The 52758-nt window shown below is 71.7% G+C and carries 51 protein-coding genes; 28 read left to right on the top strand and 23 right to left on the bottom strand.

Translation table 11 applies throughout. The features are described 5' to 3' along the window. A partial coding sequence (locus tag LZ198_RS38875) for a zinc-ribbon domain-containing protein (protein ID WP_253977216.1) occupies positions 1 to 300 on the bottom strand: 300 nt, incomplete at its 3' end. Positions 301 to 495: 195 nt separating this feature from the next. Here LZ198_RS38875 and LZ198_RS38870 point away from each other — a divergent pair. The 3 genes from LZ198_RS38870 (at position 496) to LZ198_RS38860 (ending at position 3575) form a co-directional block, all read left to right on the top strand. Beyond that, positions 496 to 1809 carry a protoporphyrinogen/coproporphyrinogen oxidase gene (locus LZ198_RS38870; protein ID WP_253977215.1) on the top strand — a complete coding sequence of 438 codons (1314 nt, stop codon included), beginning with the start codon at positions 496 to 498 and terminating at the stop codon, positions 1807 to 1809. Positions 1810 to 1906: 97 nt separating this feature from the next. Further along, a complete protein-coding gene (locus tag LZ198_RS38865) occupies positions 1907 to 2617 on the top strand; it encodes a glycosyltransferase family 2 protein (RefSeq protein ID WP_253977214.1) in 711 nt (236 codons plus the stop codon). A 19-nt stretch (positions 2618 to 2636) separates the two neighbouring features. Beyond that, complete coding sequence (locus LZ198_RS38860) at positions 2637 to 3575, top strand: polysaccharide deacetylase family protein (RefSeq protein WP_253977213.1); 939 nt, start codon at positions 2637 to 2639, stop codon at positions 3573 to 3575. Between the two features lie 168 nt (positions 3576 to 3743). On the opposite strand, the gene LZ198_RS38855 is transcribed toward LZ198_RS38860, so the two are convergent. Both LZ198_RS38855 and LZ198_RS38850 read right to left on the bottom strand, forming a co-directional pair. Then, the gene (locus tag LZ198_RS38855) at positions 3744 to 4403 is read right to left on the bottom strand and encodes an esterase/lipase family protein (RefSeq protein ID WP_253977212.1); all 660 of its coding nucleotides are present in this window, start codon (positions 4401 to 4403) and stop codon (positions 3744 to 3746) included. A gap of 135 nt (positions 4404 to 4538) precedes the next feature. Continuing rightward, positions 4539 to 5855 (bottom strand): DUF2252 family protein, encoded by a 1317-nt coding sequence (locus tag LZ198_RS38850; RefSeq protein WP_253977211.1) that lies wholly within the window; start codon positions 5853 to 5855, stop codon positions 4539 to 4541. 73 nt (positions 5856 to 5928) lie between these two features. On the opposite strand from LZ198_RS38850, the gene LZ198_RS38845 reads away from it, so the two are divergent. After that, complete coding sequence (locus tag LZ198_RS38845) at positions 5929 to 6783, top strand: lysophospholipid acyltransferase family protein (RefSeq protein WP_253977210.1); 855 nt, start codon at positions 5929 to 5931, stop codon at positions 6781 to 6783. 34 nt (positions 6784 to 6817) lie between these two features. After that, on the top strand, positions 6818 to 7741 hold the full coding sequence (locus LZ198_RS38840) for an SDR family oxidoreductase (RefSeq protein ID WP_253977209.1): 924 nt from the start codon (positions 6818 to 6820) through the stop codon (positions 7739 to 7741). A 406-nt stretch (positions 7742 to 8147) separates the two neighbouring features. On the opposite strand, the gene LZ198_RS38835 is transcribed toward LZ198_RS38840, so the two are convergent. Next, positions 8148 to 8492 (bottom strand): hypothetical protein, encoded by a 345-nt coding sequence (locus tag LZ198_RS38835; RefSeq protein ID WP_253977208.1) that lies wholly within the window; start codon positions 8490 to 8492, stop codon positions 8148 to 8150. A 164-nt stretch (positions 8493 to 8656) separates the two neighbouring features. Between LZ198_RS38835 and LZ198_RS38830 the strand changes: the two genes are divergently transcribed. After that, the gene (locus tag LZ198_RS38830) at positions 8657 to 12370 is read left to right on the top strand and encodes a tetratricopeptide repeat protein (RefSeq protein ID WP_253977207.1); all 3714 of its coding nucleotides are present in this window, start codon (positions 8657 to 8659) and stop codon (positions 12368 to 12370) included. 41 nt (positions 12371 to 12411) lie between these two features. Further along, positions 12412 to 12744: a hypothetical protein gene (locus LZ198_RS38825; protein ID WP_253977220.1), complete on the top strand. Its 333-nt coding sequence runs from the start codon at positions 12412 to 12414 to the stop codon at positions 12742 to 12744. Positions 12745 to 12762: 18 nt separating this feature from the next. On the opposite strand, the gene LZ198_RS38820 is transcribed toward LZ198_RS38825, so the two are convergent. From LZ198_RS38820 to LZ198_RS38805, 4 genes are all read right to left on the bottom strand, one after another. Continuing rightward, positions 12763 to 14853, bottom strand: a complete 2091-nt coding sequence (locus tag LZ198_RS38820; RefSeq protein WP_253977206.1) for a RecQ family ATP-dependent DNA helicase — start codon at positions 14851 to 14853, stop codon at positions 12763 to 12765. Between the two features lie 40 nt (positions 14854 to 14893). Beyond that, complete coding sequence (locus LZ198_RS38815) at positions 14894 to 15148, bottom strand: DUF3006 domain-containing protein (RefSeq protein WP_253977219.1); 255 nt, start codon at positions 15146 to 15148, stop codon at positions 14894 to 14896. Between the two features lie 2 nt (positions 15149 to 15150). Continuing rightward, entirely contained in the window at positions 15151 to 15921 is a 771-nt protein-coding gene (gene radC, locus LZ198_RS38810; RefSeq protein WP_253977205.1) for a RadC family protein, read from the bottom strand. Positions 15922 to 16086: 165 nt separating this feature from the next. Next, positions 16087 to 16545, bottom strand: coding sequence for a Crp/Fnr family transcriptional regulator (locus tag LZ198_RS38805; RefSeq protein ID WP_253977204.1), 459 nt, complete (start codon positions 16543 to 16545; stop codon positions 16087 to 16089). A gap of 75 nt (positions 16546 to 16620) precedes the next feature. Between LZ198_RS38805 and trxB the strand changes: the two genes are divergently transcribed. The 4 genes from trxB to LZ198_RS38785 all read left to right on the top strand — a co-directional run bounded on the left by trxB (position 16621) and on the right by LZ198_RS38785 (position 19795). After that, positions 16621 to 17583, top strand: coding sequence for a thioredoxin-disulfide reductase (gene trxB, locus LZ198_RS38800; protein ID WP_253977203.1), 963 nt, complete (start codon positions 16621 to 16623; stop codon positions 17581 to 17583). 111 nt (positions 17584 to 17694) lie between these two features. Next, complete coding sequence (locus LZ198_RS38795; RefSeq protein WP_253977202.1) at positions 17695 to 18882, top strand: trans-sulfuration enzyme family protein; 1188 nt, start codon at positions 17695 to 17697, stop codon at positions 18880 to 18882. After that, positions 18879 to 19325: a cyclic pyranopterin monophosphate synthase MoaC gene (gene moaC / locus LZ198_RS38790; protein WP_253977201.1), complete on the top strand. Its 447-nt coding sequence runs from the start codon at positions 18879 to 18881 to the stop codon at positions 19323 to 19325. Before LZ198_RS38795 ends, moaC begins: the two co-directional genes overlap by 4 nt. Before the next feature lie 209 nt (positions 19326 to 19534). Continuing rightward, the gene (locus tag LZ198_RS38785) at positions 19535 to 19795 is read left to right on the top strand and encodes a hypothetical protein (protein WP_253977200.1); all 261 of its coding nucleotides are present in this window, start codon (positions 19535 to 19537) and stop codon (positions 19793 to 19795) included. 21 nt (positions 19796 to 19816) lie between these two features. Here the strand turns inward: LZ198_RS38785 and LZ198_RS38780 are convergent, their stop codons facing one another. From LZ198_RS38780 to LZ198_RS38765, 4 genes are all read right to left on the bottom strand, one after another. Further along, positions 19817 to 20374 (bottom strand): NUDIX hydrolase, encoded by a 558-nt coding sequence (locus LZ198_RS38780; RefSeq protein ID WP_253977199.1) that lies wholly within the window; start codon positions 20372 to 20374, stop codon positions 19817 to 19819. Positions 20375 to 20424: 50 nt separating this feature from the next. Beyond that, positions 20425 to 21249 carry a SirB1 family protein gene (locus LZ198_RS38775; RefSeq protein WP_253977218.1) on the bottom strand — a complete coding sequence of 275 codons (825 nt, stop codon included), beginning with the start codon at positions 21247 to 21249 and terminating at the stop codon, positions 20425 to 20427. 84 nt (positions 21250 to 21333) lie between these two features. Next, positions 21334 to 21609, bottom strand: coding sequence for a hypothetical protein (locus LZ198_RS38770; protein ID WP_253977198.1), 276 nt, complete (start codon positions 21607 to 21609; stop codon positions 21334 to 21336). Between the two features lie 8 nt (positions 21610 to 21617). After that, the gene (locus LZ198_RS38765; RefSeq protein ID WP_253977197.1) at positions 21618 to 23192 is read right to left on the bottom strand and encodes a YiiX/YebB-like N1pC/P60 family cysteine hydrolase; all 1575 of its coding nucleotides are present in this window, start codon (positions 23190 to 23192) and stop codon (positions 21618 to 21620) included. 197 nt (positions 23193 to 23389) lie between these two features. Here LZ198_RS38765 and LZ198_RS38760 point away from each other — a divergent pair, with 197 nt between their 5' ends. The 4 genes from LZ198_RS38760 (at position 23390) to LZ198_RS38745 (ending at position 25773) form a co-directional block, all read left to right on the top strand. Then, positions 23390 to 23707: a DUF2795 domain-containing protein gene (locus LZ198_RS38760; protein WP_253977196.1), complete on the top strand. Its 318-nt coding sequence runs from the start codon at positions 23390 to 23392 to the stop codon at positions 23705 to 23707. Positions 23708 to 23804: 97 nt separating this feature from the next. Then, positions 23805 to 24692: a hypothetical protein gene (locus tag LZ198_RS38755; protein WP_253977195.1), complete on the top strand. Its 888-nt coding sequence runs from the start codon at positions 23805 to 23807 to the stop codon at positions 24690 to 24692. Further along, complete coding sequence (locus tag LZ198_RS38750; protein ID WP_253977194.1) at positions 24689 to 25132, top strand: CoA-binding protein; 444 nt, start codon at positions 24689 to 24691, stop codon at positions 25130 to 25132. The genes LZ198_RS38755 and LZ198_RS38750 overlap by 4 nt, the downstream gene beginning before the upstream one ends. A 50-nt stretch (positions 25133 to 25182) precedes the next feature. Further along, entirely contained in the window at positions 25183 to 25773 is a 591-nt protein-coding gene (locus tag LZ198_RS38745) for a hypothetical protein (protein WP_253977193.1), read from the top strand. A gap of 9 nt (positions 25774 to 25782) precedes the next feature. Here the strand turns inward: LZ198_RS38745 and LZ198_RS38740 are convergent, their stop codons facing one another. After that, positions 25783 to 26670: a patatin-like phospholipase family protein gene (locus tag LZ198_RS38740; RefSeq protein ID WP_407667500.1), complete on the bottom strand. Its 888-nt coding sequence runs from the start codon at positions 26668 to 26670 to the stop codon at positions 25783 to 25785. Positions 26671 to 26755: 85 nt separating this feature from the next. Here LZ198_RS38740 and LZ198_RS38735 point away from each other — a divergent pair, with 85 nt between their 5' ends. Together LZ198_RS38735 and metH are read left to right on the top strand one after the other, a co-directional pair. Further along, on the top strand, positions 26756 to 27652 hold the full coding sequence (locus tag LZ198_RS38735; protein ID WP_253977191.1) for an ArsR/SmtB family transcription factor: 897 nt from the start codon (positions 26756 to 26758) through the stop codon (positions 27650 to 27652). Next, a complete protein-coding gene (gene metH / locus LZ198_RS38730) occupies positions 27649 to 31164 on the top strand; it encodes a methionine synthase (protein ID WP_253977190.1) in 3516 nt (1171 codons plus the stop codon). The genes LZ198_RS38735 and metH overlap by 4 nt, the downstream gene beginning before the upstream one ends. A gap of 22 nt (positions 31165 to 31186) precedes the next feature. Here metH and LZ198_RS38725 read toward each other — a convergent pair whose 3' ends face one another. Beyond that, a complete protein-coding gene (locus LZ198_RS38725) occupies positions 31187 to 31783 on the bottom strand; it encodes a hypothetical protein (RefSeq protein WP_253977189.1) in 597 nt (198 codons plus the stop codon). A gap of 132 nt (positions 31784 to 31915) precedes the next feature. Between LZ198_RS38725 and LZ198_RS38720 the strand changes: the two genes are divergently transcribed. Continuing rightward, positions 31916 to 33007 carry a uroporphyrinogen decarboxylase/cobalamine-independent methonine synthase family protein gene (locus tag LZ198_RS38720; protein WP_253977188.1) on the top strand — a complete coding sequence of 364 codons (1092 nt, stop codon included), beginning with the start codon at positions 31916 to 31918 and terminating at the stop codon, positions 33005 to 33007. Between the two features lie 6 nt (positions 33008 to 33013). Here the strand turns inward: LZ198_RS38720 and LZ198_RS38715 are convergent, their stop codons facing one another. The 3 genes from LZ198_RS38715 to LZ198_RS38705 form a co-directional block, all read right to left on the bottom strand. Further along, positions 33014 to 33238 (bottom strand): DUF2934 domain-containing protein, encoded by a 225-nt coding sequence (locus LZ198_RS38715; RefSeq protein WP_253977187.1) that lies wholly within the window; start codon positions 33236 to 33238, stop codon positions 33014 to 33016. A 155-nt stretch (positions 33239 to 33393) separates the two neighbouring features. Further along, complete coding sequence (mutY, locus tag LZ198_RS43555; protein ID WP_407667501.1) at positions 33394 to 34587, bottom strand: A/G-specific adenine glycosylase; 1194 nt, start codon at positions 34585 to 34587, stop codon at positions 33394 to 33396. Between the two features lie 944 nt (positions 34588 to 35531). Continuing rightward, positions 35532 to 36341, bottom strand: coding sequence for an SDR family oxidoreductase (locus tag LZ198_RS38705; RefSeq protein ID WP_253977185.1), 810 nt, complete (start codon positions 36339 to 36341; stop codon positions 35532 to 35534). 123 nt (positions 36342 to 36464) lie between these two features. On the opposite strand from LZ198_RS38705, the gene LZ198_RS38700 reads away from it, so the two are divergent. After that, a complete protein-coding gene (locus LZ198_RS38700) occupies positions 36465 to 37457 on the top strand; it encodes a PD-(D/E)XK nuclease family protein (RefSeq protein ID WP_253977184.1) in 993 nt (330 codons plus the stop codon). A 12-nt stretch (positions 37458 to 37469) separates the two neighbouring features. On the opposite strand, the gene LZ198_RS38695 is transcribed toward LZ198_RS38700, so the two are convergent. Continuing rightward, complete coding sequence (locus tag LZ198_RS38695) at positions 37470 to 38363, bottom strand: tRNA threonylcarbamoyladenosine dehydratase (protein WP_253977183.1); 894 nt, start codon at positions 38361 to 38363, stop codon at positions 37470 to 37472. Between the two features lie 27 nt (positions 38364 to 38390). Beyond that, positions 38391 to 39188, bottom strand: a complete 798-nt coding sequence (locus LZ198_RS38690; protein ID WP_253977182.1) for a TatD family hydrolase — start codon at positions 39186 to 39188, stop codon at positions 38391 to 38393. Between the two features lie 122 nt (positions 39189 to 39310). Here LZ198_RS38690 and LZ198_RS38685 point away from each other — a divergent pair, with 122 nt between their 5' ends. Then, entirely contained in the window at positions 39311 to 40825 is a 1515-nt protein-coding gene (locus tag LZ198_RS38685) for a TolB family protein (protein WP_253977181.1), read from the top strand. A 324-nt stretch (positions 40826 to 41149) separates the two neighbouring features. Here the strand turns inward: LZ198_RS38685 and LZ198_RS38680 are convergent, their stop codons facing one another. Next, the gene (locus LZ198_RS38680; protein WP_253977180.1) at positions 41150 to 41395 is read right to left on the bottom strand and encodes a hypothetical protein; all 246 of its coding nucleotides are present in this window, start codon (positions 41393 to 41395) and stop codon (positions 41150 to 41152) included. Positions 41396 to 41805: 410 nt separating this feature from the next. Between LZ198_RS38680 and LZ198_RS38675 the strand changes: the two genes are divergently transcribed. Both LZ198_RS38675 and LZ198_RS38670 read left to right on the top strand, forming a co-directional pair. Beyond that, on the top strand, positions 41806 to 42882 hold the full coding sequence (locus LZ198_RS38675) for a zinc ribbon domain-containing protein (RefSeq protein ID WP_253977179.1): 1077 nt from the start codon (positions 41806 to 41808) through the stop codon (positions 42880 to 42882). A 12-nt stretch (positions 42883 to 42894) separates the two neighbouring features. Then, positions 42895 to 43857, top strand: coding sequence for a DHH family phosphoesterase (locus LZ198_RS38670; RefSeq protein WP_253977178.1), 963 nt, complete (start codon positions 42895 to 42897; stop codon positions 43855 to 43857). Positions 43858 to 43876: 19 nt separating this feature from the next. On the opposite strand, the gene LZ198_RS38665 is transcribed toward LZ198_RS38670, so the two are convergent. Then, positions 43877 to 44461 (bottom strand): Maf family protein, encoded by a 585-nt coding sequence (locus LZ198_RS38665; protein WP_253977177.1) that lies wholly within the window; start codon positions 44459 to 44461, stop codon positions 43877 to 43879. A gap of 107 nt (positions 44462 to 44568) precedes the next feature. Here LZ198_RS38665 and LZ198_RS38660 point away from each other — a divergent pair, with 107 nt between their 5' ends. Further along, positions 44569 to 45807 (top strand): metallopeptidase family protein, encoded by a 1239-nt coding sequence (locus LZ198_RS38660; RefSeq protein WP_253977176.1) that lies wholly within the window; start codon positions 44569 to 44571, stop codon positions 45805 to 45807. A gap of 7 nt (positions 45808 to 45814) precedes the next feature. Continuing rightward, the gene (locus LZ198_RS38655; protein WP_253977175.1) at positions 45815 to 47002 is read left to right on the top strand and encodes a class I SAM-dependent rRNA methyltransferase; all 1188 of its coding nucleotides are present in this window, start codon (positions 45815 to 45817) and stop codon (positions 47000 to 47002) included. 24 nt (positions 47003 to 47026) lie between these two features. On the opposite strand, the gene LZ198_RS38650 is transcribed toward LZ198_RS38655, so the two are convergent. After that, complete coding sequence (locus tag LZ198_RS38650; RefSeq protein WP_253977174.1) at positions 47027 to 47524, bottom strand: caib/baif family protein; 498 nt, start codon at positions 47522 to 47524, stop codon at positions 47027 to 47029. A 32-nt stretch (positions 47525 to 47556) separates the two neighbouring features. Continuing rightward, positions 47557 to 48027 carry a hypothetical protein gene (locus LZ198_RS38645; protein ID WP_253977217.1) on the bottom strand — a complete coding sequence of 157 codons (471 nt, stop codon included), beginning with the start codon at positions 48025 to 48027 and terminating at the stop codon, positions 47557 to 47559. 127 nt (positions 48028 to 48154) lie between these two features. Here LZ198_RS38645 and LZ198_RS38640 point away from each other — a divergent pair, with 127 nt between their 5' ends. The 4 genes from LZ198_RS38640 to LZ198_RS38625 form a co-directional block, all read left to right on the top strand. Next, positions 48155 to 50242, top strand: coding sequence for an ATP-dependent helicase (locus LZ198_RS38640; protein WP_253977173.1), 2088 nt, complete (start codon positions 48155 to 48157; stop codon positions 50240 to 50242). Positions 50243 to 50455: 213 nt separating this feature from the next. Next, a complete protein-coding gene (rplM, locus tag LZ198_RS38635; protein ID WP_253977172.1) occupies positions 50456 to 50902 on the top strand; it encodes a 50S ribosomal protein L13 in 447 nt (148 codons plus the stop codon). A gap of 14 nt (positions 50903 to 50916) precedes the next feature. Beyond that, on the top strand, positions 50917 to 51318 hold the full coding sequence (rpsI, locus tag LZ198_RS38630) for a 30S ribosomal protein S9 (protein ID WP_253977171.1): 402 nt from the start codon (positions 50917 to 50919) through the stop codon (positions 51316 to 51318). A gap of 137 nt (positions 51319 to 51455) precedes the next feature. Further along, positions 51456 to 52758, top strand: a 1303-nt coding sequence (locus LZ198_RS38625) for a type IV pilus twitching motility protein PilT (RefSeq protein ID WP_253977170.1), incomplete at its 3' end; no start/stop codon positions are given.

The following is a 52758-nucleotide window of genomic DNA, read 5'->3' as shown; positions in this document are numbered from 1 at the left end:
GGGCAGGGGGATGGCCGCGGCGTACGGCGCGGCGCTACCGGGCAGGGGGATGGCCTGGGCCTGTGGCGCGGCGGCGCCGGGCAGGGGGATGGCCGCGGCGGGAGCCTGCGGCGCGGCGGTGCCGGGCAGGGGGATTGCGGGGGCGGGCGGCGGCGCGGCGGGGGCTGGCGCGCTCACTGCCTCGGCTTTGATGGGAAAGGTGGTCTGGCACCGGGCGCACTTGAGCTTCGCGCCTCCCGGGGGGATCCGCTTGTCATCGATGTTGTAGTTCGTCTGGCAAGACGGGCAGGAGACTTTCATGGGGTTCCTTCGACAGGACCGGCGCGCGCAGGCTAGCAGAGGCGTTTCCAGCCCGGAAAGAACGCGACGGTCCGCGCTGAAACCGTCCCGCCCTTTCCTCGCCGGCCGGCCGGCCGAGGGCTCCGGACACCCCCCGCACTGGAACCCTGCGTTCGTTCCCCCCTCACCCGGAGGAGGTGGTAGGACCGACCCGGCATGGATCCCATCCTCATCCTGGGGGCGGGCCTCGCGGGCCTGTCCACCGCCCACTTCCTCCGCAAGCCCTGGCGTCTCATCGAAAAGTCGGACCGGGTCGGCGGGCTCATCAAGACCGAAGTCATCGATGGGTGTTATTTCGACCCCACCGGACACTGGCTGCACCTGCGCGACCCCGAAATCACGGAGCTGGTGAACACGCGCTGGCTGCCGGGACAGATGGTCCGCATCCAACGCAAGGCGGGCATCTTCACGCGGGGCGTGTTCACGCGCTTCCCGTATCAGGTGAACACGCACGGGCTTCCGCCGGAGGTCGTGGCGGAGAACCTCATCGGCTACGTGGAGGCGGTCTACGGCGAGAAGGGCCGCGCGCTGCGCGAGCGCGACCCGCGCGACTTCGAGGAGTTCATCCTCCGCTACATGGGCGAGGGCTTCGCGAAGAACTTCATGGTGCCCTACAACCAGAAGCTCTGGACGGTGCACCCGCGGGAGATGTCGGCCGCGTGGGTGGGCCGCTTCGTGCCCCGCCCCAGCCTCAAGGAGGTGGTGGAGGGCGCGCTCGGCGCCGGCAGCGACGCGGTGGGGTACAACGCGTCGTTCCTCTACCCTCGCGAGGGCGGCATCGAGAGCCTGGCGCGCGCGATGCTCCGTGACCTCGAGGGGGGCGAGCTGAACGTGCACACCGAGCCCACCTCCATCGACTGGAAGGCCCGCAAGGTGGCGCTGTCCGATGGTCGCGTGCTGGACTACTCCGGGCTCGTCTCCACCGTGTCCTTGCCGGGCCTGGTGCGGCTCTTGGAGAAGGGCGCGTCGGGGGCTCCCGAGGCCGTCGTCGCCGCGGCGAAGCGGCTGCGCGCCACCACCGTCACCTACGTGGCCGTCGCCGCGAAGGGGGCCAACCGCCAGCCCTGGCATTGGATCTACCTGCCGGAGCCGGAGTTCCACACGTACCGCATCGGCTCGCCGTCCGCCGTCTACCCGGCCCTGGCGCCCCCGGAGACGGCCACGTTCTACGTGGAGTACAGCCACCACGGGGAGCTGTCGCCCGCGGCCGCGGAGAAGTACGCGGTGGAGGACCTGGTCCGCTCGCAGATGATCCACTCCGCGGACGACGTCCTGTTCGCCCAGGCGCGGGAGATTCCCCACGCGTACGTGCTCTATGACGAGGCGTATGGGCCGGCCAAGGAGGAGATCCTCCGCTTCCTGGAGCACGCTGGAATCCACACGGCCGGGCGTTACGGGCAGTGGGAGTACTCCTCCATGGAGGACGCCATCCTCGCTGGCCGGGCATGCGCCCGGGCGCTGAACGGCTGACAGAGACCTGCCCGCCCGTCGCATCTTGTCGACGGGTGGCGCGGGGCATGCTAGGCGAGCCGGGCCGTCGTCCTCTCCCGGCGGCACCTTGGCTTCCATGGCACCGCACCTGTCCGTCGTCATCCCGGTCTACAACGAGGAGTCCATCATCACCTCGGCGGCGGACGAGCTTCGCCAGGGGCTGGATGCACGTGGGCTCGACTACGAGATCATCTTCGCGGAGAACGGCTCACGCGACGCGACCCCGCGCATCCTCGACGAGATGTGCGCGAAGCATCCGCGGCTGCGCTGGTTCCACTCGGAGCGTCCCAACTACGGCAGCGCGCTCAAGGCCGGCATCCTCATGGCCCGGGGCACCTACGTCGTGTGCGATGAGATCGACCTGTGCGACCTCACCTTCTACGACACGGCGCTGCCGCGGCTGGAGGCTCGCGAGGCGGACATGGTGGTGGGCTCGAAGGCGGCCAAGGGCGCCAGCGACCAGCGGCCGCTCATCCGCCGCGCGGCCACCCGCATCCACAACAAGCTCCTGAAGGTGTCGCTGGGCTTCCAGGGCACGGACACGCACGGGTTGAAGGCGTTCCGCCGCGAGGCGCTGCTGCCCGTCATCCAGAAGTGCGTGGTGGACATGGACGTGTTCGCCAGCGAGTTCGTCATCCGCGCCTGGCGCGAGGGGTTGAACGTGGTGGAGATTCCCATCCAGCTCCACGAGAAGCGCCAGCCGTCCATCCACCTCTTCAAGCGCGTGCCGAACGTGCTGAAGAACGTGGGCAAGCTGTTCTACGTCATTCGCGTGCGCGGGACGTGAGCGGGAAGGGGCGCGCACCGTGAGGCTGGCGTCCATCTCCGTCGACCTCGACTCGCTGCCGCACTACTGCCGTATCCACGGCCTGCCGGAGTCGCTGCTCGACGCGCGCGCCCGCACGCTGGTGCACGCCGTCGCGGTGCCCCGTTTCCGTGAGCTGTTCGACGCGCTGGGCATCCCCGGCACCTTCTTCGCCATCGGCGAGGACCTGGAGGAGGACGCGGGCGCCCGTGAGGGCATGCGCGCCGCGCACCAGGCCGGCATCGAGGTGGCCAGCCACAGCCATGCGCACGACTACGCGCTGACGCGGCGGGGCGCGGGTCCCATCCTGGAGGACCTGCGGCGCGCGGACGCCGTCATCCTCGCCGCCACGGGCCAGCGCCCCGAGGGCTTCCGGGCACCGGGCTACACGCTGAACGCGGACCTCTACGCGGCGACGGTGGCAATGGGCTACCGGTACGGGTCGTCCGCCTTCCCCGCGACCCCGTACTACGCGGCCAAGGCCTCGGTGATGGGCGCGCTGGCGCTCCTGGGGCGCCCCTCCCGCTCCGTGCTGGACACGCCGCGGGTGCTCCTCGCGCCCCGCGTGCCCTATCGGCCGGACCCCGTGAGTCCGTACCGCCGTGGCGACGGGGCGGTGATGGAGCTCCCCATGGCGGTGACGCCCGGCGTGGGGTTTCCGTTCATCGGGACGTTCGCGACGACGCTGCCGCTGCCCGTCCTCCGCGCCGCGTGGCGCGCGTGCCGTCGCGACACCTTCTTCAACTTCGAGCTCCACGGGGTGGACGTCCTGGACGCGTCCGACGGCATCCCGCCCGAACTGGTTCGTCAGCAGCGCGACCTGCGCGTCAGCGCGGCCCGGAAGCTCGAGCGGTTGCGAGAGGTCTTCGGTTGGCTCAAGGCCGAGTGCGACGTCGTCACCCTCCGCGATGCCGCGGGGCGGCTGTCCGCTTCGGTCTGATGTGCGTGCCGTTCCTCGCGCTGTCCGGTCGCCGAGTGTGAGAGTGGCCATCGGGCCATGCCTCCGCGTCATCTGCTTCACCGACTCGGCCTGAGGTTCGTGCGCCCACCCTCCGCTCGTTGCTGAGTGTGCGAGGGTCTACCGGGCCACGTCGCCGTGCCATCCTCTTCACGGCCTGACGGCGGGGGCTCCGAGGACGTCCACCACCGCGTCGAGCACTCGCGAGTCCGTGAGCATCCACGGGTGGAGCAGCACCGGGAAGGTGCGCTCGTCGACGGCGCCCACGAGTCGGGAGCTGGAGGCGGGGAGGATGGTCAAATCCCACGGCGTCCAGAAGCTGTGGACCTCCGTGTCGCCCCAGGGGGCCGGGTCCTGTTGGAGCGCGCGCAACAGGCGGCTGCCAGGACGCATCTGCGCCACGCCGCGCCCGCGCCCCAGCGCCGCGAGCCACGTCCCCGCATGTGGCCCGGAGATGGAGACGAAGCGCCGCGCCAGCCGCCGTCCGTCCAGCATCTGAATCCAGTAGCGCGTCACGAGCGCGCCCATGCTGAAGCCCACCACGTCCACGCGCGTGGCGCCGGTGCGGGTTCGCATGGCCTCCGCCTCCGTGGCCACCTGGCGCGCCAGGCGGGACAGGTCCCCGGTGCCGTCGTTCGGCGTGAGCGTCACGGCGTGGACCTGGCGCCAGCCCTCCCGTTCCAGCCGCGCGCGGAGGGCACCGAAGGCGCTCGCGTCGTCGCCGATGCCGTGGACGAGGAGCACGGGGAGCCGCTCCACCCCGGGAGCGGGCCTCTCGACCGACGTCTCGTGGGGCGCGACGGTGCTCATCGCGCAGCCCGTCGACAGCCACACGACCCACCACAAGCCAACGAACACCGGACGCATGCGCGACGGGACATGGCGTCTCTCCTCGCTCTCGGCATCCCCCGCCGCGCCGGACCGTCCACTGCTGGCGCCAGCGACTCAGGCAGCGTCGCGCAGTGCACGCCAGTCGGCCTGGACCTGGTCCGCGTAGCCCTTCGCGAATGCCTCCAACCGGACGGTGGCCGCGTCCGCGTCGCTGCCCACCCAGGCCGCCAGCTTCCGCGCGCTCTGGGGCGTGGCGCCATGCGCGCGGGCCAGCACCTCGCCGGCCTGGGCGAACACCGAGCGCAGGTCCTTGCGGCCCGTCAGCGCCTTGTCGCCCAGCTTCGCCTTCTCCGGCTCCATCTCGCGCACCAGGAAGGCCCGACCTCCCATCCGCGTGGCGCCGGTCAGCGGGTTCAGGTCACCCACCGCCGCGCGCTGCGCCTCCACCACCGCCGTCCCGTCCGCGGGGGAGGGCGGCGACGTCAGGCTGTTGGCGAGCAGCTCCTTGAGCTCCACCAGGACCGGCGGCGCCTTGGGGTCGGACGCCTTCGCCAGCACATAGAAGCGCTCCAGCCCGTAGCTGCTGCCTCCCGCGTCCAGGCGCTGGGCCACGTCGAGCACGCGCAGGGGCAGGGCCACCTGCTGGGGGGCCTTCAGCGTGGAGACGTGTGCGTTCAGCGCGGCGGTGACCTCCCGCTGCTTCGAGGCCGACACCGGGCGCACCGTGTCGGTGGTCCGCAAGCGCGCCGCGTCCGGGCCATCCACCTTCGCGTACTCCTTCACCCACTTCGCGCGCGAGGCGTCCTGGGCCTCGGCGATGAGGTCATCCACCTTCCCGGTGGCCTCCTTCTTGGTGAGGAATGCGCCGGGGTTCGCGCCGCCCTTGGCGAGCTTCGCGACAGTGGAGAAGTACGCGTCCGCGAAGGCTCGGACGACCTCCGCCTGCTCCTTGGCCGACAGCCCCGACTCGCGCGCGGTGAGCGCCGCGCTGGCCGCCATGCGCGTCAGGTCCACCTCCGGCGAACCCCGGCCGGCGAGGTCGAAGTCATTCAACCCCCAGACGGGCTCGCCCTCCGGACCCCGGAACGTCCCCAGGTTGCCCACGTGCGCGTCACCCACCACCGGGACGCGCGGGGCGGGGCGCTCCAGGAGCCGGGCCCCGGCGGCATGGGGGCCCCGCAGGTCCGCGTGGAACAGGGCGGGCATCATCCGGAAGAGCGAGGAGGGCCGCTCGCGCATGAGGGCCTGCTTCTCCGCCAGGCGCGCGCCCGGCAGGTCCAGCCGCGCGTGGAAGTCCTCGATGAACGAGACCGCCTTCTCGGGGGCGCGCTCCAGGTCCTTCCGGGCCCGCGCGGCGCCGGCCGCGGGAGCCGCGAGCGGCGCGACGCCGGGGGGGACGACGGGGGCGGGCGGACGTGGAGCGATTCGCATGGTGGGCACTCTCGCACGGAATCGGCACGTCCTCTCCCAGGGGAGGGTGACACTGGTGTAAAGAATCGCGGATATGCTGGAGCGTCTGGGCGACCGAGTGAAGAAGGGCCTGCGGGAGTGGACCGACCGACTGGCCAATGACGAGCAGAAGGAGCGCCTCCATGCCCTGGCGCGTCCGCAGAACGAATACGGGGTGGACCCGTTCGGCTACAACCTCGACTTCAGCCTGTCGGCGGTCGCGCCCTTCCTCTGGCTGTACCGCAACTACTTCCGCGTGGAGACCTTCGGCATCGAGAAGGTCCCCGCCGGCCGGGTGCTCCTGGTGTCCAACCACTCGGGCCAGTTGCCCCTGGACGGCGCCATGATTGGCGTCTCCATGATGCTGGAGGCCAGCCCGCCCCGCGCCATCCGCAGCATGGTGGAGAAGTGGGTGCCCTCGCTGCCGTACGTCTCCACCTTCATGGCCCGCATGGGGCAGATCGTCGGCACGCCGGAGAACTGCCGGCGGCTGCTGGAGTCCGACGAGGCCATCCTCGTGTTCCCCGAGGGCCAGCGCGGCATCAGCAAGCTGTGGCCCCAGCGCTACCAGCTCCAGGAGTTCGGCCTGGGCTTCATGCGCCTGGCGCTGGAGACGCGCACCCCCATCGTCCCGGTGGCCGTCGTCGGCGCCGAGGAGCAGGCCCCCGCGCTCATGGACCTCAAGCCCGTGGCGAAGCTCCTGGGCTTCCCGGCCTTCCCGGTCACCCCCACGGGCCTGCCCATTCCGCTGCCCACCAAGTACCGCATCTACTTCGGCGACCCGATGCACTTCACCGGCCGGCCCGACGACGAGGACAGCGAGCTGGACAAGAAGGTCCGCACGGTGAAGGCCTCCATCCAGTCCATGCTCCACCAGGGCCTCAAGGAGCGCCGGGGCGTGTTCTGGTGAGCGCCCGCCCTGGCGGTGCTAAGAGGCACTCACCATGAGACCGGCCGTCGTCGTCACGGGCATCAGCGGCAACCTCGGCCGCACCCTCGCGAAGCTCCTCCACAAGCACGAGCGCATCATCGGCATCGACCGGCGCCCCTTCCTGGGCCGGCCGAAAGACGTGGAGATGTACGAGCTGGACCTGCGCAAGAAGAAGGCGGAGGACGTCTTCCGCAAGAACGAGGTCCGCGCCGTCATCCACATGGGCATCATGCATGACCCGCGGATGAGCGAGGAGGAGCACCACTCGTTCAACGTCGTGGGCACCACGCGCCTCCTGGAGTACTGCGCGAAGTACGGCGTGAAGAAGGTGGTCGTCCTCTCCTCCGCCAACGTCTACGGCCCCAGCCCGGACAACTCCAACTTCCTCACCGAGGACGCGCCGCTCATGGCGGCCAGCCGCTTCTCCGGCGTGCGGGACCTCATCGAAGTGGACATGCTCGCGCATGGCTTCTTCTGGAAGCACCCGCACATCGAGACGGTCATCCTGCGGCCGGTCCACATCGTGGGCCCCACCATCAAGAACGCGCCGTCCAACTACCTGCGCCTGCGCCACCCGTGGATGCTGGCCGGCTTCGACCCCATGGTGCAGCTCATCCACGTCGAGGACGTGGCCCGGGCCATGGTGGAGGCGCTGCGGCCGGAGCCCAAGGGCGTCTACAACGTCGTCGGCCCCGGCGAGGTGCCCCTGTCCGCGGTGATGCGCGAGCTGGGCAACACCCCCATCCCCGTCCCACACCCCGTCGCCCGACCCCTGCTGGGCATGCTCTTCAAGTACCGGCTCGCCAACTTCCCGCCGCCGGAGCTGGACCACATCCAGTTCCTGTGCGCCGTGGACGGCAACCGCTGGGTGAAGGACGTGGACTGGAAGCCCCGCCACTCCATGCGGGAGACCATCCGCTCCATCCAGGGAGACTAGGCGGAAAGTCGAAGGAGCCTGACACGGTTGTCGTGCCTGGCACGACGCCGCGGGCTGTCCCCCATGACATGGGTGTCAGCGACCCGACGGGCGGCGAGGCATACCCTCCGCCGCTCGACGTCCCAACCCCCTGGAATCACGGCGGTGGAGCCGCGGGTGGACCCGGGCGCGGGTCCTGGCATCGCCATTGCTCTTGGGTCCGCACGTCACCGCGCGGCGACGCGGGCCTGAATCACGGTGTCGCCCCGCTCACATGTCAGGGTGCTCCATTGGGGAGCTCCCGACGCCCATCGTCTCGGCCGGCCCCGGGACGATGGGCGGATTCTTGTAGGGCGCTCCATTGGGGAGCTCCCGACGCCCACCGCCTCGGCCGGCCCCGAGTCGGTGGGCGGTTTCTTTTCGGGGGTCAGGGCAGCTCGTCGGCGAAGGGGCCCTCCACCTGGCGCTCCAGGAGCCACCTGCCGCCCTGGAAGACGAACTCCGAGGTGACGACGTCGCTCTGCTCGGAGGCCGACGGCAGGCGCATCCACTGGATGCGGCTGTGCACCGTGGCGCGCAGGCCATCCTCGGAAAACTCCACCTCCTCGATTTCGTAGTCCGTGATGGACAGGTCCCGGTCGTCGTGGAGCTCCGTCCGGGCCTTGGAGAAGGCGGCGCGCTTCTCCGGGACGATGAGGGCCCCCGCGGACCGGAAGTCCTTCCAGCGGATGAGCTGGTGGAAGCGCTCCACGGTGGGCTGGAGTGTTTCCACGTTGGATTTCTTGGATGCGGTTGCGCACGCGCCCAGGCAGAGCGCGAGGAGGAGGGCTGGCAGGCGATTCACGACCGGGGACGGTAGCACCCGGTGGCAGCCCGCGACGAGGTCGCGGTGCTATGGTCCGGCTCCCCGCCCGAGTACCGGAGTCGCGAGCACACATGGCCAAGTCGATGGTGGAGCGATACGAGCAGCTCCTCCGGCAGGACCCCACCTCATCCGTCTTCGTCGAGCTGGCCAAGGCCCTGTTGGAGAAGGGGGACGCGGCGCGCACCATCGAGGTGTGTGAGCAGGGGATTGCCCACCACCCGTCCTCGACGGTGGGGCGGGTGTTGTGGGGCAAGGCCCTCATCCAGTTGGGGCGTCCCGCGGAGGCGATGGAGCAGTTCGACAGGGCCATCGCCATCGAGAAGGACAACCCCTACGCCTACAACCTGATTGGCGAGGTGTTGCTGCAGCGGGGCCTGTACCGCTCCGCGCTGCCGATCCTCCGCAAGGCGGTGGCGCTGCAGCCCAACGACGGCCGCGTGAAGGTGTGGCTGGAGCAGGCGCAGCAGGCCCTGGCCGGTGGTCCCGCGCCGGTGTTCGCGAACCTGATGGGGCTGGAGAGTCCCGCGGAGCCGGAGGCGGACGTCGGCGCGAAGCCCGACGATGACGCCACGGCGGTCCACCCCACGGTGGCGCCCAGGGCCGCGGCGCGGCTGCGCGCGGCGGCGCTCGGGGACGTGGAGAAGGCCGCCAACACCCCCGCGGCCGGCACCCGCGTGCCCACGGCCCGCGCCGCCGCCGACCTGGCGAGCGCGGCGGGGCAGGGCAGTGTCACGCCCCCGGTGGCTCCCCAGGAGGAGCCCTCCGCGCAGCCCGTCGTCCGGGACTCGCTGGGGTTGATCGACCGGTCGGTGCCGGAGTCGTCGCTCGGGTCGCAGTTGCCGAGCCTCGACCTGTCGCTGTCCGACGAGGACGACTCGCCGCCGGCGGAGGGAGATGCCGCCGCGAGGGCCGGCGAGCAGGAAGCGGGCGCGGACGGAGCTGCCGGGCGCGAGGCCTCCGGCGCGGCGGACGTGGACCTGTCCTCGGAGGAGCGAGAGGCGGGCGGACGCGACGCGGCGGGCGGGCAGGAGCCGGCGTCCGCCGAGGAGGAGCTGCTGCGCTCGAGTGAGTTCACCACGGCCAAGCCCGTGGTCCCCGCCGCGGCGGAGCCCTCCGAGGAGGAGCTGCTCCTGCTGCGCTCGAGCGAGTTCACCACGGCCAAGCCCGTCATCCCGGCCGCGTCCAGCGGAGGGTTGCTCGGAGACCTGCCGCCGCCGGAGCCCACGGCGAAGGCGGCCGTGGTCGCCCGGGCGCCCCAGCCGGCGCGGGGGGCGGGGTCGAAGCGTTCGCTGCTCGACGACATCCCGGACGCCGCCGAGGCGTCCGCCGCGGCCGCCCAGGCGAAGGCGCCCAAGCAGGACACCGAGGCGCTCACCGCCGCCTACGAGAAGGAGCTGCGCCAGAAGCTCGCGCGCGAGGCGGCCAAGACGTCGTTCCTCAAGCGCAACGGCGTGAAGGTGGCCGGCAGCGTCGCGCTGGCGCTGGTGCTCGTGGTGGTCGTCGTCGGCTTCCTCAAGGTCCGCGCGAACGCGGGTGGCCAGACGCTCAACGAGGCGCTGGGCCGGGCCGAGGACCTCATCACCCAGGACACGCGGGCCTCGCTGGACGGGGCGCTGGAGCAGTTGGCGCGCGCGCGGGACATGGACGACGGCAGCAGCCGCGCGTGGGCGCTCACCGCGTGGGCGCGCGCGCTGCGCTTCGCCGACCACGGCATGTCCCCCGAGGACCGGCAGCTTGCGCTGGAGGCGCTGGAGAAGCCGGGCGTGAAGGAGTCCGCGCCGGGCCTGGCGCTGGCCACCAACGTCCTCGTCGCGGACGACCGGGGACGGGAGCCCGCGCGGCGCGCGCTGCTCGCCGCCACGGAGGAGGGCACGGAGGTGCAGGCGCTCGCGGGCAGCCTCTACCTGGCGGCCAAGGACGAGAAGAAGGCGCTGGAGCACTTCGACCGGGCGCTGCGGGCCTCGCCGTCCAACGTGCGCGCGCTGGTGGCGCTGGGCGGCTACTACCTCGGCGCCGAGGACTTCCCGCACGCCATCGAGATGTTCGAGAAGGCGCGCACCCGCTCGCCCTCGCACCCGGTGGCGCGGCTGGGCCAGGCGGAGGCGCGGCTGGCGCTGGAGCAGGACCTGGCGGCGGCCCTGGCGGACGTGGAGCCGCTGTCGAAGGACCCGCTGCTGCCCGCCTCGCTCAAGCCCCGGCTCGACCTGACGCAGGGCCGGCTCCTGTCCGCCGCGGGCCGCCACGACGAGGCGCGGGCGCTGCTCGGCAAGGGCGCGCAGGGTCCGCTGGCCTTCGACTTCCAGCTCGCGCTGGCCGCCGCGAGCCGCGCCGCCGGCAAGCTGGACGCGGCGCAGGCCGCGTACGAAGCCGCGCTCAAGTCCCAGCCGAAGAGCGAGGAGGCCCGCGAGGGGCTGGGGCGGACGCTGCTGGACCGCGACCGCGAGCGCGACGTGCTGACGCGCCTGGAGGCGGACGGCGGGCGCAAGGTGGCCATGGTGCGCGGCGCCGCCTACGCGCGCCTGGGGGATTGGAAGAAGGCGCGCGCGGAGCTGGCGCGCACCCGGGTGAACGACCGCTACCCGCCGGAGGCCGTGTCGCTGCTGGCCCTGGCCGACGCCGCCGAGGGCAACGCCGTCCAGGCCCGCGAGCTGCTGGAGAAGGCGCTGCTGTCCTCGAAGCGCCCGCGCAACGACATGCGCATCGCGCTGGGGCAGGTGTACTGGCGCGAGCGCGCGCTCGACAAGGCGCAGAAGCAGTTCCAGGAGGCCCAGAAGGACCCGCGCGACTACGAGGCCTCGTGTTCGCTGGGCCGGCTGCTGCTCTCGCGTGGCCTGCCGGACATGGCGCTCGAGCCGCTGACGCAGGCGGTGGAGCGCAACGGCTCGCACGGCGAGTCGCGCGACGCGCTGGGCCGCACGCTGCTGGCGCTGGGGCGCACCCCGGAGGCCCTCAAGCAGTTCGAGGCGTGGCAGTTGGACAACCCGGGCAGCGCCGCCGCGCACAAGGGCTTCGCGCTGGCCCTCTTCCACTCCGGCCGCCGCAAGGACGCCGAGGCCGCCGTGGGGCGCGCGGCGAAGCTGGCCCCGGACGACGCGGAGGCGCACCGCGTGCGCGCCGCCATCCTCTTCTCCTCGGGTGACGCGAAGGGCGGCTTCGCGGCCCTGGAGCGCGCGAACAAGCTGGACCCGAAGGACCCGGACACCTTCTGCGAGATTGCCCACGCCTTCCTGCGCCAGGGCAACGTGGACAACGCGGACGCGGCCTTCGCGGCCGCGCGGCGCGAGGGTCCGGACGCCACGTGCGGCCGGGTGGGCGAGCTGTACACGCAGCTCCCCGGTGGAGGTCGCCCGGCCGCCAGGACGCTGGAGGACCTGGCCGCGCGCGCGCCCACCGCCTGGGACAAGGCGTTCGCCCAGGCCGCCATGGCGCGGGCCCTGCTGGGCGCGGGCGGGAGCGCGCTGGCCGAGGCGCGCACGGCCGCGGACGAGGCGGTGCGGCTGGCGCCCTTCGAGGGCCGCTCCCATCTGGCGTTGGGACTCGTTGCGCTGAAGCAGCGCAAGGAGGCGGAAGCGAAGACGGCGCTGGCCAAGGCCGTGGAGCTGGAGCCCACCGACGGCATGGCCCACCTGGCCCTGGCCGACGTGCTGGTCCGTGACTCCGTGGAACTCCCCCGCGCGGTGGCTTCCTACGAGGCCTTCCTCGAACTCGCGGGAGACGCGGACGAGGCGGGGCGCGTGAAGAAGGCCCTGCCCGCGCTGAAGAAGAAGGCGGCCCGCTCGCCGTGAAGAACCACGCTCCGGGACCCGAATATCCGTTGCTCCGCATCATGTGGGGCAACGCCTTCCTGTTGTCGGTGCTCTACCTGCTGGTGGGGCTCGTGGTGGAGATCGCCCTCAACCGCTGGCCCTCGCGCTTCCTCCAGCGACTGTCGCTCTCGTTGGATTCGCTGCCCGCCCGGGCGCTGGAGCTGGTGGGCGCCATGGAGCCGCTGCGCGCCGCCTTCTTCTCCGGGCACATCCCGGAGTTCGGCGTGCGCCTCGTCTTCGGCGTCACCACGGTGGTGGTCATCTTCCTGCTCGCCCTGGTGGTGGGCACGCTGATGGGCGGCCTGCGCTACCTCCTCGCCCGGAGCGCGGCGCGCCGGCACGGGGGGCCGTAGCGGCCGCCCCGCCGTTCCTCAGTCCCCGCTCCCCGCCCTGCGCACGCGGGGCTTGCGGGCGCGCCCGGGGCTCATGGGCGCGGCCTGGGGTTCATGACCCGCGGCGCGGGCCATGAGGCAGATCTCCACCACCTTGGGCCCGAAGCGCTCCCACCGGCTCTCCCCGGTGCCCTTCACCGTGAGGAAGGACTCCCGGTCGATGGGCAGCGCCGCCGCCAACCCCAGGAGCGTGGCGTCGTTGAAGATGATGAAGGGCGCGACCCCCAGGTCCTTCGACAGCTCCTTGCGCCAGCGCCGCAGCTCCGTGGAGGCCAGCTCGCTGTAGTTCGTCACCGGCGCGGCCGCCGCGGCGGACCGGGCCCGCGCGGCGGCGGGGCCCCCCGGCAGCAGCGTGGGCATCTTCCCGGGCGCGCACACGTCGCAGTTGCCGCAGGAGGCCTCCACGCCCTCCTGGCCGAAGTAGCGCAGCAGGGTGCCCCGGCGGCAGCGCTGGTCCCGGTCCGCGTAGGCGTAGTCCGTCATCCGCCGCAGGAGCTGCAGGTTCTGTCGCTCCTGCTCGCGCACGCGGCTCAGGTCCATGCCCAGCTCGCGGAAGGGCACGCGCGCCAGGGCGCGGATGGAGCGTCCGGAGAAGGGCCGCCGCACCTTCGCCACGCCGGACTTCTCCAGGAGGCCCAGCGCGTGGCGCACCTCGTCCACCGACAGCCCCGTGCGGCGCGCGAGGATGGGCAGCTCCGTGGTGACCTGCCGCCCCACGGGGAACGTCTCCAGCAGCGACTTGAGCAGCCGCTGCGCGTCCGGCGCGTGAGGGGTCGCGGCGGGGGCCTTCTCCGTCAACGTCACCCCGTGCTCGCCCTCGCCCCGGCCTCCGCGCTCCAGCTTCCCGTCCCGCTCGAAGATGCGCAGCGCGGCGGAGATCTCGAACTCGCTGGCGTTCACCATGCCGGCCAGCGCGTGCACGCCCTTCTCGAACTCCTCCACGGACTGCAGCACGCTCCACACGTCCGCGAGCACCGCCTCCGACGGGTGGTTGCCCTGGATGAGCCGCTCCTGGGTGAACACGTCGGAGTGGTTGAACAGCAGCACCGCCCGCGCGTCCCCGCCGTCGCGCCCCGCACGGCCAATCTCCTGGTAGTACGCCTCCACGGCGCGGGGGATGTTGGCGTGCGCGACGAAGCGGATGTCCGGCTTGTCGATGCCCATGCCGAAGGCGTTGGTGGCCACCGCCACCGCCTGCTGCCCGGACATGAACGTGTCCTGGGCCCGGCGCCGCGCGTCGTCGTCCATGCCCGCGTGGTACAGCACCGCCTTCACCTTGCGCGCGTGCAGCTCCGAGAACACGCCCTCCGCCGCCCGGCGCGTGGAGCAGTAGATGATGCCGCTGCCACCCAACTGCGCCAGCCGCGAGCACGCCTCGTGCCGGTCCGAGTCCCCGCCCACCTCCTGCTTGCCCAGGAAGAGGTTGGGCCGGTCGAACCCCATGGCGAACTCCCGGGGCTCCTTCATCAGCAGCACGCGGATGATGTCCGCGCGCACCTCCGGCGTGGCCGTGGCGGTGAGGGCCACCGTGCGCGGAGGCCGCAGGCGCTTTCGCACCTGCCCCAGTTGCGCGTACTCCGGCCGGAAGTCGTGGCCCCACTGCGAGATGCAGTGCGCCTCGTCCACGGCGAACAGGTCCACGCCCACGTCCTGGATCGTCTGCACGAAGCTCGGGCTGCGGAAGCGCTCCGGCGCCACGTACAGGAGCTTGTACTCACCCGCGCGCAGCCGGCGCATCCGCTCCGCGCGCTCCAGGTCCGTCAGCGAGGAGTTGATGAAGGTGGCGGAGATGCCCCGCGCGGCGAGCTGCTCCACCTGGTCCTTCATCAGCGCGATGAGCGGTGACACCACCAGCGTCAGCCCCGGCAGCAGCGTGGCCGGTAGCTGGTAGCACAGGCTCTTGCCCGCGCCCGTGGGCATCACCACCACCGTGTTGCGACCGCTCAGCACGGTGGAGATGACCTCCGCCTGCCCCGGCCGGAACGTCGACAGGCCGAAGTGGCGCACCAGACCCTGCTGGGCTTGCTCGAGATAGGGCAGGGTCAACGGCATCGCGCGCATGTTCACCATCCTGGCCCGGCCGTCAACGGAAACGGCCCCATGCCGTCCCTCACAGCTCCAGCCCCGGTGGCACGGGGACGGCCAGGCGGGCCCTCCTCAGGGCCACTTCCAGGCGCCTCAGCGCCGTCGCCTCCGGCTCCGTCCGCCCGTCCACCACCACGTCCCCCTCGCGCACGTCGGCCGGAAGCGTGTGCCGCTCCACCGTGCAGGACTGGCCGGTCTCCAGCCACACCACCCGGGCCCGCGCGTCCTCCAGCACGTCCACCTGCACCGCCCCGCTCGACCCCACCACGCTCCCCACCATCATCAGTCCCCTCCAGCCGCGCCCCATGCACGCCCCGCCTCCAAGTCCGCCTCCGGCATCAGCCCCCGCTCCAGGAGCGACACGTAGCGCCCATCCCCCACCACCACGTGGTCCAGCACCTTGAGGTTGAGCAGCCGCGCCGCCGACATCAGGTGCCGCGTCAGCGCCACGTCCTGCACGCTCGGCTCCGGGTCTCCCGACGGGTGGTTGTGCGCCAGGACGATGGCGGTGGCCCTCGACACCAGCGCCGCGGTGAACACCTCCCGCGGGTCCACCGGGCACGCGTTCATGGTGCCCTCCGCCACGCGCGCGTCGTGCACCAGCACGTTGCGCGCGTTGAAGCACAGGACGTGGAACACCTCGCGCCGCAGCGCCCCCAACAGCGGCCCCAGGTACGCGTGGATCTCCCGCGGCGTGCGCAGCTTCGGCCGCCGCTCCGGGGAGCGCTGCACGCGCCGCCCCAGCTCCAGCGCCGCCAACAGCCGCGCCGCGCGCGTGGGCCCCACCTCCGGCATGCCGCACAGCTCCACCGGCTCCGCCTGCGTCAGCGCCCGCAGCCCGCCGACACGCGCCAGCAGCGCCCCCGGGGCCACGAGCCCCTCCCGCGCCCGCGCCGCCGCGCCGCCCCACACCATCCACAACAGCTCCGGGTCGGTGAGGGCCTGCGCCCCCAGCCGGAACAGCCGCTCGCGCGCCTGCTCCACGTCGCCGGGGGACTCGCCCCTCACCGACCCCTCGCCCACGACCCCGCCGCCCTCGCACGCCCCGCCCATGCACCACCCCGCCGCCGCCCACCTGTCACGGACAGGGCAGAGCAAGGCACGTGCCCGCTCGCTCGACTCGGAGCGCCGGAGACCGACCCGTCTCGACTTGTGCGTGGAAGGCCCACCCGCTGGACGGTCCCCATGGCCCGCAGGGGCGGGGCGCCGAGTGGGGGCTCAGAAGCGGGAGAGGGCGAAGAAGGCCTTGATCTTGTCGTTCGTCTCGCGAAGCCGCTCGCTCAGGGTCCGCACGAACGTCCACAGCAGCACGTACGCCAGGTCCTTGTCGGTGAACATCAGCTGGTCCAGTTTGGACCTTTCGATGACCCAGACCTGGCAGCTCACATGGGCGATGGCGTCCGCCGAGCGGGGGGAGTCCTCGATTACCGCCATCTCGCCGAAATACTGGCCGGGCTCCAGGATGGCGAGCGCCTCCTCGCCGATGCCGGGCACCGTCTTGGAGATGCGGACCTTGCCCTGGGAGAGGACGAACATCTCGTGGCCGACCTCCCCCTCGCGGAACAAGAAGGCGCCCGCCGGGTAGTCCCTGGAGTGGCCGAGTTGCGCCACCTTGGCGAGCTGTCCCTGGGTCAAACCCTCGAACAGCGCAACCTTCTTGAGGAGCTCGGCATCCATGAGGCCAGCTTCGTATCACGCGCCCGAGGGCCTCTGGTACCTTCGCGGCCTCAATCAGGAGAGGGAGGAGCCACCGTGGCGGAGGAGAAGATCAACAAGGTGACCATCATCGGCTCGGGGCCGGCGGGCTACACCGCGGCCATCTATGCCGCTCGTGCCAACCTGCAACCGGTGGTGTTCGCGGGCGGTCCCACGCTGGACCACCCTCAGCGCGTGCCTGGCGGCCAGCTGATGGTGACCACGGACGTGGAGAACTATCCGGGCTTTCCGGAGGCCATCACCGGTCCGGAGCTCATGGAGCGCTTCCAGAAGCAGGCGGAGCGTTTCGGCACCGTCATCCACATGGAGAACGTGGTGAAGGTGGACTTCAGCAAGCGCCCCTTCCTCATCGAGGGAGAGAGCGTCAGCTACCGCTCGGAGACGGTCATCATCTCCACGGGCGCCACCGCCAAGTGGCTGGGCGTCAAGGGCGAGGACACCTACAAGAACCGGGGCGTGTCCGCGTGCGCCACGTGTGACGGCGCGTTCTTCAAGAACCAGGACGTCATCGTCGTGGGCGGCGGCGACACGGCCATGGAGGAGGCGACGTACCTGGCGAAGATCGTCAAGCACGTCACCCTCGTCCACCGCCGCGACTCGCTGCGCGCGTCCAAGGTCATGCAGGAGCGCGCGCTGAACAACCCGAAGATCTCCTTCCTGTGGAACTCCGCGGTGGAGGAGGTCGTGGGCAACGCCAAGGGGATGACGGGCGCGGTGGTGCGCAACCTGAAGACGGGCGACAGCCAGCTGCTCAACGTGACGGGCCTGTTCGTGGCCATCGGTCACACGCCGAACACGGAGCTGTTCCAGGGCGTGCTGGAGACGCACCAGGGCGGCTACCTGAAGACGGTGGCGGGCAGCACCCGCACCAACATCCCGGGCGTGTTCGCGTGTGGCGACGTCCAGGACAGCTACTACCGTCAGGCCATCACCGCCGCCGGCACCGGCTGCATGGCGGCCATCGACGCGGAGCGCTGGCTCATCGAGCACGGCGAGTAGCCGCGCGCGCTGGCGGACACCGCAGCGCAAGCAGGACATCCAGGGGCCGGCTCCACCACGCGTGGGCCGGCCCCCGTCTCATCGACCCGCGGACGACGGAAGAAGAGCCCCATGAGCACGAAGCTGAAGACGGTGGCGGTGCACGCCGGTAACCGCCTCACCGGGAGCAAGGCCATCCCCGTCTCGCCGGCCATCCACCCGGCGGCGGTGAACTGGTTCGACAGCAGCGACGACCTGGACGCCGCGCTGGACGGCAAGGACTACGCCTACGCCCGCATCAGCGCGCCCAACACCACGCTGTTGGAGACGGCGGTGGCCGCGCTGGAGGGCGCCGAGGCCTGCGTGGCGTACGCCAGCGGCATGGCCGCGCTGCGCTCGCTCTTCGAGGCGCAGGGCTTCCGGGCCGGAGACCGGCTGGCCATGCCCGCGGACGGCTACGGCGTCACGCGCGCGCTCTACAAGAACCTGTGCGCCGTGCTGGGCGTGGAGCTGCATGCGCTCGACCTGGCGGACCCTTCCGCCCCCGCGCGCCTCCGCGAGCTGAAGCCGCGGCTGGTCCTGGCGGAGAGCATCACCAACCCGCTCTTGCGCGTGCCGGACCTGAAGGCCCTGGCCGAGGCGAGCCACGCGGTGGGCGCGGCCTTCGCGGTGGACGCGACGTTCGCCTCGCCCGTGGGGCAGCGCGCGCTGGAGCTGGGCGCGGACTACGCGGTGCAGTCCACCAGCAAGTGGCTCAATGGCCACAGCGACGCGCTGGGCGGCACGGTGAGCGGGTCGAACGCGCGCATCGCCCCCTTGCGCGCCGCGCGGGTGCTCGCCGGCGACGTGCTGGGCCCGTTCGAGGCGTGGCTCACGCTGCGCGGCCTGCGCACCCTGCCGGTGCGGATGAAGGCCCACGTCGAGCACGCGGCCCAGGTGGCGCGGCGGCTGGCGGACTCGCCGCTGTTGGAGCGCGTCATCTACCCGGGCCTGGCCTCGCACCCGGACCACGCGGTGGCGGGGCGCATGCTCCAGGGCGGCTTCGGCCCCATGGTCTCCTTCGAGATTCGCGGGGTGGGGCGCGAGCGGTGCATGCGCTTCCTCGAGGCGCTGGCGCTGTGCCTGCCGGGCCCGTCCCTGGGCGACGTGGGCACGCTGGTGATGCACGCGGCCAGCGCCAGCGCGCGCCGCTTCACGCCCCAGGAGCGCGAGGCGGCGGGCATCCGCGAGAACCTCATCCGCGTCTCCGTGGGCCTGGAGGACCCGGACGACATCGCCGACGACCTGCTCCAGGCCGTTGCGAAGGCGGTGCGTCCGTGAAGATGGTGGACGTGGGCGACAAGCCGAAGACGGAGCGCGTCGCGGTGGCCACGGCGCTGCTGCGCATGCAGTCGTCCACGCGCGAGCGCATCCTCGCGGGCACGGTGGAGAAGGGCGACGTGCTCGCCGCCGCGAGGCTGGCGGGCATCATGGCCGCCAAGCGCACCCCGGACTTCATCCCCCTGTGCCACCCCATCGCCCTGTCCGGCGTGGAGGTGACGGTGTCCCCCGTCGACGCGGGCCTGGCGGTGCGCGTCGCGGTGCGCACGGTGGACCGCACCGGCGTGGAGATGGAGGCCCTCACCGCCGCGTGCGCGGCGTCCCTCACCGTCTACGACATGTGCAAGAGCCTGGACCGCGGCATGGTGCTCGACGCCGTCCAGCTCGAGCACAAGTCGGGGGGACGCTCGGGGACCTGGGAGCGCGAGTCCGGTCCGTCCTGACCTCGCGGTGGCCCGCATGCCCGGTGGGGCCGCCGAGACCGCCGGCCCGGGTGGTGGAGGGCTGTCCACCCCCCGACGCCGCGACTGTGGCCCCGCGCACGCCCCTGCCTGAGGCCGTGCCCTCCGGGGCTTCCCCCTTGTCGGGGACGGCCACCAGATTGGGCTTCCCACGGGCGCGGACGCGAGGGGCCGTGGAGGAGGTCGGGCAGGTGCACATCGTCAGGCGGTCCGGTTCCACCCTGGCGGTGTTCGCCGCGGTCCTCGCCACGGGGTGTGGCGTCTTCTCCGGGGAGGAGTCCACCGGCGCGCGCACGCTCGTGGCCGAGGACGCGCGCCCCCGCTGCGCCAGCGGCGCGGGCCGGCGCTCCATCTCCACCGACCCGAAGAGCTGCAAGCTCACCCTGTTCGTCTGCGCGCCGGGCGAGACGCCCTTCTTCGACGCGTGCGGTTGCGGCTGCGAACGCCGCTGAGGCGTCAGGCGGGCCCCGCTGCTACCGGGCGACCTCCGCGCGCAGCCGCTCCAGGAAGAACGCCACCACCACCAGCGAGTGGGTGATGTGGCCCTCCAGCACGAGCCGGGGGAGGTCCGCGCGCGGGTGCAGCTCCACGGCGATGTCCTCGCCCTCGTCCTGCTGGCCCGCATGCGCCTTCACGCAGTCGAGCGCCAGGAAGCTGAAGCACTGGTTGGTCTGCATGGCGGGGTTGGGGTGGACGGCGCCCAGCGGCACCAGCCGGCCCGCCACGTAGCCCGTCTCCTCCTCCAGCTCGCGCGCGGCGGCGGCGGCCGGGGCCTCGCCCGGGTCCACCATGCCGCCGGGTACCTCCAGCGTCGTCGCGCCCACGCCGAAGCGGAACTGGCGCACCAGGACGAGCTGCTCGTCGGGCGTCACCGCGATGACGTTGACCCAGTCCGCGCAGTCCAGGTTCACCCGCCCGTGCTCCTGGTGGGTGCGAGGGTCCACCCAGCGGTCCTCGCGCACCTTCAGCACCCGGTAGTCGTGCTCCAACCCCCGGCGCAGGCGCGGCCAGGGCTTCACGGTCGTGGACATGGACGAAGGCCTTTCTCGGCGGTGCGGGGCCCGGGGAGGGGCCCCTCGCGTCAGTTGAGCAGCGAGGCGCGCTCTCGCAGCTCGCGGGCGGTCAGCTCCAGGCGCTCGCGGTCCGGCGCCTCCGGCGACAGCTCCAGGCACCGCTCCACGTCGCGCAGCGCGGCGCGGTAGGCGCCCAGGTTGGCCAGGAGCCCCGCGCGCGTGCGCAGCTCCCCCGGGTGGTCCGGCGCCAGCAGCAGCAGCAGGTCCACCACCGCCAACCCCCGCTCCTGGTCCTCGCGGCCCAGGTACACGCGGCGCAGGTTGGACAGCATGCGGTAGGCGATCAGCTCCACGGGCGCGGGCGCCAGCATCGCCCGGTCGAACTTGAGCTGGGGGGCCACGCGCTTGAGCAGCTCCTCGCAGCCGTGCTCGGTGAGGATGTCGCCGTCGTGGAACGGGTCCATCACCAGCTTGTGGTCTCCCGCGTCGTGCGCGACCAGGAAGTGCCCGGGGAACGGCACGCCGTACAGGGGGATGCCCGCGCGCCGCGCGACCTCCAGGTAGACCACCGACAGGGTGATGGGCAGGCCCACCTTCCGCTCCAGCACCTGGTCCAGGAAGCTGTTCTCCGGCGCGTGGTAGTCCTCCGCGTTGCCGCGGAAGCCCTCGATGTCCGACAGCACGTGGCGCAACGCCCTCAGCGGCGCCAGCGCCTCGCCCCGGTCCGTCAGCCGCTCCATCTCCACCTGCACCCGGCACGCGAGCACGTCCAGGACGTGCAGGCACGCCGAGGCGTCCAGCTCCGGCTGTTGCAGCGTCGCGATGGCCAGCGCCGCCAGGTCCAGGCGGGGCGGCTCCGCGGCCAGCGCCGACACCAACCGTTCACGGGCCAGCGGCGGGCTGAATCCTGAGGGGATGCTCACGGCGGCAACCACTAACCCACACCGGGACGGACGGCAAAGGCAGGCGGCCGAGCATCAGAAGGTCGGTGGCTCATAGGGCAGCCTCCCCTTGATTTCCGCGCGGAGCGCCATTTGGGCCGCAATCAACCCCGCCAGCAGCCCGTCCTCGAATTCGAAGGTCGGGTGTTCCTTGAGTTGCGGGAAGTCATGGGGGTTGCGGACCTCCTCGGGGGTGATGTTGGGGACGGCCTCGCGGGCCAGGCGCAGCACCTTGGCTTGCTGCTGCGCAATCATCCGCTCGAAGAGGGGGCCGGACAGCTCGAGCAGGGTGTGGGCCAGTTCTTCCGTCATGTGAGTGTCTACTCCTGGGCGATGTCCCACTTGGCGCGGCGGTAGCTGTAACGGAATGCGGCCTCGTCCGCCTCTTTCGCGTCGCCCTGGCCCTCTCTTCCGTCCAGGAAGGCGACGAAGTCGAGCTGGCGGTCCGGCTTGCCGTACTCCGCGTCGAACAGGCGCACCAGCTCGTTGGCGGGCAGGGTGCGCCGGCCGGCCACGCTGACCAGGGGGATGGACAGGCCGCGCGTGTCCTTGGCCGGCGCATAGGACTTCCACACCAGCTCCGTGCACACCAGCGTCTGGTCGGAGAAGAAGTCGAAGTCGAAGTCGTACGGGCGGCCCTGGAAGGTGAAGGCGCGGAGGATGGCGCGCGCCTTGTCCAGGCGTGACAGGCGGGGCCGCATCACCCCCAGGTAGTCCACGCGCATGCCGTGCTCCAGGCCGGTGAAGGACACGCCCTCGCTGATGGACTCGATGATGCGGATGGGGTCTCCGTGCGCGTCCTTGCCTGCGTACTCCGCCCACTTGGCGGGGAAGGCCTGGGCCAGGTGCGCGGTGAAGGTGGCGGGGGCGCCGGGCAGGGTGGCCACCCACGCCTTCACCTCCGCGTCGTCGTCGAGGTACGCGGCCAGTTGCGGGGGCGTGCCCACGTACAGCTCCGCGTGGGGCCAGAAGCCCGGCAGGCCGATGTTGGACAGATACCAGTTCTGCCGCGCCACCAGGATGTCGCCCGGCTCCATGCGCGCGAGCACCGCCATCACCTGCTCGCGGGTGATGAGCGGCTCGCCCACGCGGTGCACGCGGGTGTCGCCCATCCACTCGGCCACCGCGCGCTGCACGGGGAAGAAGGCGCGCTGCGCGGAGTCCTGGGTGATGTCCGCGGCGGCCTTGGCGAAGAGCGTGGCGCCGCGCTTCTGGAGCAGGCCCCGGGCCACCTCGCTGTTGAGCTTCATCTCCTGGAGCAGCCACGGCACGCGCGGCGAGTCCAGCGCCCCGGCCTTCACCAGCAGTGGGCGCAACTGCTCCTTGTACATGTCACCGGTGTACAACTGCGTGGTGGTGGCGACATGGATGACCTTCTCCTTGAAGCGGGCGAAGGCGCGCGCGGGCAGGCCGTGCTCGGGGGTGGGCTCGTCCAGCAGCACCTCCAACTGCTTGCGGCCCCCGGTGACGTCCGCGTAGGTGAGGCCGTGGGCCAGCTCCGTGGTGAGCGCGCCGTGGGTGAGCAGGAAGCCCCAGGCGTGCTTCTTCGGCTGGGTGAGCGCGGGCACCTTCAGGAAGTCCCAGTAGCGCTGGCGGATGACCTCCGTGGAGACGAAGTAGTCGAAGAAGGCGGCCCACGTGGTGAGCAGGAGCTGCTTCTGGTCCGGCGTGTACGGCACGCTCTGCTTCTGCGCGTAGACCGCGCGCGACTGCTTCACGTCCTCCTGCAGCCGGCGCAGGCCCTGGGCGTAGCGCTCCAACTGCGCGAGGTCCCGCTGGGCCTGGGCGACGAAGGCGTCGTCGTCGAGCGCGTAGATGTCCCGGGGCGCGGCGGAGGCCGGAGGGGTGGGGGCGGCGGTGACGAGCCAGGCGAGCAGCAGGGATGCGGCGGGCATGGAAGAGGGCTCCGGACGGCGGATGGCGACGGAGGGGGGACTCTACCGGCAAACGCCCCGGGCGGCTGTTCCCCTGGCCGGGCGGGGGCGGAGAGGGGGACGGCCAGGTGGTCGGACGCGGAGGCCATCCCCACGTTTGGAGCAGCCACTGGAGGCGCGCCCGACCCGCGACGGCCGGGCAGAAAGGCGGAAGGACGATGGCTTTCGGAACGGCGGAGGACCCCGGGCGCTCCATCACCCCGCATCTCGACGCGGTGGACTACCCGGCGACGCGGGAGGAGCTCGTGGAGTCCGCCGAGGACGGCGACGCGCCCGTCACCATCATCAACGTGCTCAAGTGCCTGCCGCGCACGGAGTACGCGTCGAAAGAGGACGTGCAACGCGACCTGGCGGAGGCGTCGCGGCGGGCGGCGAGCGGCAACCTGCCCGACGACGACGGCGCCCGGAGGGACCGGAGCAACATCGGCCGGGACCTGGTGGAGGGCGCGCCGGACGGCCAGTCGCGCCACCCCTGAGACACCTCGTGGGAGGGTGGTGCGGAAGCGCTCGCGGGCGCCGGCGGATTCTGCCAGCGTTCGCGGGCGCATGCGTCCCTGCCTCCTGGTGTGCTGTGTGTTGCTGTCCCTGACCTCCGCCTGCCGTGGCAAGGGGGCGCGGCCGCCCTTGACGGTGGCCGCCGCGCTCCCGGCGACGCGCGCGGTGCGGCTCGACTTCCGGCCGCCCGTGGACCGGGTCCTCACCGAATCCCAGCGCGCCAGCCGCGCCGTGGAGCGCGACGGCTCCGTGCTGCGCGAGGAGGCGGAGCTGACCACCGAGTCCCGCTTCACCCCGGCCGACGGCGGCTGGCTCCTGACGCAGGCGGTGACGCGCTCGCGACAGACGCGCGGCGGGGCGGAGGTGGAGACGTGGGTGGATGACGTGCTGTCCCGCTTCACCCTGCGCCTCCGGCTGGCCGCGGACGGCGCCTTCATCAAGCTGGTGTCCCCGGAGGCCGCGCAGGACGCGGTGCGTCAAGTGGTGCCGGCGGGGCCCACGGCGCAGGCGCTGGAGCGCTTCTTCGCGCCGGAGGCCCTGGAGGCGCGTACGCGGCGCGAGTGGGAGGCGAAGTACGGCGGCCTGCTCCAGCGAAACCTCTCCGAGGGACAGCGGACGTGGGCGGTGGAGGTGCTGCCGGTGGGCGCCGGGGTGCAGTTGGCGTACGTGCTGGAGCGCACGGTGCAAGGCACGCGGGATACCGAGTACGGTGACGCGGTGGTGCTGGGCTTCCGGTGTCTGGACGCGCTGGCGGAGGACGCGCCGGACGAGCTGACGGACGCGTGGGTGGCGGCGGGGCGTCCGGAGCTGACGCCGGGCGTGACGTGCGAGGGGACGCAGGTGGTGGCCTACGGGCGCTTCGTGCCGGTGAGCCGCGAGCTCACGGTGAAGGCGCGCGTGGACGGCGCGGCGTGGACGGTGGCGACGGAGTCGCGAGCGCAGGGACTGCAAGAGGAGGCGCGATGAGCTGGGAAGACAACCTCATCCACGACGAAGCGGGCGTGGCGCGCGTGGTGAAGCACGCCCGGCGCGTGGCGGTGCTGGGCATGAAGACGGAGCAGCAGTCGGGCCAGCCCGCCTTCTACGTGCCGGACTACCTGGCGCGCGCGGGCGTGGAGGTGGTGCCGGTGCCCGTCTACTACCCGGACGTGACGCACATCCTGGGCGCGCCGGTGTACCGGCGGCTGGTGGACGTGCCCGGCGAGGTGGACGTGGTGGACGTCTTCCGGCGCCCCCAGGACATCGACGCGCACGTGGACGACATCATCGCCAAGAAGCCCAGGGTGGTGTGGTTCCAGTCCGGCATCCGCAACGACTCGGCGGCGGAGAAGCTGGCGCGCGCGGGCATCCAGGTGGTGCAGGACCGCTGCCTGATGGTGGACCACCGGCGCTACGGCGCGCGGTGACGGGCCGCGTCGCGCGTGTGGGCCCCGGGCCTTGCTAGGCTCGGGGCCACATGGGCGTCCACGACTACCGCTGCAGCGTTTGCGACACCCCCACCAGCTATGACTGTGGGGAGGCGCGAGGCCAGGAGTGTGAGGAGTCCGGCATCGGCAACGACGAGGCCGTGCTGGACCTGTTCTTCTTCCGCGAGGCCGACGCGCCCGGGGCCCCGGAGGACTTCGAGGACGCGCGGGGCCGCGCGCGCCGGGTCCAGACCCTGCTGGCGAGGTACGACTGGGGCGCGTGGGAGTTCCAGCCGGGGCTCAACTACCGCGAGCTGCTCATGGACGACGGAGATCGCCTGGGCATCTGGGCCATCCGCCCGTTCGACGAGGACGCGTTCGACGGCGGCCCCGTCGAGGTCGACATCCCCGACGGCGAGCGCGTGTGGGTGGTGAACTACTGCCCGCCGTGCCGCGCGCTGTTCGTCGACCGGAGGGGCACCGCCCAGGACGCGTGTGGCCTCTACCTGGAGGCCGTGGCGGAGGGCCTGGGCCTGCGCTTCGAGGCGGGAGCCAGCGCCGAGCAGAAGCAGGCGTTCATCGAGGATGTGCGCCAGCGTGTCCTGCGCCGGCTCCCCGTCACCCGCGCGGCGAGCACGTAGGCCGCGGCTTCACCACTGCGCCTGGGCGAAGGGCACGGGCGGCCGCGAGAGGGCGACCTCCGCGGACAGTCGCGCCTGGTCCAGCGCGTCGAAGCCGCGCTCCATGGTGGTGGGCGTCACCGGGGGCAGGTTGGAGACGACGACGTAGACGGGGACCTGTCGCCCGTCCAGCAGCTGGAGCTGGAGCCGGAAGTGGTCGCGGCGCAGCGCGGCCGAGCCCGCCGCCAGGCCCTGCGCGTACGCCAGCGGGCCGCCCACCACCTTGCGCGTCTTGCTGGGCAGGAAGTGCACGAGGATGGCGTCCAGGTCCTTGCCGATGTCGCTGTCGTGCAGCGACAGCGCGGGCGCCTTGTCCACGAGCCCGCCGTCCCAATACAGGTTGCCGTCCAGCGGCACGGCGCGGAACAGGCCCGGGTACGCGCAGGTGGCGTGGACGCGCGGCGCCAGCTCGCCGGAGGTGAAGACCTCGTGTGTGCCCAGCGTGAGGTTGGCGCCCACCAGCAGGAGCGGCGTGGGCAGGTCCTCGAAGTGGCGCACGCCCAGGGTGTCCTCCAGGAGCCGCCGGAAGCGCTCGCCCTTGAGCAGGCCCGTCAGCCCGTGGCCGCTGGAGTCCGCGTTGAGCACCGCGCCAATCGGGTCCGGGTCCCAGAAGTTGGCCCGCGTCTGCCGCAGCACCAGCTCCTCGATGGCGTGCACCGGCATGCCCGCCGCCGCGTACGCCGCCACCATGCCCCCCGCGGACGTCCCCGCGTACGCCTGGGGCTTGAGCCCCGCGCCCGCCAGCCCCTTGAGGAAGCCGGCGTGCCCATAGAAGCCGAAGTAACCGGCGGAGAGGACCAGGCCGAACCGCTTGCCTTCGAGGAGCTGATGCAGAGTGGGAGACGCCATGTCCCACATCTACCACTGTCCGGTGGCCGCCATGCAGCGCGTCGAAAGTCCACTGGTCATCAGGCCCGGTATCGACGTATGTTGATGCGGCGATATGGAGACGCTGTCCCAATCCTTCCGGGCGCTGGGCGACCCGACGCGGCTGCGCATCCTCCGGTTGGTGTCGGAGGCGCCGCTGAACGTGACGGAACTGGTGTCGCTGGTGGGGGTGGCGCAGTCGTCGGTGTCGCACCACCTGGGCAAGCTCAAGGGGCTGGGGCTCATCCGCGAGGAGCGGCAGGCGGGCTACAGCTACTACTCGCTCGCGCTGGACGGGGAGGACGCCCGCTGGCCGCTCATCCGCCTGGCGCGCGAGGCGGAGGACGAGGCGGGGGACTCCGCCCGGCTGAAGGACCTGCTCCGCGCGCGTGAGGACCGGCAGGCGCTCAACGAGCGGCTGTTGGAGCCGGGCCAGTCGTGGTTCCTGTGGGCGGGCGCCCTGGCGTCGCTGCTCCCGCCGTTGGACGTGGCGGACTTCGGCTGCGGCACGGGCGTCCTGAGCGTGGCCATCGCCCGGTGGGCGCGGCACGTGTGGGCCATCGACCAGAACGCGGAGGCCCTGGCGCAGGCGAGGGAGCGCGCCGGTCGCGAGGAGGCCACCAACGTCACCTTCCTCTGCGAGGACCTGCAGCGGCTGTCGCTCGGGGCGGGGCGGATGGACCTGGTGGTGATTTCGCAGAGCCTGCACCACGTGGAGTCCCCGGCCGCGGTGCTGGCGGAGGCCGCGCGCCTGCTCAAGCCGGGCGGCCGGCTGGTGCTGTTGGAGTTGATGCCGCACGACGAGCGCTGGGTGGTGGAGCGGCTGGGCCACCGCCACCTGGGCTTCGTTCCCGAGGGATTGGAGGGGGCGCTGCGCGAGCAGGGCTTCCAGTCCCTCTCCCGAGAGACGCACGCGCGTGACGGGGCGAGCCCCTTCCGCGTCTTCCTGTTGACCGGAGTCAAGCCATCATGACGACCCATTCCGCCGCAGTGCTTCCGCCCCCGCCCGGGGAGAATGGACGTCGCGTGGAGGCGCTGCGCGTCGCGATGCGCGAGCGCGTGCTGGTGCTCGACGGCGCCATGGGCACGCTGTTGCAGAACAAGGACCTCAAGGCGGCCGACTTCGGTGGGCCGGAGTACGAGGGCTGCAACGAGCACCTGGTGCTGACGCGGCCGGACGTCATCGAGGACATCCACGCGCGCTACTTCGCGGCGGGCGCGGACGTGACGGAGACGGACAGCTTCGGTGGCACGCCGGTGGTGCTCAACGAGTTCGGCCTGGGGCACAAGGCGCTCGAAATCAACGAGGCCTCCGCGCGGCTGGCGCGCAAGGCGGCGGAGGCGGCCGAGGCGCGCGACGGGCGCATGCGCTGGGTGGCGGGCTCGGTGGGCCCCACCACGAAGGCCATCAGCGTGACGGGTGGCATCACCTTCGAGGAGCTGGTGGACAACTTCGCCGTGCAGGCGGAGGGGCTCGCGCTGGGCGGCTCCGACTACCTGCTGGTGGAGACGGCCCAGGACACGCGCAACATCAAGGCGGCGCTGCTGGGCATCCAGCGCGCGTTCCGCAAGCTGGGCTACTCGCTGCCGGTGGCGGTGTCCGGGACGATCGAGCCCATGGGCACGATGCTCGCGGGGCAGAGCGTGGAGAGCCTGGCCGCGTCGCTGGAGCACGTGGAGCTGTTGTACCTGGGGCTCAACTGCGCCACCGGCCCGGACTTCATGACGGACCACCTCCGGTCGCTGTCCGCGCTGACGTCCGCGCCGGTGTCGTGTGTCCCCAACGCGGGCCTGCCGGACGAGAACGGGCACTACCTGGAGACGCCGGAGATGATCGCCCGCTCGCTCACGCGCTTCTGTGAGCAGGGCTGGCTCAACGTGGTGGGGGGCTGTTGTGGCACGCACGAGGGCCACATCCGCGCGCTGGCGCAGGCGGTGAAGGGGCTGAAGCCGCGTGTCGCCGCGGCCCGCTCGCGCTCGACGCTGTCGGGCGTGGACTTCCTGGAGGTGACGGACGAGCTGCGCCCGGTCATCGTCGGCGAGCGCACCAACGTCATCGGCAGCAAGAAGTTCAAGGAGCTCATCGTCGCGGGGCAGGTGGAGGACGCGTCCGAGATTGCCCGCGCCCAGGTGAAGCGCGGCGCGCAGGTCATCGACATCTGCCTGGCCAACCCGGACCGGGAGGAGAAGGAGGACATGCGCCGCTTCCTGGAGGTGGTCGTCAAGAAGGTGCGCGTGCCCTTGATGATCGACTCCACGGACGAGGACGTCATCGAGATGGCCCTGACGTACAGCCAGGGCAAGGCCATCATCAACTCCGTCAACCTGGAGGACGGGGAGGAGCGCTTCGAGAAGGTGGTGCCGCTGGCGCGCCGCTTCGGCGCGGCGCTGGTGGTGGGCTGCATCGACGAGACGGGCATGGCCGTGTCCCGCGAGCGCAAGCTGGCGGTGGCCGAGCGCTCCTTCGAGCTGTTGACGAAGAAGTACGGCATGAAGGCGGAGGACCTGTACTTCGACCCGCTCGTGTTCCCGTGCGCCTCCGGCGACGCGCAGTACACGGGCAGCGGCGTGGAGACGGTGGAGGGCGTGCGCCTCATCAAGCAGCGCTTCCCGCAGTGCCGCACGGTGCTGGGCATCTCCAACGTGTCCTTCGGCCTGCCCACCGCGGGCCGCGAGGTGCTCAACTCCGTGTTCCTGTACCACTGCGTGCAGGCGGGCCTGGACATGGCGCTCGTCAACTCGGAGAAGCTGGAGCGCTACGCGTCGCTGCCCGAGGAGGAGCGCAAGCTGGCGGAGGACCTGCTCTACAACCGGGGGCAGGACCCGGTGACGCCGTTCGCCGCGCACTTCCGCGAGCGCAAGGCGGCCAAGGTGCAGGTGAGCACGCTGCCCCTGGAGGAGCGGCTGCAGCGCTACATCATCGAGGGCACGCGCGACGGCCTGTTCGCGGACCTGGAGCTGGCGCTGGCGAAGTACAAGCCGCTGGAGATCATCAACGGCCCGCTGATGAAGGGCATGGACGAGGTGGGGCGGCTGTTCGCGGCCAACGAGCTCATCGTCGCGGAGGTGCTCCAGAGCGCCGAGTCGATGAAGGCGGCGGTGGGCTTCCTCGAGCCGCACATGAGCGCGAGCCAGACGGCCACGCGCGGCAAGGTGGTGCTCGCCACGGTGAAGGGCGACGTCCACGACATCGGCAAGAACCTGGTTGAGATCATCCTCGCCAACAACGGCTTCCAGGTGGTGAACCTGGGCATCAAGGTGCCGCCGGAGCAGCTGGTGCAGGCGGTGCGCGAGCACCGGCCGGACATCCTCGGCCTGTCGGGCCTGCTGGTGAAGAGCGCGCACCAGATGGTGGCGACGGCGGAGGACTTGAAGCGCGCGGGCGTGGAGACGCCCATCCTGGTGGGCGGCGCGGCGCTGAGCCGCAACTTCGTGGACCGCAACATCGCCCCGGCCTACGGCGGCGGCACGGTGGCCTACGCGCAGGACGCGATGAGCGGCCTGGACCTGGCCAAGCAGATCGTCGACCCGTCCTCGCACGAGCGGCTCCGCGGCGAGCTGGCGGAGCGGCGGGTGAAGCTGGCGCAGGAGGTGAAGGAGCGCCCCCGGGCGGAGGCCGTGGTGGTGCGTCCGCGCAGCGCGGAGATCCGCGTGCTGGACACGGTGCCGTCCGCGCCGGACTGGGACCGGCACGTGCTCACCAACACGCCGCTGGACCACATCTGGAAGTTCATCAACCCGGTCATGCTGTACGGGCGGCACCTGGGCCTGCGCGGCTCGGCGCGCGCGCTGGGCACGGCCGCGGAAGCGGAGCTGGCGAAGACGGAGGAGGGCCGCAAGGCGCTCGCGCTCAAGGAGGCCGTGGAGGAGCTCAAGGGCCTGCTGCGCGACGGGCTCATGCAGGCGCGCGCCGTGTTCCAGTTCTTCAAGGCCGGCGCGGACGGCAACCGCGTGGTGCTCTTCGACGGGACGACGGGCCGGGAGGCCGCCTCCTTCGACTTCCCCCGGCAGGACCGTGACGGGGGCCTGTGCCTGTCGGACTACCTGCGCCCGCTGGAGAAGGGCGTCCCGACGGACAACGTGGCCATGTTCGTGGTGACGGCGGGCTCGGGCATCCGCGAGCTGGCCGAGTCGCTCAAGGCCAAGGGGGAGTTCCTGAAGATGCACGCGGTGCAGGCGCTCGCGCTGGAGACGGCGGAGGGCTACGCGGAGCTGCTGCACACGCAGCTGCGCAGCATGTGGGGCACGCCGGACAAGCCGGACATGACGATGCTGGAGCGCTTCCGCGCGGAGTACGCGGGCAAGCGCTACTCGTTCGGCTACCCCGCGTGTCCCCGACTGGAGGACCAGTCGAAGCTGTTCGCCGCGCTGCGGCCGGAGGAGATCGGCGTGCAGCTCACCGACGGCTGCATGATGGAGCCGGAGGCGTCCGTCTCCGCCCTCGTCTTCCACCACCCGCAGGCGTCGTACTTCTCCGTGACGTGAGGCGCGCCCCCGGGAGGCCGCCTCAGAAGCGGCTTCCCAGGCTCAGCCCCGCGTTGAAGAGGTTCCCGTCGTCCTCGTGGCGGGGCCCCCAGCCGCCGCCGGTCAGGACGCGGAAGGTGGCCCTCGCGCCCGCCGTCACGCCGTTGTAGCGGTACTCGAGCCCGGCGGTGAGCGGGAACTCGGCGATGAAGGTGTCGTCGAAGCCGTCGCGGTTGGCCTCGGCGGTCGGGTCCAGGAAGCTGACGCCCACGCCCGCGCCCAGGAAGGGCTTCCAGCGCTCGCGGACGGTGGGCCCCAGCTTGGCCACGGCGCTCACGTTGTGGCGCCACAGCGTGGCGTTGGGGATGTCCGCGAAGCCGTTGGCGGAGCCCTCGTAGCCCGCCTCCACGCCCAGCGCCTTCAGGACCTGGGCATCCGCCTGGAGGGCGAAGAAGGTCCCCAGCCCGGTCTGCGCGCCCAGGTTGCCGGTGTAGAGGGACAGGCCGCTGCGGACGGTGAGGCCGGGGGCCCCGAAGTCCGGCGCGGGCTGCTGACGTTTGCGAGGGACGTCCTGGGCGAGCGAGGGGACGGCCCACAGGGTCGTCGCCAGGATGCCTGTCCGCCAAATCGGGAGTGCCATGCCGTGTCCCTCCTCCACCGGGCGCCCTGGGGGCCCCTGGGAAGGATGGAATCGGACGGGGCGAGGTGGAGCCGGCGCCCAGGCCATCCCGAGCCGCCCCGCGCGTGGGGGGAGCGGGTAGACTCGCCCGCCATGAACGCGCCCAACATCCGCCGAGCCGTCCAGCTCCTGCCCGCCTGTGCCACCACGGGCATCGGCAGCCTGCCGCACACGCAGGTGGAGCTGGGGCTCCAGGTGGCCCTGTCGATGGACATCCCGTTCCTGCCGCAGCTACCGGTGGGCAAGCCCTCGGAGCTGATGATTCCCGCGGCCCTGGAGGGGCTGCCCGGGTTGCGCTTCGACGACGAGGGGTTGTGCACCGTCGACCTCGCGGAGTGGGAGGCCGGGCGGGGCGCGTTCGAGGCGCGGCTGGACGAGGCGCTGGCCGCCGGGAGGCTGGAGGCGTACGAGCCCACCCCGGAGGCGTGCCGCGCGTGGCGTCCGTTCCTGTGGGAGGTGGAGCATCGCAAGCTCGCCTTCGCCAAGGCGCAGCTCGCCGGCCCCTTCACGGTCCGCTCGGTGGCGCGCACGAACACGGGGCTCTCACCGCTGGACGTGCCGGGGCTGGACCAGGCCATCTACCGGTTGGTGCTGGCGCGCTCGCTGGCGATGGTGAAGGCGCTGCGGCGCATGGGCACCACGCCGCTGTTCTACCTGGACGAGCCGGGCCTCTATGCCTTCCAGCGCATCCAGCCGCGTCACCTGCTGGCGCTCCAGGAGCTGCGGCTGCTCGTCGTCGCGTTGCAGCGCGAGGGCGCGCTGGTGGGGCTGCACTGCTGCGGGAACACGGACTGGGGCGCGCTGCTGGACGTCCAGCCGGACCTGCTGTCGCTGGACGTGCGGCTGTCGCTGGACGCGATGCTGGAGGAGCGCGAAGCGCTGGAGCGCTTCCTGGAGTCCGGCGCGACGCTGAGCCTGGGCATCATCCCCACCGACCTCGCGTCGACGTACGAGGTGACGGAGCTGGCGGACTCGGTGGAGGCGTCGCTGAAGGCGGCGCTGCCTCGGGACTTCAGCTTCCCCCGGGCGGTGTCCACCGCGCTGTTGACGCCCGCGTGTGGCCTCGCGATGCGCTCGGTGAAGGACGCCGAGCGCATCCTCGAGGAGCTGAAGGTGGCGCAGCGGCGCTTGCGCGGGGCGCTCGACGCGGAGCGCCCCCTGCTGCACTCACCCCCGCCCCACTGAGCGCGGTTACTGGCGGCCGAGCCTCAGCTCGCGTTCGGCCTGATGCCAGTCCTGCTCGGGGTCGCCGTGGTTGCCGCCCCTCGCGAGGAAGATTTCATAGGCCCTGCGGGCGATCTGCTCGTGGGGCGGTTGTGCCTTGAGTGGGGACGTCGTCGGGGACTGGGGACGCTGTTCCGACTTGTCGGGTCGGGACCCCTGAGGGGCCGATTTGTGAGGGCTGTTGCGTGCCATCCATGCGCCTCCTGTGAGCGGGCGCGCGGAAGGTAGAGGCCAGGACCGTCGGTGGAAAAGCGACCCGTCGCGTCGGAGGTTCGCGACGCAACACGACGCCGGGGCCGATGTCGCGACCCGGACAGTTGCGTCACGAGAGGGATGCCGGTGCGGGCTCAACCCGGGGGCAGCACGCCCGCCTCGAGCGCCGCGTCGAGGGCCCGCTGCATCGCGGTGCTCATGCCCAGGGAGGCGGCCTCGGCGGGCGTGTGCCAGCGCAGCTCCTGGAACGCGGCGGCGCGCGTGGGGCGTTGAGGGCCCGTCACGCGGAACAGGCGCAGCGTGAGGTCGCGGTGGGTGAGCTGGCGCTTCACCGTGGCCAGCGGCGCCTCCACCGTCACCGCCGCGCCGAGTGCCGTGGTGAGCCCGCGCGCGGCCTCGGCCGGGGAGGCGTCGTCGGACACCTCCGCGGCGGGCAGCTCCCACAGCCCCCCGAAGAGTCCGGAGTCCGCGCGGCGGGCGAACAGGAGCGTGCCCGCGTGGGCCCAGACGGCGACGGCGAGCGTCAGCTTCTTCGGCGTCGCGCGCACCTTCGCGGGGGGCAGCTCGTCCACGCGGCCCTTGCGGAACGCGGTGCAGCCGTCGCGCACGGGGCAGAAGAGGCACACGGGGTTCTCGGGGCGGCACGTCGTGGCGCCGTGCTCCATGAGGGCCTGGTTGAAGTCCCCGGGGCGCTCACCCTTCACGAGCAGGGTGGCGAGCGCCCAGAGCGTGGCCTCGCGAGCGCGGTCGCCGGGCAGTCCTTCCACCTCGAAGAGGCGGGAGAGCACGCGGGCCACGTTGCCGTCCACGAGCGGGGCCTCCTCGCCGTGCGCGATGGAGGCCACGGCGCCCGCGGTGTAGCGCCCGAAGCCGGGGAGGGTGAGCAGCTCCTCCGCGGTGGTGGGGAGCTTGCCGCCGAAGCGGGAGACGACCTCCTGCGCGGCGCGGTGCAGGTTGCGCGCGCGGGAGTAGTAGCCCAGGCCCTTCCAGCCGGAGAGCACGTCGTCGAGCGGCGCGGACGCGAGCGCGAGCGCCGTGGGGAAGCGCTGGAGGAAGCGCTCCCAGTACGGGATGACGGTGGAGACCTGCGTCTGCTGGAGCATGACCTCGCTCAGCCAGATGGCGTACGGGTCCCTCGTGCGACGCCAGGGCAGGTCGCGCTTGTTCCGGTCGTACCAGGTCAGCAGCGGCGCGCGGATGGACGCGAGCTGGGGGGGGCTCGGTGTGGCGAAGGCCGGCGCGGGCTTCGTCGACGCCGTGGAGCCCGGAGGTCGCCCCCGCTTGCGCGCGGGAGTCGCCGCGTCCGGAGTGTCCACCGACGGAGCCATGGGGGCCTTCCCAGCGGCCGAGGACTCCAGCGCGCGGGTCGCCCCTGGCTGCTCCGCCGCCGTGCTCGCGCGTGCGGGCCGTCCCCGCTTGCGTGGTGCCTCTGCGGACTCCGTGGCCCGAGGCTCCTCGACCGTCGCGGCACGCCCCGTCCGTCCGGGGGCGCGCGTCTCCGGCCGATGGGCGGGGGACGCACCAGGGCTCGCGGACGCGGAGGTGTCGCCAGTCGCCACGGTGGTCGTCGAGCGCATGGTGCGCCCAGGCTTGTGTGCGGGTGCTGACGGCTTGGCCACGTCGGATGCCTCGGAGGTGCTTGGACGCGAGTCGTGCGCGGCGCCGGAGGACTCCGTCGCGGAGGCCGCTGTCGCGTCAGGTATCGAGTACTCGGGTGATGCCAGGGCGCGCCCGAGATGGAGCGACGCCTGCACGGGCACCGAGGTGACCAGCGCCGACGCCTCCTCGACCTCGTGTTGCGCGCGGGCCGATGTGACCGTGGCATCGCCGCGTCGTCCCCTGGGGGCCCGGGTGGGGAGCCCACAGATGAGCGTCGGGAACATCTCCAGCGTCACGCGAGAGACCTGGAGCGCTCGCACCGGGGCCGCGCCGAACACCGGGTCCCTCGCCCAGGGGCCCATGTACTCGGGGAAGGCCACCATCTGCCGGGGGTCCTCGAGGGGGCCTTCGTCGGGCATCGGCCCCGTGCCGCTCCGCTCCTCCTGTCGCACGGCCTCGGTCGCGCGAGGGGGCTCGTCCGGGGTGGGGGCGGCGCCGCCGGCCGCGGCGCCCTCGACGAAGCCGAACCAGTGCTGGCGCGGGTCCGGCAGGGAGGCGTCCCATTCGGCGGGCAGTGCTCCCTCCCGGGGCGCGCGCGGAGCCTTGGTGCCGGGAGCCCTGACGGGGCTCTCGGGCGGCGTGCCGGGCGGCGGGGTGGAGCGACTGCGGGAACTCATGGGGCTTTCTTCGCCGGGTTGGCGAGGCGGTGGGCGACCCGGTCGAACAGCCCGGGGGCCAGTCGGTTGGCCAGTACCATGACGCGGCCGGGGAGGGTGAGGATGGTGTCACGGCGTCCCCGCAGGCTCGCGCGCACCATCGCCTGGGCGACGTCCTCCGAGGACATGGCCTTCAACGGCACGGCCTCCTGGGCCCAGCCCGGCGCGTTCAGCCGGTGGTCCCGGAACTCGCTCTGCGTCAGGCCCGGGGAGACGAGCAGCACGCGGATGCCCTCGGCCGCCAGCTCGGTGCGCAGCGACTCCGTCATCGTGTTCACCGCTGCCTTCGACGCGCAGTAGCCCCCCAACAGCGGCAGGCCCCGGTGGCCCAGCACGGAGCTGACGTTGACCACCTGCGCGCCGCGCCGCCCGCGCATCAACGGCACCGCCGCCCGCGTCACGCGCCACAGCGCGAACACGTTCAGCTCGAAGACCTGCCGGAGCTGCTCCTCGGTGAGCTCGACCACCGGCCCATAGAGCCCCTGGCCCGCGTTGTTGACGAGCACGTCCAGTCCACCGAAGGCCGCCTGCGTCTCGCGCACGAGGCGCTCCACGTCCTCGCCGCGCGTCACGTCGCACCGCACCGACAGTGCCCTGACTCCGAGTGACTCGGCTTCACGGGCCGCGTCCTGGAGCCGCTCCTCGCGCCGGGCGGCCAGCACGACGTGGGCGCCCGCCGCCGCGTATGCACGCGCCGCCGCGCGGCCGATGCCGCTGGAAGCCCCCGTGATGAGGACCACCCGCTCCTTGAAGGGTTGGGTCTTCATGCCGCCGAGCACCTTACCTCCCTGGTCATATGAGGGATTGTCGCTCAACCCACGGCGGGCGTCCGATTCCTCGCCTGTTCCCCTTCTGGAGGGGCGAGCGAACGCCTAGGATGCGCCGCCTCCATGCGCCGTCCCCCCCTCACCAACGACTTCTCCTGGTCGAAGAGCCGTCACGAGAAGTTCTCGGAGTGCCTGCGCTCCTACTACTTCTACTACTACCGCTCGTGGGGCGGCTGGGAGGCGGACGCGCCGAAGGACGTGCGGGAGCTGTACGTCTTGAAGAAGCTGGCCAACCGCTACAGTTGGGCCGGCAGCGTCGTGCACGAGTGCCTCAAGGACGTGCTGCTGGACTGGCGCGCGGGGCGGGCGGTGGACCCCGCCGTCGTGGAGGCCAAGGCGCGCAAGGTGATGCAGGACGACTTCCGCTTCTCGCGCGGCAAGGGGTACTGGACGCAGAAGTACCGCAAGCAGTTCACGGGGCTGGTGGAGCACGAGTACGCGGACGCCGTCCCGGACGAGGCCTGGAAGCAGAACTGGGAGACGGTGCGCAGCGCGCTCGCGTGGTTCTTCTCCTCGCGCTGGCCCCAGCTCGCGCACTCGCTCAAGCCCGAGCAGTGGCTCGAGGTCGACGCGGGCTTCGACTTCGCCCACTTCACGCTCGACGGCCTCAAGGTCTTCGCCATCCCCGACTTCGCCTTCGTCGACGCGGACGGCACGCCGGTGGTGGTGGACTGGAAGACGGGCAGGTCGCGTGACGGCTACGACGAGCAGGTGCTCGGCTACGCGCTGTACGTGTCGCAGCGCTACCGCTTCCCGGTGGAGAAGGTGCGCGCCGCGCTCGTATACCTCAACGAGGGCAAGGAGCAGGACGTCTCGGTGGACCTGGGGGCCATGGAGTCCTTCCGCCGGCACTTCGAGACGAGCGTCTCGCGGATGCGCTCGCTCCTGAAGGACCCCGTCACCAACACGCCCCTGGAGGCCTCGGCGTTTCCTCCCTCGGAGGACCTCTCGCCCTGCATGCGCTGCGTGTTCCGCCGCCCCTGCGGACGCGAGGCGGCGGTGCTCGAGCGGCAGGCGGCGGCGCAGCAGGCCCCGTCGCCGCAGCAGGTGGCTTGAGGCGCGCGGCGGCTACCGCACGGTGGCCAGCCGGCGCACCACCACGCCCGCGGCGTTCATCCCGAAGCACGAGGTGACGAAGGACACGCTGCCGTCGATCTGCGTGCGGTGGTCGCACGTGTGGAAGTCGTTGTCCTGCGGGCAGACGCACAGGAAGCCGTCGGTGGCGTCGTCGTACTGGAGCGGCACCGCGATGCGCCGCGTCTCGATGGAGTAGACGGCGGTGATGCCGGTGTGCTTGTCCGTCTCCACGCCGTACTTGCGCTTGAGCAGCTTGCGGATGTCCTTGGCGAACGGGTCCATGTGCGTCTCGGACAGGTCCTCCACGCGGATGGCGGTGGGGTCCAGGCGCGCGGCGGCGCCCATGGAGCTGACCACGGGGATGCCCAGGGACACGCAGCGGTGCAGCAGGTGCAGCTTCGCCTTCACGTTGTCGATGGCGTCCACCACGAAGTCGTACTGGCCGGGGGGCAGGAGCTGTTCGGCGACCTCCTCGCGGTAGAACTCGCGCACCGCCTCCACCTTCGCCTCGGGGTTGATCTCCCGGGCGCGCTGCGCCATCAGCTCCGCCTTCGACTTGCCCACGCCCTTCACCGTCGCGTGGAGCTGGCGGTTGGTGTTGGTGACGCACACGTCGTCGTGGTCCACCAGCGTCAGGTGGCCGATGCCGCTGCGCACCAGGCCCTCGGCGGCGAAGCTGCCCACGCCACCCAGCCCGAAGACGACGACACGCGCGTTGGCCAACCGCTCCATCGCCGTGTCACCCAGCAGCCGGCCCGTCCGGTCGAAGCGCCGGGACAGCTTGAAGGGGCGGGCGAGCGAGCCCGTGGCGGCGTTCGGCGCGGCCTGGGCGGGCGCGGGCGGGGTCTCGACCTCGGGGGATGCGGGAGGGGGCTGCGGATTCATGGGGTCCTCTATAGCGCGACCGCTCGCCTACCGCGAAACAGGCGGGAAACCTTCCCGGAAGAAGCGGCGGGCGTTCTCGGTCGTCCGCCGGGCGACCTCTTCGACAGGCTCTCCCCGCGCCTGGGCCATCCCCTCGAGGATGCGTGGCAGGTAGCCGGGTTCGGAGCGCTGCCCCCGGTGCGGTGTGGGGGCCTGGTCGGGCGCGTCCGTCTCCGCCATCAACCGCTCCAGGGGAATGGCGCGCAGCGCGTCCAGGGGCTTGCGCGCCTCCGCCCACGTCACCGGCCCCGCGAAGGAGAAGTGGCAGCCCTTCTGGAGATAGAAGCGCGCCAGCTCCACGCCGCCGCTGTAGCTGTGCATGAGCAGGCCGGCCTCGGGGAAGGGCTCCTGCTTGAGCAGGTCGATGAGCGCCGGATGCAGCCGGTGACAGTGCATCAGCACGGGCAACTGGTGCTTTCGCGCCAGCGCCAGGTGCCGCTTCAGCACCGCCACCTGTCGCTCCAGCGGCGCGCCCGGAAGCGAAGGGCCGTCCAGTCCGCACTCGCCCACCGCCGCCGCGCCGCCCTTCGACAACAGCGCGTCGAGCAGCTCCAGGGCCGCGTCGTCGTCCTCGGGCGGCATGTCCGGGAGCATCTGGGGATGGATGCCCAACCCCACCTGGAGCCGCGCGTCCTGTCGTGACAGCGCGAGCAGCGGCTCCCAGTCATGGGGGCCCACGCCCGGGATGACGATGCCTTCCAGCCCCGCGCTCCACGCGCGCTCGAGGACTTCCGTTCGGTCCGTGTCGAAACGGGATGCGTCGAGATGACAGTGGGTGTCGATCATTGGTCAGGCCCTGCCCGGAGGCCGTTCATTCAGGAACACGCTGCGCATCGCCGCCCCGGGGGGCCAGGGCGTTCTCGGATGGCGACGGTATACGGCGCCCTCTCTTTTGGTGGAGGGGCTTTATGCACAAGGGACTGGTCGGCGCGATGGTCTGCGCGCTGGGGGTATTCATCACGGGGTGCAGCGACGAATGCGTGGACCCATTCGATTGCCGCAATGACAAGGGGTTCCCGCCCGAGGGGCAGGAGTGGCTCTGCAACAGCGACAACAAGTGCGTGTTGTCGCCCATCGACACGACGCCGCTGCCCACGGAGCCGGACGCGGGCGAGGAGGATGGTGGGGTCGAGGACGCGGGGACGGAGGACAGCGGCACCGTCGAGGACGGTGGCACCACGGAGGACGCGGGGACGACGGATGGGGGCACGGGGACGGGGAGCGGGGTGAAGGGCAGCGCCTGTACCGCCTCGAGCGACTGCGCGGCGGGGTTGCGCTGCGAGGGTTCACCCACGACGTGCCAGGCGTTGCAGTTGGTCGTCACGATTCGCGCGGACGACGCGGGCACCACCCAGGCGTCGGTGGCGCGCTACGACGTGGCGGGCTACACCGCGCTGTCGGAGGGCACGGCGGACAGCCGCTATCCCCGTTGGGGGCCGGGCGGCGCGCGGGTCTCCTTCGCGCAGGGGGCCGTCGACACGTCCTCCTCCAAGGTCGCGGGTGACCTGACGGTCCGGGACATCCCGCTCGTCGCGGGGCAGGCCGTGGTCCTCGCGGACGGCGGCACGGGCAACACGGAGAGCTTCCGGTCCATGGAGTGGGCGCCGAGCCAGGACATCGCCTGGGTGCGGCAGCATGGCTCCAGCCGCTCGGGCATCTCCGTCGTGCCGTCGGCGGGCGGCCAGGTGGTGGAGGCCACGACCAACGGCGCCTTCCCGGACTGGGCTCCGGACGGCACCACGTTCGTCTACAACATCACCGGGATGGGCCTGTTCACGTCCTCGCTCGGGGGCTCGCCGGCCCCCATCGCCAACTCGCCCACGAGCGCGGAGCAGGCGCACTACAACGGCGTCAACACCCAGTTGTTGTTCCTGGCCAACCCCGACGGGGCGACGGTGCAGTTCGCCGGGGACTCGGGCCTGACGCCGCTGTTCCGCGTCTACTCGCTCGACGTCACGAGTGGTGGCCAGCCGCAGCTCGTCGCGGACCTCTCGTCGGAGGCGTCCACGGACGGCACCATCGCCTCGTACATCGCCAGCCCCAACTGGTCGCCGGACGGGCGCTGGGCCGCGTACGTCCGCGCGTACTACTTCAAGCCGACCTCTGGCGGCGCGGTGCTGTGCGGCGCGGGGACCTCGCCGTGCCAGGACCGGGCGGGTCAGGTCGTCTTCCTGAGGGCCATCGACCCCGCGAGTGGCGCACCCACCGGTGACGAGGTGCGGCTCGCCGAGGGCGGCACGCTCCCGTCCATCTCTCCGGACGGTCAGTTCGTCGCCTTCGTCAAGGGCGGGCAGCTCAACGTGCAGCAGTTCGACCCGACCTCCGGCGCCGCGGTGGGGGCCGCCATCGTCCATCCGAAGAACGGCTTCACCGTCCAGACGAGCGACGCGGACGACCACCGTCCGCGCTGGCAGCCCCGGTAGTCCCGCGTGAGTCCGTCCGCGCCCCCGGAGCACGTGGGGGCGCGGATGCTCCCGGCGCCGTCACCGGAGCGGGTGGCACCGTGGGAGCGGGTGGCACCGTGGGAGCGGGTGGCACCGTGGCCGAGGAGCCACAGGTGGCGGCGCAACCCGTGCGCCAGGAGACGCGCGCGGGCAGCTTCCGGGTGCCTTCAACCCAAGACGACCTCGCCCGGCTCCCGGCGGGCGACCCCTCGCGGCGCGACGGCGCCTCACGCCTGTCGATGGCGGGCGACCGACGCGCGCATCCCCTGCGCCCCGGGGCCTCCGGAGCAGCGGTGGGCCGTCTCAGCCCACCACGACGATGCGACGTCCCAGCGCCCGCGCCATCTGCGGCGACGTCATCAGGTTCAGGGCCTCACCCAGCTCCCCTCCCGCCGTGTCGAACGCCGCGGCGATGACCTCGCCCACGGTGAGCTGGACCTTGTCCGCCGCCGCCCGGGCGGCCCGGTAGGCGGTCCGCCGGAGCGCGGGCATCACCCGGCGACCCTGCCGCCGGACCGTGCCTTCCCTGCGTTTCGTCCTCTTGGCCATGTGTTCCTCCCACCACGCGGTACCGCGCGGGTGAGTACACCTGGGGTCTGACATATGCAGACGAGGTGCCAGACGGCCGCCTGTCTGGGCGGGAAGAAGCACTCAGGGGATTCCCTGTAAGAAAGCCCGGTTCTGCTCGTGGATTCCTCGTAAGGGTTTCTCGACTCCGAATCGGTTCCTCGTTCTGTCGAGATTTTTCGTTCACGGAGTCCCGGAATCTCGACGTTTCGTTCAAGAGTCGAGATTCCGTTGGTCATCGCAGAGTCTGCGAATCTGCTGTGTCTTCAATGACTCGCAGGTCGAGCAAGCCCCTCCCTTTCGGGCAAAAAATCGTCACCGGGTTCGGAGACCTGACAGGGACGTCGCGCTCTCGTGAGGGGCGTGTCTGCTGGGATATACGCCGAGGAGCCATGCCCCAGACCCTCTGCCCGAACTGTGGTCACAGCCCCATTCCGCGAGGGGCCACCGCGTGCCCCTCGTGTGGCGAGCCCTTCGACCATCTCCAGGCGTACAAGAAGGTCGGCCGCATGCGGCTGGACCAGATTGGCGAGGCGGTGGACGACGACGCGACGGTGTTCGGCGGCGACCTCGTCACCAGCGCGGTGTCGGCGCATCCGGGGCCGGCGGGGGTGGTGCTCGGGGCGGGGGCCGTCGCGTGGTTCCTGCGCGTGGGCGGGGTGGTGGGCTCGCTCCAGGACCCGCAGTGGGCCTACGGACTGGTGGCGCTGGACCTGGTGCTGGCGCTGGTGCTGGTGCTCAACCGGGGGCCGGCCAAGGGGCTGGCGCAAATGGGGTTGGTGGCGCAGTTGCTCGCCACGGCCTGGTTGGCGCGCGCGGCGCCGACGGCGCCCGTGCACCTGGCCTACTTCGCGCTCGGGGTGCTGTCGCTGACCATGGTGTTGGGCGAGCCGGGCGTGGTCCGGCGCTACATCGGCATGGGGCTGGGCCTGGGCGCGGCGCTGGCGTCGGTGGCGCTCGTGGCGGCGCCGGGGGCGCTCTCGGGCAACGGCGGCGTGCGCCAGCTGCTGGTCGGCAGCGAGCTGGGGTACCGGCTCGAGTTGCCCGTGGGGTGGCAGCGGCTGACGCGCGAGCAGCTCGTGTCCCATCTGCCGCTTCCCCAGGCCACGTTGAATGGCAGCGCGGTGGGGTTCGGTGATGCCTCGCGAGGCGAGTACGGCATGCTGTGGGTGGAGCGCTCGCCAGGGCAGGCGCTGCCCGCCGGGTGTCAGGGGCTGCTGCGCGCGCTCGGCGCGGGAACGCCGTCCGCGGCGGCGCTGCCCGCCCCGCCCGCGCTGGGGTCGCGCACCCAGGTGCATGGGCTGAGCATGTCGAGCGGGGCGCGGGGCGTGCTGGGCTGCGGCCTGTTGTCGGATGGGCGACTGGTGGGCCTGGCGGTGGTGGTCTCGCCCGCGGGGGGCGCGTCGACGGTGGACGCGTCGATGGAGGCGGCGTTCAGGGCGGTGGGCTCGGGGCTCTCGTTGCAGTAAAGGCGGCGGACCATGAACGTCCAGGTCCTGTTCCACGACAACTGCTTCGACGGCGCCGCGAGCGCGGCGGTGTTCTCCCGTTTCTACCGGGAGCGCATCCGCGCGGACGCGGCCTTCCAGTACCTGGGGTTGACGCACAAGCCGGGGGCGGAGGGCATCGACCCGGCGGTGTTCTCCGGGCAGGAGAACGCCATCGTCGACTTCCGCTACAGCCAGGACCCGCGCCTGACGTGGTGGTTCGACCACCATGCCTCCGCCTTCCAGCAGCCGGGGGACGAGGCGCACTTCCGCGCGGACACCAGCGGGCACAAGTTCCACGACGCGCACCGCAAGAGCTGCACGAAGTACCTGGCGGACGTGGCGCGCGAGCGCTTCGGCTGGGATGCCTCGCCCCTGGCGGACCTCATCCTCTGGGCCGAAATCATCGACGGCGCGCAGTTCCCGTCGCCGCAGATGGCGGTGGCGCTGGAGGAGCCGTCGCTGCGCATCATGACGGTGCTGGAGGCGAACAAGGACCCGGCGCTCATCCCCGAGGTCATCCGCCGGATGCAGACCGAGTCGCTGGAGGCCATCGCCGCCTCGCCGCTCATCGCCACGCCGCTCGCGCCGCTGCTCGAGCGCCACCAGGGCCACATCGCGCTGGTGCGCCAGCACGCGCGCTACGAGCGGGGCGTCGTCTTCTTCGACCTGGTGGACCAGGGCGTGGACAGCCTCAACAAGTTCATCGCCTACGCGCTCTATCCGGACGCGCGCTACACGCTGTGGGTGGGCCGCGGCGCCTCGCGCGCGAAGGTGTCCATCGGCTCCAACCCGTGGAAGCCGGAGCTGCGCAAGCACGACCTGTCGGCCATCGCCGGGCGCTTCGGCGGCGGAGGCCATCCGGTGGTGGCGGCGGCGAGCTTCAAGGCGGACCAGGTGGACAAGGCCCGCGCCGCGTACCAGGAGATCCTCGCGGAGCTGTCCAGCGTGGGTTGAGGCCCCGGACAGGGGCCGGCTATGGGCGGCGCTCGAAGAAGGTGAAGCCCGCCTCGCGCAGCAGCCGCACCACCGTCACCATGGGCAGGCCCTGCACGTTGGCGCGGTCTCCGTCGAGCCGCGCCAGCAGGGCTTGTCCAGCGCCCTCCACGCGGTAGCTGCCGCAGCAACCCTCCCACTCGTCCAGGTCCAGGTAGCGCTCCAGCTCGTCCGCGCCCACCGCGTGGAACGTGAGGTGGGCCGTCTCCACGGCCTCGGCCTGGTCGCCGCCGGGGCCCACCAGGCACACCCCGGTGTGGATGTCGTGCGTGGTGCCCAGCAGGAGGCCGAGCTGACGCCGCGCGGCGTCCCGGTCCGCGGGCTTGGTGAGGATGTGGCCCTGGACCTCGACGAGTTGATCGGCGCCCAGCACCCAGGCGTTCGGGTGCCGTCGGTGGACGGCGCGGGCCTTGCGAGCGGCGAGCTCTCGCACGGCCTCTCGCGCGGAGAGGCTCGGGGCCACGGTCTCGTCGACGCCCGGGGACTCGGCGCGGTAGGGGAGGGTGAGTCCATCCATCAGCGCCCGGCGGGCGCTGGAGGTCGATGCCAGGATCAGTTCTCTCATCGGCGTGGCGCCGGACTGTACCCAGGGGGACGGGCGGTGTCGCCCGCCGGCCGAGCATGCACGACCCTGCTTCCCGGCCACGGAGGGATGCCGTAGCCTGACGCCCCATGTCGCGGCGCGGTCTGCTCGCCCTCTTCCTCCTCTTCAGCGCCTGCAAGCGGGACGCTCCGGTACCCGAGGCACCGGACGCGGGACCCCGCGCGGAGGCGTGTGTGGCGCCGGCCCCCTCCGCGGAGGGGAAGGTCCCCGCGGTCAACGTCAGGCCCGTGGAGACGGGGCACGCCGCGGAGCACGTGGAGCCCCTGCCCGTGTGCCGCGCCAACGGCGCGTCGCCGCTCGACGCGGCGCGTGGCTACTTCGAGGCGGGGCGCTACCAGGACGCGCTGTCGTGCGCCGCGCAGGCCGCCGCGCTGGAGCCGGACCTGGCGCCGGCCCACGCCGAGCGGGGCGTGGCGCTGGCCGCGCTGGGGCGCGAGGCCGAGGCCCAACTGGCCTTCGCGCGGGCGCTCGCCATCGACCCCGGGGACGCGGACGCGCTCCTGGGCGCCGCGCACCTGTACGCCGTGCAGCTGCCCTCCTCGCGCGAGCACGACGAGCTGGGCACGCTCTACGCCGAGCGCGGCCTGTCCCAGCCGGGCACGCCCCCGGAGCTGATTCCCCACCTGGCGCTCGTGGCGGCCATGGCCTTCAACGACCTGGGCCAGGCGGAGGAGGCCCTGGCGCGGGCCGCCATCGTCCTGGCGCGCGAGCCCGGCAACCACGAGGCCCTCTACGAGCGCGCGCTGGCGCTCTTCGAGCTGTGCCGCTTCCCCGAGGCGAAGTCCGCCTTCCAGGTGCTCGTCACCGACCCGGAGCGCTCCGCGCACGCCCACCAGCACCTGGGCCTCCTGCTCGAGCGCGAGGGCCGGTGGAAGCAGGCCCAGACGCACTTCGACAAGGCCCGCGCCCTGTCGCCGGAGGACTTCCCCCCGCCGCCGCTCCCCGGGGCGGAGGCCTTCCGCGCGGACGTGCTGCGCGCGGTGGCGGAGCTGCCCGCGGACATGCGCGGCGACCTGGAGGGGGTGCCCGTCACGGCGGAAGAACTGCCGGCGGACAGCGACCTGCTCGCCAACCAACCCCCGCTTTCACCCACGATCCTCGGCCTGTTCCGGGGGCCCTCCCTGGGGGAACCGTGCGACGGGACGGAGACGCCGTGCCGCTCCGTGGTGCTCTACCGGCGCAACCTGGCGCGGGCCGTGCGCACGCCGGAGGAGCTGCGCGAGCAGATTCGCGTGACATTGCTGCACGAAATCGGGCATCTGCGCGGGGAGGACGACGAGGAACTGGCCGCTCGCGGCCTGGAGTGACGCCCCCATGCCCCCCGCATCAACCCTGCCCGTCGCACGCGCCAGCCTGAAGGGCGCCAAGTCCCTGCGAAAGGGCAACCCCTGGCTGTACCGCACCGAGCTGGCCGCCCCGCCCGACGTGAAGGGCCCCGGCGCGGTGGTGTGGGTGGTGGACCCCCAGGGAAATCCCATCGGTCAGGCGCTGTACGCCCGCCGCTCGCCCCTGGCGCTGCGCCTGCTCACGCGCAAGGGCCCCGCCGAGGAGGCCGTCGACGACGCCTTCTTCCGCCGCCGCCTGGAGGCCGCGCTCGCGCGCCGCAAGCCCCTGGCTGGCCGGGACGGACTGCGGCTGGTGCACGGCGAGGCGGACCTCCTGCCGGGCCTCTTCGTGGACCGCTACGGCGCGGGCCTCACGCTGCAGACGCTCTCCGAGGGCATGGACGCCCGCAAGGAGACGCTGGCGCGCATGCTGGTGGAGCTGACGGGTGCCACCCACGTGGTGTGCCGCGACGACGCCTCCGGCCGCGACTTCGAGGGGCTGACGCGCGAGTCGCGCCTGCTGCACGGCCAGGGCGAGGCGCGCTTCACCTACCACGAGGGGGAGAACCGCTTCGACGTCGACCTGATGGGCGACATGAAGACGGGCGCCTTCCTGGACCAGGTGGACAACCACCTGCGCGCCGGCGAGCTGGGCCGCGGCCGGGCGCTGGACCTGTTCAGCTACCACGGCGGCTTCGCGCTCTCCTTGGCCCGGACGTGTGACTCGGTGCTGGCCGTGGAGCAGGACGCGAAGGCCGCCGCGCGCGCCGCGGAGAACGCCCGCGCCAATGGCCGCGCCAACGTCACCGTGGAGAACGCCAACGCCTTCGACGTGCTGCGCCGCTTCGACACGGAGGGGCGCCGCTTCGACACCGTGGTGTTGGATCCGCCGGGGCTCGCCAAGCGCCGCGAGGGCCTGGCCACCGCGCTGCGCGCCTACCACGAGCTGAACCTGCGCGCGCTGCGCTGCCTGGAGCCGGACGGCCTGCTCGTCACGTGCTCCTGCTCCGGCAAGCTGGACCGCGCGGGCTTCGAGGAGATGGTGCTCGCGGCCGCCGCGGACGCGAAGCGGCCGGTGCAGATCCTCGAGCGGCGGGGCGCGGGCCTGGACCACCCCGTGCTCGGCGGCCTGCTGGAGACCGAGTACCTCAAGGCCCTCTACGTGCGCGCCCTGTGACGGGCGCGCGGCGGGGCCCGTCGCCTACGACAGGCCCAGCTCCTTGCGCAGCCTGCCCACGACCTTGAAGTACTCCGTACGGGGGAAGGGGACGTTGAGGATGTGGAAGTCCTTCTTGGACAGGCCCACGCACCCGAAGCAGTAGTTGCAGTCCTGGAGGTTGCGGCACAGCACCAGGTAGGCGCTGGTGGAGCAGTTCTCGCTCTGCAGGCAGTAGGCGCACGCGTTGCAGCTCTTGCACTCCACGCAGTGCGAGCAGTTGTTGCACAGCTCACAGCGCGTGCAGTGCGTACAGGTGAAGCAGCTGTCGCACTCCTTGCAGAACATGCAGTTGGCGCAGCGCTGGCAGTTCTCGCAGGCGTACGAGCCGGGGTTGCCGGGGTCGGACGCGTAGCTCTTGGTCAGCTTCTGGAGCTGGTCCAGGAACTCGCGCTTGCCCAGGGCCGACACGAGCTCCCGCGCCGCCTTCTCGTTCGCGAGCGGGTCCACCGCTTCGGGCCGCGTTGCTTTCTCCTTCACCACCCGGAACTCTCCTTGCCCGCGACGGGGCTCACTCACTGAAGCCGGGCCAGCCCGGCAAGGTCGATGCCTCGCGCCACCCGCCGCACCTCCACCGTGCCGGGGAAGCCCCGGCTGGTGACGGCCACCACGAAGCGCTCCCCCACCAGGAGGTTCGCCTCCGCCAGCGCCTCGTCCGCGTCGTAGCGCACGAAACCCACCGCGTCCTCCCAGTGGATGGGCGCGGACGGGTCGCTCGGGGCGCGGTCCTTCGCCCGCTCCGCCGCGTCGCGGATGGCCTGGCCGATCTTCCCGCCCATCGTGGTGTCCACGATGCGCACCTTCACCTCTCGTCCCTCACCTCGGGTGTACAGGCGCTCGGCTTCGGAGACGGACACCTCGCCGTACTTCCCGGTGGAGCCCTGGGTGCGGGACACGGTGAACCCCTCCAGCTTCTCCGGCAGGAAGGGCGCCAGTGACTTGAAGTACACGCAGGGCGCGCTCGCGGCGGGAACCTGGGGTTCCACCACGCCGGAAGCGTCGTCTTCCCGCAGGCATCCGGTCCCCGGAGCGAGCGCGAGCAGGGCGGCGGTGAGGCGGAGGAGAAAAGAGTCGCGCACGGCCGAATCAAAGGGTATCCCCGGCCCGCGCGCAATGGACCTCTCGAAGCTCAACCCACCCCAGCGCGAGGCCGTGGTCACCCTCCAGGGTCCCCTGCTGGTCCTCGCCGGTGCTGGGAGCGGGAAGACCCGCGTCATCACCCACCGCATCGTCCACCTGCTCGACGAGCGGCCGGACCACATCCTGGCTCGCAACATCCTCGCGGTCACCTTCACCAACAAGGCCGCCACGGAGATGAAGGAGCGCCTGGTCCACATGGCCGGCCCCCGGGCCCAGGGCGTGCTCGTCTGCACGTTCCACGCCTTCGGTGCGGAGATGCTCCGCGAGGACATCCACCGGCTGGGGTGGCCCCGGAAGTTCGCCATCGCGGACATGGGCGACCAACTGGCCATCATCCGCCGCGCCATGCGCGACCACCGCATCGACGACCGGGCCTTCGACGCCCGCAAGGTGCTGGGGCTCATCTCCAAGGCGAAGAACTCCGGCCAGGCGCCGGAGCCCAAGCCGGAGGGCATCGGCGACGACTACGACCTCATCACCCACATGGTCTACGGGGACTACCAGCTCGCCCTCAAGGCGCAGGGCTCGGTGGACTTCGACGACCTGCTGCTGTTGCCCGCGCGCCTCCTGCGCGAGCACTCGGACCTGTACCTCAAGTACACCCACCGCTTCCGCTACCTGCTGGTGGACGAGTTCCAGGACACCAACCTCGCCCAGCTGGACCTGCTCAAGCTGATGGCGGGGCAGGCGCGCAACGTGTGCGCGGTGGGCGACGACGACCAGTGCATCTACTCCTGGCGCGGCGCGGAGGTGCGCAACATCCTCGACTTCGAGCGCTTCTTCCCGGGCGGCAAGGAGGTGCGCCTGGAGCAGAACTACCGCTCCGTGCAGATGGTGCTGGACGCGGCCAACGCCGTCATCGCCAAGAACCCCGAGCGCAAGGCCAAGCAGATGTGGACCGACCGCAAGGGGGGGCCCAAGGTGAAGGTGGTGGCGTGCCCCAACGACGAGGAGGAGGCCCGCTTCGTCGCGCACGAAATCCAGAAGCACCTGGGGCTGGGCGTCCCCGCGGACGACATCGCCGTGCTGTACCGGACCAACGGCCAGGCGCACCCCATCGAGGAGATGCTGCGCGAGAAGAACATCGCCTACGAGGTGGTGGGCGGCAGCGAGTTCTTCGACCGGCGCGAGGTGAAGGACGTCATCGCGTACTTCAAGGTCATCGTGAACCGGCTGGATGAAATCTCGTTGATGCGCATCATCAACGTGCCGACGCGGGGCATCGGCGACGTCACGGTGGAGCGGCTGCACGCGCACTCGCGCGAGGAGGGCGTCACCCTGTGGACGGTGATGCGCCGGGCCGCCGACTACGACGACCTGCCCCCGGGCGCGGGCGGCAAGGTGCTGGAGTTCGTGGAGCTCATCGAGCGCTACCGCGCCGCCTACGAGCACGGCCAGTTGGCCACGGTGACGCGCAAGCTGCTGGAGGAGATCGGCTTCCGGGACGCCACGCGCGCCCACGCCACCAGCGCCACCAGCGCGGACAAGAAGCTCAAGAGCGTGGACGGCGTGCTCGACTCGCTGGAGCGCTTCGAGAAGCGCGAGGGCCCCAAGGCCAGCCTGCTCACCTACCTGAACCGGCTCTCGCTCGACAACCGGCAGGAGGACGAGGAGGAGATTCCGGGCGCCAAGGGCCGCGTCACCCTGATGACCATCCACTCCTCCAAGGGCCTGGAGTACCGGCTCGTCTTCTTCATCGGCATGGAGGAGGACCTGATGCCCCACGGCGGAATGCAGGGCGAGGCGCAGAACCTCGAGGAGGAGCGCCGGCTCTGCTACGTGGGCATCACCCGCGCCAAGGAGCTGCTCTACCTCAGCCGCGCCGTCACCCGCGTGAAGCGCGGCAAGGAGATCCCCCGGACGCCCTCGCGCTTCCTGGAGGACCTCCCCCCGGAGGTCACCGAGGTCATCACCCCGGACGCACCGCGTCAGGGACCGCCCAGCTCGGAGGAGAAGAACTTCTTCGCCAACCTCAAGGAGCGCTTCAAGAAGCCCCCGCCGGGCGCCCTCCCGGGGCAGGGCGGCGGCTCCGGGGCGCCGCCTGGAGGTAGGGCGGGGTAGGCAAGGGGCCCCGGGACCCCCCATCCCTGGGGGTGGGGCGAGCCAAGGGGCCCTTGCGGGCGCGCCGACCTTGACTTGATCCGCCGCGACCGCTAGGAGGGTCGGCCTTTCCGGGCCTCTGTGGATGCATCACGGAGGACCTGTGGTTTGTTTGGCACGATCTGCGGTCCCCGGCATGCACCTGGCGACCGCGAGAAGTTTGGAGTGCAAGCAATGTCGCAGAAGACCTACAGCGCGAAGGCTGGGGACATCAAGCGCCAGTGGCACGTCATCGACGTGTCCGACAAGGTGCTGGGCCGCGCGGCGAGCCAGATTGCCACCCTGCTCAAGGGCAAGCACAAGGCCATCTACACGCCGTCCATCGATACGGGCGACCACGTCATCGTCATCAACGCCGACAAGGTGAAGGTGACGGGGACGAAGGAGCAGGACAAGATGTACTACCGGCACCCGCACGCGGGTTTCCCGGGCGCCCTGAAGATCACCAACCTGGCGAAGCTCCGTCAGCGCCACCCCGAGGACATCATCATCAACGCCGTGCGCCGGATGCTTCCGCGCAACGCGCTCGGCCGCCAGATGATGACGAAGCTGAAGGTCTACGCGGGTGATACCCACCCGCACGCCGCCCAGCAGCCGGCCGCGTTCAAGGTCGAGGCGTAAGGGAGACAACGTCCATGCCTATCCACCAAGAGCTCGGTTTCTACGCCACCGGCCGCCGCAAGGAGGCCACCGCTCGCGTCTGGGTTCGTCCCGGCACTGGCCAGGTCACCATCAACGGCCGCGAGATCAACGACTACTTCGGCCGTGAGACGTCGAAGATGGTCCTCAACCAGCCCCTCGAGATCCTCGAGCAGAAGGGCAAGCTCGACGTCACGGTCAACGTGCGCGGCGGCGGTCTTTCCGGCCAGGCTGGCGCCATCCGTCACGGCATCGCCCGCGCCCTGTGCGCCTTCAACCCGGAGTTCCGTCCGGCGCTGAAGAAGGCGGGCTTCCTCACCCGCGATGCTCGCGCGGTCGAGCGCAAGAAGTACGGCCAGCCGGGCGCGCGTCGCCGGTTCCAGTTCTCCAAGCGCTAATCCCTCGGGGTTGGTCCCTTGGCTGTCTCCCGCGGCGGAGGCTCTCTCACGAGGGTCTCCGCCGTGGTGTTTTCGGGGCCTGGCGGGGCTGTCCGGTCGCCTCCGCGTGGGAGCGTCTGGTACCATCCCCGGCGCCCATGGAACTCAACGAGATCCTTCAGATCGCCCTGCGCGGCGGTGCTTCCGACATCCATCTCAAGGCCGGCCTCCCGCCCATGTTCCGCGTGGACGGCTCGCTGGTGCCGCTCAAGGACGGACGTCGCCTCCCCCCGGAGGAGGTGGCCCGCATGTCCTTCGGCATCATGAACGAGTTCCAGAAGGAGAAGTTCAAGGCGAGCAACGAGGTGGACCTGGCCTACGGAGTCCCGGGCCTGGGCCGCTTCCGCGTGAACGTCTTCCAGCAGCGCGGCACGGTGGGCGCCGTGCTGCGTGTCATCCCCTTCAAGGTGATGACGATGCAGGACCTGCTGCTGCCGCAGGTGCTCGCGAAGATTTGTGGCGAGGAGCGCGGTCTCATCCTGGTGACGGGCACGACGGGCTCCGGCAAGTCGACCACGTTGGCGGCGATGATCGACCACATCAACTCCAACGAGACCAGCCACATCATGACGATCGAGGACCCCATCGAGTTCCTCATCCGTGACAAGCGGTCCATCGTGAACCAGCGCGAGGTGGGCGTGGACACGATGAGCTTCGCGCAGGCGCTCAAGAGCGCGCTGCGGCAGGACCCGGACGTCATCCTCGTGGGCGAGATGCGAGACCACGAGACCATCGAGACGGCGCTGCACGCGGCGGAGACGGGCCACCTCGTCATGTCGACGCTGCACACGCTGGACGCCACGGAGACGGTCAACCGCATCGTGTCCGCCTTCCCTCCGCACCAGCAGAAGCAGGTGCGCATCCAGCTTGCGAGCGTGCTCAAGGGCGTGGTGAGCCAGCGCCTCGTGCCACGGGCGGACGGCAAGGGCCGCGTGGCGGCGGTGGAGGTGCTGCGCGTCACCGCGCGCGTGCGCGAGCTCATCGAGGACAAGGACCGCACGAAGGAGATCCACGACGCCATCGCCCAGGGCACGGACTCCTACGGGATGCAGACCTTCGACCAGTCGCTGATGAGCCTGGTGCGCCAGGGGCTCGTCACCTACGAGGAAGCCCACCGCCAGGCGTCCAACCCGGACGACTTCGCGCTGCGCTTCTCCGGCATCAGCGGCACGTCCGACTCGAAGTGGGACAGCTTCGACGCCAAGCCCGGCGAGGCCCGGCCCATCCCCGGCTCGGCCTCCTTCGCGCAGAAGGGTGCTCCGGCAGGGGCGGCGCCGCCTCCGGCCGCCGCGCCCGCGCCCGCCCCCCAGGCCATGCGTCCTCCGACGCCGGTGCCGCCGCCCGGCGTGGCCCGTCCCTCCGGCCCCGCGCCCGCGGTGGCCCGTCCCGCCGCGCCGCCCG

This window comes from Myxococcus dinghuensis, assembly GCF_024198235.1.
Classification (GTDB): Bacteria; Myxococcota; Myxococcia; order Myxococcales; family Myxococcaceae; genus Myxococcus; species Myxococcus dinghuensis.
The sequence above is the reverse complement of the archived record's forward strand: the minus strand, read 5'-3'. Positions and strand labels throughout refer to the sequence as shown.

Bases quoted from the DNA above. Each gene is read 5' to 3' on its own strand.
- LZ198_RS38670 (WP_253977178.1), top strand. From the start codon at position 42,895: ATGAACGTCCAGGTCCTGTTCCACGACAACTGCTTCGACGGCGCCGCG.
- LZ198_RS38870 (WP_253977215.1), top strand. From the start codon at position 496: ATGGATCCCATCCTCATCCTGGGGGCGGGCCTCGCGGGCCTGTCCACC.
- LZ198_RS38865 (WP_253977214.1), top strand. From the start codon at position 1,907: ATGGCACCGCACCTGTCCGTCGTCATCCCGGTCTACAACGAGGAGTCC.
- LZ198_RS38825 (WP_253977220.1), top strand. From the start codon at position 12,412: ATGTGGGGCAACGCCTTCCTGTTGTCGGTGCTCTACCTGCTGGTGGGG.
- LZ198_RS38805 (WP_253977204.1), bottom strand. From the start codon at position 16,545: ATGGATGCCGAGCTCCTCAAGAAGGTTGCGCTGTTCGAGGGTTTGACC.
- LZ198_RS38830 (WP_253977207.1), top strand. From the start codon at position 8,657: ATGGCCAAGTCGATGGTGGAGCGATACGAGCAGCTCCTCCGGCAGGAC.
- LZ198_RS38725 (WP_253977189.1), bottom strand. From the start codon at position 31,783: ATGGCACTCCCGATTTGGCGGACAGGCATCCTGGCGACGACCCTGTGG.
- LZ198_RS38855 (WP_253977212.1), bottom strand. From the start codon at position 4,403: ATGAGCACCGTCGCGCCCCACGAGACGTCGGTCGAGAGGCCCGCTCCC.
- LZ198_RS38850 (WP_253977211.1), bottom strand. From the start codon at position 5,855: ATGCGAATCGCTCCACGTCCGCCCGCCCCCGTCGTCCCCCCCGGCGTC.
- LZ198_RS38700 (WP_253977184.1), top strand. From the start codon at position 36,465: ATGCGCCGTCCCCCCCTCACCAACGACTTCTCCTGGTCGAAGAGCCGT.
- radC (WP_253977205.1), bottom strand. From the start codon at position 15,921: ATGGGCGGGGCGTGCGAGGGCGGCGGGGTCGTGGGCGAGGGGTCGGTG.
- LZ198_RS38655 (WP_253977175.1), top strand. From the start codon at position 45,815: ATGCCCCCCGCATCAACCCTGCCCGTCGCACGCGCCAGCCTGAAGGGC.
- LZ198_RS38735 (WP_253977191.1), top strand. From the start codon at position 26,756: ATGGAGACGCTGTCCCAATCCTTCCGGGCGCTGGGCGACCCGACGCGG.
- LZ198_RS38690 (WP_253977182.1), bottom strand. From the start codon at position 39,188: ATGATCGACACCCACTGTCATCTCGACGCATCCCGTTTCGACACGGAC.
- LZ198_RS38685 (WP_253977181.1), top strand. From the start codon at position 39,311: ATGCACAAGGGACTGGTCGGCGCGATGGTCTGCGCGCTGGGGGTATTC.
- LZ198_RS38680 (WP_253977180.1), bottom strand. From the start codon at position 41,395: ATGGCCAAGAGGACGAAACGCAGGGAAGGCACGGTCCGGCGGCAGGGT.
- LZ198_RS38750 (WP_253977194.1), top strand. From the start codon at position 24,689: ATGAGCTGGGAAGACAACCTCATCCACGACGAAGCGGGCGTGGCGCGC.
- metH (WP_253977190.1), top strand. From the start codon at position 27,649: ATGACGACCCATTCCGCCGCAGTGCTTCCGCCCCCGCCCGGGGAGAAT.
- LZ198_RS38780 (WP_253977199.1), bottom strand. From the start codon at position 20,374: ATGTCCACGACCGTGAAGCCCTGGCCGCGCCTGCGCCGGGGGTTGGAG.
- rplM (WP_253977172.1), top strand. From the start codon at position 50,456: ATGTCGCAGAAGACCTACAGCGCGAAGGCTGGGGACATCAAGCGCCAG.
- LZ198_RS38705 (WP_253977185.1), bottom strand. From the start codon at position 36,341: ATGAAGACCCAACCCTTCAAGGAGCGGGTGGTCCTCATCACGGGGGCT.
- LZ198_RS38845 (WP_253977210.1), top strand. From the start codon at position 5,929: ATGCTGGAGCGTCTGGGCGACCGAGTGAAGAAGGGCCTGCGGGAGTGG.
- rpsI (WP_253977171.1), top strand. From the start codon at position 50,917: ATGCCTATCCACCAAGAGCTCGGTTTCTACGCCACCGGCCGCCGCAAG.
- LZ198_RS38665 (WP_253977177.1), bottom strand. From the start codon at position 44,461: ATGAGAGAACTGATCCTGGCATCGACCTCCAGCGCCCGCCGGGCGCTG.
- LZ198_RS38795 (WP_253977202.1), top strand. From the start codon at position 17,695: ATGAGCACGAAGCTGAAGACGGTGGCGGTGCACGCCGGTAACCGCCTC.
- LZ198_RS38660 (WP_253977176.1), top strand. From the start codon at position 44,569: ATGTCGCGGCGCGGTCTGCTCGCCCTCTTCCTCCTCTTCAGCGCCTGC.
- LZ198_RS38840 (WP_253977209.1), top strand. From the start codon at position 6,818: ATGAGACCGGCCGTCGTCGTCACGGGCATCAGCGGCAACCTCGGCCGC.
- LZ198_RS38770 (WP_253977198.1), bottom strand. From the start codon at position 21,609: ATGACGGAAGAACTGGCCCACACCCTGCTCGAGCTGTCCGGCCCCCTC.
- mutY (WP_407667501.1), bottom strand. From the start codon at position 34,587: ATGGCTCCGTCGGTGGACACTCCGGACGCGGCGACTCCCGCGCGCAAG.
- LZ198_RS38675 (WP_253977179.1), top strand. From the start codon at position 41,806: ATGCCCCAGACCCTCTGCCCGAACTGTGGTCACAGCCCCATTCCGCGA.
- LZ198_RS38820 (WP_253977206.1), bottom strand. From the start codon at position 14,853: ATGGTGAACATGCGCGCGATGCCGTTGACCCTGCCCTATCTCGAGCAA.
- LZ198_RS38720 (WP_253977188.1), top strand. From the start codon at position 31,916: ATGAACGCGCCCAACATCCGCCGAGCCGTCCAGCTCCTGCCCGCCTGT.
- LZ198_RS38815 (WP_253977219.1), bottom strand. From the start codon at position 15,148: ATGGTGGGGAGCGTGGTGGGGTCGAGCGGGGCGGTGCAGGTGGACGTG.
- LZ198_RS38715 (WP_253977187.1), bottom strand. From the start codon at position 33,238: ATGGCACGCAACAGCCCTCACAAATCGGCCCCTCAGGGGTCCCGACCC.
- LZ198_RS38745 (WP_253977193.1), top strand. From the start codon at position 25,183: ATGGGCGTCCACGACTACCGCTGCAGCGTTTGCGACACCCCCACCAGC.
- LZ198_RS38765 (WP_253977197.1), bottom strand. From the start codon at position 23,192: ATGCCCGCCGCATCCCTGCTGCTCGCCTGGCTCGTCACCGCCGCCCCC.
- LZ198_RS38740 (WP_407667500.1), bottom strand. From the start codon at position 26,670: ATGTGGGACATGGCGTCTCCCACTCTGCATCAGCTCCTCGAAGGCAAG.
- LZ198_RS38695 (WP_253977183.1), bottom strand. From the start codon at position 38,363: ATGAATCCGCAGCCCCCTCCCGCATCCCCCGAGGTCGAGACCCCGCCC.
- LZ198_RS38640 (WP_253977173.1), top strand. From the start codon at position 48,155: ATGGACCTCTCGAAGCTCAACCCACCCCAGCGCGAGGCCGTGGTCACC.
- LZ198_RS38760 (WP_253977196.1), top strand. From the start codon at position 23,390: ATGGCTTTCGGAACGGCGGAGGACCCCGGGCGCTCCATCACCCCGCAT.